We start from the raw sequence: 57,671 nt of genomic DNA, 5'->3' as shown, positions 1-57,671 counted from the left end.
GACGGGGCCAGGTGAGGCGCCCGGTGATCAGAACGGCGAGCCGGCGACCGAGCGGCTGGCGCTGTTCCCGCTCGGAACGGTGCTGCTGCCCGGGCTGCTGCTGCCGCTGCAGATCTTCGAGCCCCGCTACCGGGAGCTGGTCGGCGACCTGCTCGACCTGCCCGAGGACTCGCCGCGCGCGTTCGGCGTCGTCGCGATCCGGCACGGCCGTGAGGTCGGGCCGCAGCGCCCCGAGCTGCACGACGTCGGCTGCACCGCGGTGCTGCGCCGGGCCCAGCGGCTCCCGGACGGCCGTTACTCGCTGATGACCGTCGGGGAGCGCCGCTTCACCATCCGCTCGGTCGACGCCGAGAGCCGGCCCTACCTGATCGGCGAGGTGGCCTACCTGGCCGACGGGGCCGGTGACACCGAGGCCGCGGTCGCGCTGGTGCCGGCGGTGCAGGGCCTGCTGCGCGAGTACACCGCCAGGCTGGCCGAGAAGAAGGCGCTGGAGATCCGCCTGCCCGACCTGCCCGACGAGCCGGCGGCGCTATCCTACCTGGTCGCCGCCGCGGTCGTGCCGGACATCGCGCACCGGCAGGAGCTGCTCGAGGCCCCGGACGCGGCGAGCAGGCTGCGCGCCGAGCAGGCCATGCTGCGCCGCGAGCTCGCCCTGCTGACCACGATCACCACGGTCAGCTCCCCCGGCCTCGCCCGGATCCCGCCCAGCCTGAACTGACCCCGACCGGCTCAGATCACGATGGGCAGCTTCTGGTAGCCGCGGACCGTGCTGGTGTGCAGGCGCACGGCGTTCGCGTGGTCGACCTCCCAGGTCGGGAAACGCTTCAGGGTCTCCTCGATCGCCACCCGGTTCTCCAGCCGGGCGAGCCCCGCGCCGAGGCAGAAGTGGATGCCGTGGCCCAGGGAGACGTGGCTGTCGAACCGACGGTGGATGTCATAGGTGTCGGGGTCGGTGAACTCGCGGTCGTCCCGGTTGGCGGAGCCGGTCAGCAGCAGGATCTTGGACCTGGCCGGGATCGTGACGCCGTGCAGCTCGACGTCCCGGGTGGTGACCCGGCCCTGCACGGGCGAGGGCGCCTCGTAGCGCAGGGTCTCCTCGACGGCCCTCGGGAGGAGGGCCGGGTCGGCGGCCAGCTCGGCCCGCTGGTCGGGGTGGGCGGCGAGCAGGTCGCAGGCCCAGCCGAGGAAGCGGGCGACGGTCTCCGTGCCGGCCGCGGTGAGCAGGACGGTGAAGTCGGTGGCCTCGCGGGTGGACAGGCGGCGGGTGCCGCCGTCGGCGGCGCGGACCTCGGCCTGTACGAGGGCGGTCATCAGGTCGTCGCGGGGCGCGGCGCGGCGCGCCTCGATCTGTTCGGCGAAGTACCCGTGCAGCTTCCTGGCGGCGGCGACGGCGGTCTCGTTGGCCATCCCCGCGGTCTCGTCGTGGTGGAAGGTCTCGTCGATCGTGTGGCGGACCTCGTCCCGGTCGGCCGGGTCGACGCCGATGAGCCGGGAGATGACGATGGAGGGCAGCTGCGCGGCGAAGTCCTGGAGGTAGTCGAACCCGCCGCCGCCGACGTGCGGGTCGAGCAGCTGTGCGCAGACCTCGCGGACGACTCCTTCCAGCCCGCCGACGCGCCGCGGGGTGAAGGCCCGGGAGACCAGCACCCGCAGCGTCGTGTGGACCGGCGGGTCCATGAAGATCATCTGCCCGGTGTCCCACGGCTCCGGGGTCATGATCTCCAGCACCGTGCCGTAGCGGGAGCTGTAGGTGGCGGGGTCCAGGTGGGCCGCGTCGACGTCCTCGAACCGCGATAACGCGTAGAAGTCGAACTTCTCGTTCCGGTACACGGGCCGCTCGTCCCGCATCCGCCGCCACGTCGGGTGCGGGTCGAGGTCGATCGCCCTGTCGTACGGATCCCAGTACAGATCCTCGGTCACGCCTTCGGTCACGCCGGCCTTCTCTCGCTCGCCGCGATCGCCAAGGCTCGCACCCCGCCTGCTATGCGATCGCCGATCGCCTTCTGGTTCACGGAGTATGCGATCGTCGATCGCAAACTGTCAAGGCGGGACCCGAGGTGATGCTTGAATGGTGGAATGGAGCGGCGATCACTCGCGGAGACCGGTGCCACCCGGTTCGACGCGCCTGAGCGCGAGGCGACGACGCACGAGCGCGGCACCGGTCCCCTCGAGCCAGGAGGACCACCCGCGCCCGGGTGCGGGGACGCGCCGCCCGAGGCGGGGTCCGCCCGCTGGTGGGCACAGCGGGCGGCGTCCGCCGGCAGGCGGCGCCCGCGCCCGGGAGGGCTGTCCTCGGAGCGCATCGTCGAGGCCGCGCTGGACGTCCTGCGGGAGCGCGGGTTCGACGCGTTGACCCTGCGCTGCGTCGCCGAGCGGCTCGACACCACCATCGCCTCGCTCTACCGGCACATCGCCAGCCGGGACGAGCTGATCGCGCTGATCGCCGACCACGTCATGGGCGACATCCGGCTCGACCGCACCGGCCGTGGCTGGCGGGCCGACGTCGAGGCGTTGATGCGCGACTTCCGCCGGATCAGCCTCGACCAGCCGCTGCCGCCGTCCGCGCGGAGCAGGAGCGGCTACGGCCCGAACATGCTGCGCGTCGTCGACGCGGCGCTGAGCCTGTTCCTGGAGGCCGGCCTGGCTCCGGACCAGGCGGGCTACGCGACCATCACGATGCTGGAGCTCATGGCCAGCGACGCGCTCCTGCGGGTCCACCGTGGCCAGGACTCGGGCGGGCCGAGGGGATCCGACGGGTTCGGCGAGCTTCTCGACGGGCTGCCGGCCGACCAGTTCACCGCCCTGCGCGCCGCCGGCGGCAGCTACATCAGCGCCACCGCGGACGACGTCTTCGACCACAGCACGGCGATCTTCCTCGACGGCGTGGCCAGCCAGGTCCCCGGGAACCGGGAGCGGCTGACGGCGCCGGGCTGATCCCGGTCAGGTGGTCGCGAGGACCTGGCGCGTGAGGGTGGCACGGTCGAGCTTGTGGACGGCGGTGAGCGGCAGGTCGGCGGCCAGGCGCAGGTCCTCGGGCAGCTTGTAGCGCGCCACGAGGCCCGCGAGATGGTCGCGCAGCTCGGCGAGCGTCGGCGGGCGGGCGCCGTCGCGGGGGACCACGACGGCGACGCCGATCTCCCCCATCACCGGGTCGGGCCGGGGCACGACGGCGCACTGGGCGACGGCGGGATGGGTGCCGAGCGCGGCCTCGACCTCGGCCGGGTAGACGTTGTAGCCGCCGCGGATGAACATCTCCTTGCGCCGGCCGACCAGCCGGACCAGGCCCCGCTCGTCCATCCGGCCCAGGTCACCGGTACGGATCCAGCCGTCGACGACCGTCGCCGCCGTCGCCGCCGGGTCGCGCCAGTAGCCGGCGAACGCGCTCGGGGTACGCAGCCACAGCTCGCCGACGTCGCCGGTGCCGGCCGGGCGGCCGTCGTCGTCACGGATCTCGCAGGCGATGCCGGGACGGGGCCGGCCGATCGTGAACAGCGCCTCCTCGTCGTCGGCGTCCGGCGCGGTGCCCAGGCCGCAGCCGCCGGACTCGGTGGAGGAGTAGCGGACACTGTAGGGGGCGCCGAGCCGGCGGCGGGCCTCCTCGACGAGCGCCGGCGGCGACGCCGCCGCGCCCGCGATGATCAGCCTGACGGCGCTCAGGTCGAAGCTGTCGAAGTCCGGGACGCGTAACAGCAGCGCGAGCTGCGGGGCGACGGCGTTGACGGTCGTCATCCGGTGCTCGGCGAGCATCGCCAGGGTGTCCCGGGCCCGCCAGCGACCCTGGATGTGCATGCGGTGACCGCGCTGGAGGTACCAGGGCAGCTTGGTCATGAAACCGACGTGGGCGAACTGGGTGGTCGCCATCGTCGCCTCGCCGGGCCGCCGCGCCCAGACGCCACCGGTGTCGATCCGGGTGACGGCGCGCAGCTGCCGCTCGGTGAAGACGGCCGCCTTGGGCAGGCCGGTCGTACCGGAGGTGAACACGATCGCGACCGGGCGGCCCTCGTCGGCCGGCGACGGGCCAGGGGCCGTCGCCGAGCCGGTCTCGAGCACCGCCGCGCCGCGGGCGGCCAGTTCGTCGACCTCCGCGCCGTCCGTGAGCACGATGGCCGGGCCGGCGAGCTCGGCGAGCCGTTCCTGCTCGGGCGGGGCGAGCACCGGGTTCACCCCGGCGGTGACGGCGCCAAGCTTCGCGGCGGCGGCGTAGGCGAGCACGTAGCGGCTTGTCGAGGCGATCCGCAGGACCAGTCGGTCGCCGGCGCCCAGCCCACGAGCCGCGAGTCCGGCCGCGACCGCGTCCGAACCGGCGTCCAGCGCCGCGAACGAGAGCCGGGTTCCGTCCGGGTCGACGAACGCCGCCGCGTCCCCGAACCGCCGAGCCGCCTCCCGCACCGTCTCCGCCAGCATGAACCAGAACGTATCCAATCCGCGTGTCACGGGCCCGCGGTCGGCGACCGGGCAGATCCGCCGCCCGGCTCGTGGGAGATGCCAGCATGCCGGTGGCGGTCGTCAGCGGCGGCCGCCGCGGGCCGCCACCCGGCCGAGGCTCGGGGATCCGGCGAGCCGGTGCGCGGGCAGCCTGCTCGTGGCGGGGCATATGCGGTTTGATAAGGGATACGGGCCGCCAGAGGCAGGCCTCGTCGGCGCTCCTGCACCGGCGGGATCACCACTGCGGGATCACCACTGAAGGAGGGTCATCATGCGGGTCGTAGTCGACTGGGACGTCTGTGAGAGCAACGCGATCTGTGTCGGGCTGGTGCCGTCGGTGTTCGAGCTGGACGACAACGAGTACCTGTCGGTCGAGGAGGAGCCCGACGAGTCGCTGCGTCCGGACCTGGAGAAGGCCGTGCGCTCCTGCCCGAAGCAGGCCATCAAGCTCGTCGACTGATTCGGCTGGGCCGCCGCGGGGCTTGGGGCCCGGCGACCCTCACGGCGCACCATGCGGCCGGGCCGGCGCCGGGTCATCCGGCGCTCGGCCCGCCGCGTCGTGTCCAGAGCGCTGTCGTGCTGTTGCGTGGCCCACGGGCCGGGGCGCGGCGCCAGCGAGCATTGGTAGGAGACGGTCATGACCGATCACGTGCAGACCGAAGCAGCCGGCGGGGTGCTGACCGTCCGGATCAACCGGCCGGACAAGCGCAACGCGATTACGCAGGACATGTACCAGGCACTCGGCGACGCGCTGGTCGGCGCGGAGGCCGACGAGTCCGTCCGGGTCGTGCTCTTCACTGGCAGCGGCGGCGCCTTCACCGCCGGCAATGAGCTGGCCGACATCGCCGAACGCGACGTCCTCGAGCCGAGCGGCCCGACCGCCCGCTTCATCCGGGCGCTCATCGACACGACGAAGGTGCTGGTCGCCGAGGTCGACGGCGCGGCGATCGGCATCGGCACGACGATGCTGCTGCACGTCGACCTGGTGTACGCGACCGCGCGGTCGAAGTTCGGAATGCCGTTCGTGAACCTGGGGGTCGTGCCGGAGGCGGCGTCGTCGGTGCTGCTCCCGCGGGTCACCGGGCCGCAGCGGGCGGCGAGGCTGCTGCTGTTCGGGGATGTCTTCAGCGCGCAGGAGGCGCTGGAGGCCGGGATCATCACCGAGGTGCTACCGGACGCCGACGCGCTGCGGGCGCGGGTCGCCGACCGGGTCGAGGCGCTGCTCACCCGCCCCGCGGGCGCGCTCGCGGCGGTCCGCAAGCTGCTGCACGGCGAGACGACGATCGCCGAGCTGCACGCGGCGGCGGCGCTGGAAGGCGAGGTCTTCACCCGCACCTCGAGGTCCCCCGAGGCCCAGGCCGCCATCGCCAGGCTCACCAAGCGGTAAGGGCCCTCCCCCACCACCCCACCACCTCTGGCCGATGCCCGGCTATCGTTCCCACCCTCGCCCGCCGCGTTCCGCCACGAATCAGGTGCACTCGGTCAGACTGAGTGGCGGACGATCCGGATCGGCGGTGGGGACGACGGCGGGGGTTGCATGGTCGAGCGTCGGGCGGGGCGGCCGCCCCGGATGGACCGGGCGACGATCGCCAGGGCCGCCGGCGAGATCGGCGTCGACCAGGTCAGCCTGCGCTCGGTGGCCGAACGGCTCGGCGTGAGCGTCCCCGGGCTCTACCACTACGTGCGCGGTCGCGACGACCTGCTGCGGCTGGCCGCCGAGGAGTCCGCGGCGATGATCGCGCTGCCGGTCGACCGAGGCCAGCACTGGTCGCTGTGGCTGCTGGAGTGGGCGGACGTCATCCGGCGGACCTTCGCCGAGTCGCCCGCGCTGCTGACCCAGGTCATGAGCGGCGCCTTCGGCCTGGACCGGATGGTCGACGCGCTGGAGACCGTGATCGCGGCGCTGGTGTGCCGGGGGTTCGGGGCGCGCGAGGCCTTCGAGGCCTACATCCTGGTGACGCAGTGCGCGATGGGTGCCGCGGTCATCGAGATCCGCCACCGGGAGACCGAGCTGGCCAACCATCCGATCGCGCTGGACTACCAGCGGGTTTTCGCCCAGCGCGACCCGTCGGACCTGGGGCACCTGCGCGCGATGCTGACCGACGGCCCACCCCCCGAGGTGAAGCCGATCGATCAGATCATGACCGTGCTCGCCGGGATCGCCACCCGCCGCGGCGACGACTGGCCAGAGATCGTCACCCAGCTCTGGCGACACGCCCAGACCTAGGGAGCCCACCGGCTGACGTCCAACGTCCAGCCGCCAGGATCGCACCACCACGACGCTCACAGATCGCCGTTTGCGCCCTGCCGTCGTTGCCAGCGGACGCCGAGCCAGATCGTGACCACAGCGGAGCACAGACAGCGATCAGGTCGCGGGTGCCACCGCCGGGGGCGGCAGGGGTGAACTCGCTGGTCACGGTCGTCCGCGCGAAGTAGGGGTGACGTGGTTCGGGGGGCGCGTCCCGGGCACACCGGACGACGTGACTCGGATGCTTCCTCCCCAACGTCAGCCGGATGCGCCGCGTCGCTCCGCCGGCAGGTTCTCCGCATTCACCGGCGCGGCGCCGGCCCGAAGCCCGATGCGGCTGCGGGCGGCGCTCGCGTTGTTCGGGCTGGTGTTCTGTGGCGTCGCCGCGGGGCTGTTCGCCGCCGCCGGCTGGACGGTGCCCGCCATCCTGCTCTGCGTCGTCGGGGCCACCGCGCTGGTGGACCTCGCCGTGATCTGTCGCCGGATGCGGCGGCATCGCCGTTCGCGCCCGCCGGGCTTCGGCCCGGCCGCCCAGCCCGGGAACCGTACCCGCAGCGGAAGCTACCCACGGTAGCGATACATCCGCTATCTGAGTACTCGTAAGGTTTCCGCCAGGCGACCGCGAGGAACCGTACGCGGACCGGGCCCCATATCTCGCCGCATCTCGAGACCACGACCAGCGGCTATGCGAACGTGCGCCCAAAACCGTTGACCTTGTTCCTCTCACGCTCTTACCTTCGTGCTCCCACTATCTGACGGGTCATCAGATCTGGCCCTCGGAGCACGGAGGAGACCGCGATGGGACGACGGCGCGACGACCTGGGCGGCGCGGAATCAGGCGGCAGCGGGGAGGACGCGGACGGCGCCGGCTTAGCCGGCCCGGTGGACGTGGCGGGTGGCGGGACGCGGCGCGCGGTCCTGGCGGGGGCGCTCGGCGCGGCGGCGGTGACCGCCGTCGGCTGGGCACCGGTCGCCCAGGTGGCCGCGGCCCACGCCGACCCGCCGGCGCCGCCGGACTTCCCGGCGTCGGTCCCGCTGTACCGGCAGACGTTCCAGAACTGGTCGCGGGAGATCAACGTCACCGGCGTGTGGACCTGCGCGCCGGCGACGCCCGCGGACGTGGTGACCCTCGCCAACTGGGCCCGGGCGAACAACTACAAGATCCGTCCCCGCGGCATGGCGCACGGCTGGTCGCCGCTGAGCGTCGCCGTCGGGTCGTCTGGTGACAACGTCATCTTCGTCGACACCACCCAGCACCTCACCGCCGTCACGATCACCGGCCCGTCCGGGTCGACGCCGGCGACCGTCCGGGCGCAGACCGGCGTGAGCATGGACAGCCTGCTCACCCAGCTGCAGGCCGCCGGCTATGGCCTGACCGCCACCCCCGCGCCCGGTGACCTCACCGTCGGCGGCGTGCTCGCGATCGACGCGCACGGCACCGCCGTCCCCGCCAGCGGCGAGACCCGGGTTCCCGGCACCACCTACGGTTCGCTGTCTAACCTGATCACCTCGCTGACCGCCGTCGTCTGGAACTCCGCCACCAGCCAGTACATGCTGCGCACGTTCAGCCGGTCCGAGGCGGCGTCGAAGGCGTTCCTGGCGCACCTGGGCCGCGCCTTCCTCACCGAGGTGACGCTGCAGGTCGGCGCCAACCAGCGGCTGCGCTGCCAGAGCTGGTTCAACGTTCCGTGGACGGAGCTGTTCGCGGCGCAGGGCTCCAGTGGGCGCACGTTCGCCAGCTACGTCAACTCCGCCGGCCGGGTCGAGGCGATCTGGTTCCCGTTCACCGACAACCCGTGGCTGAAGGTGTGGAGCCGCAGCCCGAACAAGCCGCTGCTGTCACGCCAGGTCTCGAGCCCCTACAACTACTCGTTCTCCGACAGCCTGCCGTCGTCGATCACCGACCTGGTCAGCCAGATCTCCACCGGCCATCCGGAGCTCGCCCCGACGCTCGGCGGGACGCAGATCGCCGTCGTCGGCGCCGGCCTGATCACCACCTCGACCTGGGACATCTGGGGCTGGTCGAAGGATCTGCTGCTCTATGTCCGGCCGACGACGCTGCGCGTCACCRCCAACGGCTACGCGATCCTCACCAGCCGGTCGAACATCCAGCGCGTCATCAACGAGTTCTGCACGTACTACAACACCAAGCTGACCACATACCGGAACAACAACCAGTACCCGATGAACGGGCCCGTCGAGATTCGGGTCACCGGGCTCGACACCGCCGGTGACGTCGGCGTCCCGAGCGCCGGCTCGCCGCAGCTGTCCGCGCTGCGGCCACGGCCCGACCATCCGGAATGGGACGTCGCGGTCTGGCTGGACATTCTCACCGTGCCCGGTACGCCGTATGCGAACCAGTTCTACCGCGAGGTAGAGGCCTGGGTCTTCTCGAACTATTCCGGCAGCTATGCCTCAGCCCGGGTGGAATGGTCGAAGGGCTGGGGCTACACGAACAGCGCCGCGTGGGCCGACACCACCGCGATCGGCACCACGGTGCCGAACTCGCTGCGGACCGGCCAGCCCGGCGGGGACAACTTCGACACGGCGGTCGCGACTCTGGACACGTACGACCCGAACCGCGTCTTCTCCAGCCCCCTGCTCGACGCCCTCCTGCCCTGAGCCGGTGGCCGTGACGGACGCGCCGCGTCCGTCACGGCCACCGCCGTATCGTTGCCCGAAGCGACCATGGATGCCCGGCGCGGCGCGTCCAGCGGCCGCGGGGGGACGAGCTGGGGGGACGAGTGGACGGCGGGCCTGAGGACCAGGAGCAGGCGGCGCTGCGCTCCGGGCTGCGCCGGATGCGGACGGTCGCCACCTGCCTGCTGGCGTTCGCGGTCGCGGTGTACATCGCGACCTCGCTGTGGCGCGACGCGCCCGGCTGGGTGGGTTATGTGCGGTCCGGCGCCGAGGCGGGCACGGTCGGCGCGCTGGCCGACTGGTTCGCGGTGACCGCCCTGTTCCGCCACCCGCTGGGCCTGCCCATCCCGCACACCGCGATCATCCGCAAGCGCAAGGACGATCTCGGCCGCGGCCTGCAGTCGTTCGTCTCCACCCACTTCCTCACCGAGACGATCGTCCGCGACAAGGTCAACCAGATAGAGGTGGCGAACCGGGTCGGCGCCTGGCTGTGCCAGCCCGACCACGCCGACCGGGTCAGCGCCGAGGTCGCGGCCCGGCTCGCGTCGGTCCTGCGCAGGGCGAACGACGAGCTGATCGTCGAGCTGGTCGAGAAGTCGGTCGTGCCGCGGCTGGTGGACGTGCCGCTGGCCCCGGTGCTCGGCGTCCTGCTCGAGCGGGCGCTGGAGGACGGGCTGCAGCACCGCGCCGTCGACGTGCTCCTGGAACAGGCCGAGGACTGGCTGATCAAGCACCCGAGCGCGGTGCACGACGCCGTGCTCGACCGCGCTCCTGGCTTCGCGCCGCGGTGGCTCAACGAGGCGGTCGCGGCCAAGGTCTACGCCGAGGCGGTGAAGCTCGTCGGCGCGCTGCGCGCGGACCGCGACCACCGGATGCGCCAGAGCCTCGACAGCTTCCTCGCCGACCTGGCCGGCAAGCTGAAGACCGACCCGGACCTGCGCGCCAGGGTCGAGGACCTCAAGGCGCGGGCGCTCGCCTCCCCGGTCGCCGGCGACGCGATCTCCCGGATGTGGGAGACGGCGAAGGGCCTCCTGCTGGACCTGACCACCGACGAGCGCGGCGTCGCCCGCCGCGCGGCGACCACGCACCTGGCCAGCCTCGGCTTCAAGCTCACGGCCGACCCTGAGCTGGCGGCCTCCGTCAACCGGACCGCCGCGGACCTCGCGACCCGGGCGGTCGGCCGGTACAAGGGCGACATCGCGGCCATCATCGGCGACACCGTCGCCCGCTGGGAGCCGGCCGAGGCGTCCCGGCGCATCGAGCTGCAGGTAGGCCGCGACCTGCAGTTCATCCGGATCAACGGCACCGTCGTCGGCGCGCTCGCCGGACTCCTGATCCATCTCATCACCGAGCTCGCCCTGTAGACCCACCGCCCTGTAGACCCGCCCGTAGACGCGCCGCCCGTAGACGCGCCGCCGACAACAGATCCGCCGTCCACCCACCGGAAAAGCCACGACAGGCCGTTCCGGGAGGCTCGGCGCGTCACCGGGTGGCTCGTCTGGCAGCATCAGCACGCGTGACGACCGAGCGGGCGCCGGCCGCGTCGTCGCGACGTATCCCGCTGCTCCTGGTCCGGCAGGTGGTGCCGGCCGGTTGGCCGGCCTTCGCGCCGGTGGCGCTGGCCGGGCTGGTCGCGGTCATCTGGGTGGCCTACGTCCATCCGCTGGTCCATTTCGACATCGACGTGTTCCTGCGGGCCGGCACCGCCGTCGCCGCCGGGCGCGACCCCTACCCGCGGCCCGGCTCGGCGGACGTCTACTCCGGGTTCGCGTTCGTCTACCCGTACCTGGTGGCGTTCCCGTTCGCCCTGTTCGCCTGGCTGCCCCGCGGCGGCGCGGCGGCGCTGTTCATCGGGCTGTCCGTGCTGGCGGTGCTCGCCGGCTGCCGGCTGGCCGGGGCGCGGCGCTGGAGCCTGTACGCGCTGGTGCTGGCGGCGTCGTGCACGATCATCGGGCTGCAGATGGGGACGCTGAACGCGGCGCTGTTCGCCGGGCTCGCGGCGCTGTGGCGGCTGCGGGACCGTCCGGTGGCCGCCGGCGGGCTCGCGGCGCTGCTCGTCTACAGCAAGCTCTTCCTGGTACCGCTGCCGCTGTGGCTGCTGCTCACCGGGCGGTGGCGGGCCGCGGCGGTCGCCGCCGGCGCCCTCGGCGCGCTGTTCGGCGTCGGCGAGCTGGCGAGCCCGGTGGACATCGCGACCTACAGCGACATGCTGGGCGTTCTCGCCCGCGCCGAGGCGCCGGCGGGCCTGAGCCTGACCGGGCTGCTGATGAACGTGGGCCTGGGCCTCACGCCGGCGACCTGGGTGGCGCGCGCTGTGGCCGCCACGCTGCTGGCTTCCTGCTGGGCCCTCGGGCGGCGCGCGGCGCGGGCGAGGACGCGGGACTGGGGGGCGGCCAACGACCGGCTGCTGTTCGCCGCCACGGTCGCGGCGGCGCTGCTCGCGTCGCCGATCGTGTGGAGCCACTACCTGCTGCTGCTCGCGGCGCCGCTGCTGGTGCTGGAGGGCGGCGAGCGGGCCGGGGCGCTGGCCACGGCGACCGTGGTGAGCTGGCTGCTGGTCACCCCGCACCTGAGCACGCCGCCGGACCTCGTCGTGTCGGCCCTTGTCCTGTCCGCGCTCTCCGCCCGCCCGCTCGCGGGCGCCGCCCGCCGGGCCACGGCCGAACGCGGTATCGGCCGGCTCGCCACGCTCGCCGTGCCCGCGGCGGTGGTCGCGGTGCCCGCGGTGGCCGGGCTGGAGTTGTGCTGGGCGCTGGCGCGCGCGCACCACGGTGGCGACGCGGTGACCGGCGCCTACCTGGTGACGCTCGGCCTGCTCGCGCTGCCCGCCTGGGGCGCCCGGCAGGTCCACGGCCTGTCCCCGTCGCCATCGCCGTCGCCGTCGCCGCCGCGGAATCCGCCGGCGCCGTGCCTAGCCGTAAGCGGGGTCGAGCCGCAAGTGGACGACGAATAACTCACGCTCGCGCCACCCATCCGGCGTAAGGCCGGTCGGGCATGTACGGTGATAACTCTGACGGCCTCTCACGCCGTCATGCGTCCGCGCCACCCGCGAGCCACGCGGTCCCGGCCGGGCGTTAGGTCGGTGCGAGCACGCGCTGGCTCATCCTGTTCGCTGGCCCTTCGGGTCAGCTTCCCGGAGGCCGCGATGTCTGCCCGGGGGGCGACCCCCGGACCCCCGGTATCGAGCTTCGCTCGACCAAGGGGCACAGGCGGCGCGGATCATCGGGAAGTTGACCATTCGGGACAGCTTCCTGGCAGTCACGAAGTCTGGTCTCGTCCCGTCTGGCGGAAATCGCCTGGACGGACAGGACGACGGAGTGGTCGGCTGGCGCGGTCCCTGACGGGGCGGCGCCTGGGTGGGTGGTGCGGTCGGCCCGGGGGGTTTCCTCGGTTTCTCTCGCGATGCCGGCCTGCGCGCACACCGGCCGCCGGCACGTGTTGACACATGGGCAGGTGGCCCCGACCTGATCGGTGGATCCACTGTCTCACCCCAGCAACTCCAAAGCTTCTTCCTCATACACCACAAGCTCCTCCGGGAGCTCGTTCGGCGGTTCGGCGACGGGTGCCCGGCCGGCCCGGGCGGGCGGACGGTCCCGTTCCGGCGGCGGCTACAGCGGCCACGGCCGCCCGAGCGGCCCGCGCCGTGGTGGCAATGGCGGTGGCGGCGGCATCGGGCGTCGCCCGGCGCCGGTCCGCCCGGCACTGCCGACCCGCGAGCCGCGCCCGCCGGTCGAGTCGTTCGAGGCCGCCGGCCTGCCTCCCCGGCTCGTCCGGGCGCTGGCCGAACGCGGCATCGCCGCGCCGTTCCCGGTCCAGGCGGCGGCGCTGCCGGACGTCCTGGCCGGTGAGAACGTGCTCGGCCGGGCCAAGACCGGCTCCGGCAAGACCCTCGGCTTCGGCCTGCCCATGCTCACCAAGCTCGCCGGGCGCGGCGCGGCCACCCCGCTGCGCCCCCGGGGCCTGATCCTCGTCCCGACCAGGGAGCTCGCCCAGCAGGTCAGCGACGCGCTCGACCCGCTGTCGCGGGCGGTCGGCCTGTGGCTGCGCCCGGTCTACGGCGGAACGTCGATCTCCCGGCAGATCTCCGCCATGCGCCGCGGGGTCCACATCGTCGTCGCCACCCCGGGCCGGCTGCTGGACCTGGTCGAGCGCGGTGCCTGCCAGCTCGACGACGTCGAGATCACGGTCCTCGACGAGGCCGACTACATGTGCGACCTGGGCTTCCTGCCGGCCGTCCGGCAGATCCTGGACGCCACGTCGCCCAACGGCCAGCGGCTGATGTTCAGCGCCACGCTGGACCGCGAGGTCGAGGTGCTCGTCCGGGACTACCTGCCCGAGCCGGTGCTGGTCGCCGTCGACCCGGAGAGCAGCCAGGTCACGACGCTGACCCGGCACGCGCTGGAGGCCTCCGACAAGACGAGCCAGCTGGAGGTCGTCACGGCGCTCGCCGGCGGGCAGGGCCGCACCCTGGTCTTCGTGCGCACCCAGCGCGACGCCGACCACGTGGCCAGGGACCTGACCCGCGCGGGCGTGCCCGCGGAGCCGCTGCACGGCGGCCTCCCGCAGGGCGCGCGCACCCGGGCGCTCGCCGGCTTCGCCGACGGCACTCGCCGGGTGCTGGTCGCCACCGACGTCGCCGCCCGCGGCATCCACGTCGACGACGTCCGCCTGGTCGTGCACCTCGGCCCGCCGGAGGACGCCAAGACCTACCAGCACCGCGGCGGGCGCACCGCCCGGGCCGGCGCCGACGGCGCGGACGTGCTCGTCACCGTCGCCGCCGACCGCGGCAAGGTCCGCGCGATGCTGCGCACGGCGGGTGTCGAAGCCCGCGTCACGCCGGTCGGTGCCGGCGACCCACTGGTCGCCGAGATCGCCGGCCCGCCGGCGCCCAGGATCGAGCCGGGCTCGATCCCGCCGCCGCGGCAGGCGATCGACGGCCGTCGCGGCGCCGGCCGCCCCGGTGAGAGCCGGCAGGGCGAGGGCCGCCAGGCGGGCAGCCGCTTCGGCGAGAGCCGGGGCGGCGGTGACCACGCGGGCCGCGCCGGCTTCGGCCATCGCGGCACGGCTGGAAGCGGCCGGACGTCCCGCGACGGCCGCGGCGCGCCCCGCCGGGGCCCCCGCCTCGACCGGCCCCACCACACCGACCACCCCACGCACGACGGCGGCCCCACCCCCGCCGCCGCGACGTCCTGACGACGGGGCATCGGTGACAGCGGGCGTCCGGTGACACCGCGGACGTCCTGACACTGCTACAGGCCTGGTAGGCCGCCGGATCCGAAAGACCGGCCGCCTACCAGGCTTTTCGCTTTACCAGGCTTTTCGTTTGGCCCCCGGCAGCGGGCGCTTGCCGCGCAGCGCGGCGCTGATCCTGGCGTCCAGGCGCTGCTGGCTGTGGCCGACGTGCCACAGTCCGCACGTACACAGGTAGGCGACCAGATCGGAAGAACCATCGCGACGGAAGCGAAGGTCGTTGCGATGGCGCAGCGCGGCCTGCTCGGTCGGGTACGCCTGCTTTTCCGGACGTGGGCACTTCTTCAAGGTCATGTCCGTTCCCCCCGGCGGATACGCCCAGACGGCCGCCCAACCGGCAAAGCCGCGGATCAAGCGTAGTCGTGACCGTGCGGCACGAATCCGCCGCGGCTACGTCGATGACCGCGCGTGACACCAGCCGCCAGCCGCCAGCCGCCAGCCGCCAGGCCGGAACGACCCGGCACGGATCAGGCGACGGCTGACGCGCCGAGCAGCGCCTTGAGGTCACCCATGAGTGCGGGGGTGCGGCGGACCTTGTAGGAGTCGTCGAGCCGCAGGTGGGTCGTGCGGTGCGGGGACTGCAKGTGCAGGTGCACCTCCGTCGTGCCGGGGTGGGTGGCGAGCACCTCGCGCAGGCGGTCGACCGTCGGCGCGTTGACGCGCGACGTCGGCAGTGTGATCACGATCGGCGGGGTGAGCGCGTGCTCGGACAGGTCGGGCACGGACAGCTCGGAGGCGACCAGGCGGGGCGCGTCCTCCCGCTTGTCGAGCCTGCCCTTGACGATGACGATCGCGTCCTCGGACAGCTGGGTCGCGCAGGTCTCGTAGGTAGCGGGAAAGAACATGACCTCCAGGCCGCCCTCGAGGTCCTCGATGGTCGTGAGCGCCCAGACCTTGCCCTGCTTGGTGACCTTGCGCTGGAGGCTGGAGATGATCCCGCCGATCGTGACGACGGCGCCGTCCGGATAGTCGGCGAGGGCGGGGACCGAGCAGTCCGCCTTCGCCGTCAGGATGTGCGCGACCTCGGACAGCGGGTGGTCCGAGACGTAGAGGCCGAGCATGTCGCGCTCGTGCGCGAGCTTGACGGACTTCTCCCACTCCTTGTCGGAGAACTCCATGGCGCCGAAGGCGGACGTCGTCGGGTCATCCTCGACCTCGCCGAACAGGCTCTCCTGGCCCAGGGCGCTCTGCTTCTTCGCCGCCATGACGGCGTCGACGGCCTGCTCGTGCCGCTCGACCAGCCCTCGGCGGGTATGGCCGAAGCTGTCGAACGCGCCCGCCTTGATCAACGACTCGATCGTCCTCTTGTTGCAGACGACGGCCTCGACCTTCTCGAGGAAGTCCGGGAACGCGGTGAAGTCGCCCTTCGTCCCCCGGGTGCGAGTGATCGACTCGACGACGTTCGCGCCGACGTTGCGGATCGCGGCCAGCCCGACGCGGATCTCGCTGTCGCCGTGGGGGGTGTAGTCGGCGTCGGAGAAGTTCACGTCGGGCGGGAGCACCTTGATGCCCATCCGGCGGCACTCGTTCAGGTAGATCGCGCTCTTGTCCTTGTCGTCGCGCACGGACGTCAGGAGCGCGGCCATGTACTCGGCCGGGTAGTTGGCCTTCAGGTATGCGGTCCAGTAGGAGACCAGCCCGTACGCGGCGCTGTGCGCCTTGTTGAACGCGTAGTCGGAGAACGGGACGAGGATGTCCCACAGCGTCTTGATCGCCGCGTCCGAGTACTTGTTCGCCTTCATCCCCGCGGAGAAGGGCGCGAACTCCTTGTCGAGGATCTCCTTCTTCTTCTTGCCCATCGCGCGGCGCAGCAGGTCGGCCTGGCCGAGCGTGTACCCGCCGACCGCCTGCGCGATGGCCATGACCTGCTCCTGGTAGACGATCAGGCCGTAGGTCGTGCCGAGGATCTCGTCCAGCGAGGTGCCGAGGTCCGGGTGGATCGGGGTGATCTCCTGCTGGCCGTTCTTGCGCAGCGCGTAGTTGGTGTGCGAGTTCGCGCCCATCGGGCCGGGGCGGTAGAGCGCGATGACGGCGGAGATGTCCTCGAAGTTGTCCGGGCGCATGAGCCGCAGCAGCGACCGCAGCGGCCCGCCGTCGAGCTGGAACACCCCGAGCGTGTCACCGCGGGCGAGCAGCTCGTAGGTGGTCTTGTCGTCCAGCCCCAGCCCGAGCAGGTCGATCGTGATCCCGCGGTTGCGCTCGACGTTGCGGACGGCGTCGTCCATCACCGTCAGGTTGCGCAGCCCGAGGAAGTCCATCTTCAGCAGGCCGAGGTTCTCGCAGGTCGGGTAGTCGAACTGCGTGATGATCGACCCGTCGGCGTCCCGGCGCCACACCGGGATGTGGTCGATGATCGGCTCGGCCGACATGATGACGCCGGCGGCGTGCACGCCGGCCTGGCGGATCAGCCCCTCCAGGCCCTTGGCCGTGTCGATGACCTTGCGGACGTCGCCGTCGGACTCATAGAGCGACCGGATCTCGCCGGCCTCGCTGTAGCGCTGGTGGTTCGGGTCGAAGATCCCGGACAGCGGGATGTCCTTGCCCATCACCATCGGCGGCATGGCCTTGGTGATCCGGTCGCCGACGGCGTACGGGTAGCCGAGGACCCGAGCCGAGTCCTTGATGGCGGCCTTCGCCTTGATCGTGCCGTAGGTGACGATCTGGGCGATCCGGTCGTCGCCCCACTTCTCCGTCACGTACCGGATGACGTCCGAGCGGCGACGGTCGTCGAAGTCGATGTCGATGTCCGGCATCGACACCCGGTCGGGGTTGAGGAACCGCTCGAAGATCAGGCCGTGCGGGAGCGGGTCCAGGTCGGTGATGCCGAGCGCGTAGGCGATCAGCGAGCCGGCGGCGCTGCCGCGGCCGGGGCCGACGGCGATGCCGTTGTTCTTCGCCCACATGATGAAGTCCGCGACGACCAGGAAGTACGACGGGAACCCCATCTGGAGGATGACGCCGATCTCGTACTCGACCTGGGCGCGGTGCTTCTCGTCGATCCCGTCCGGGAAGCGGCGCTCCATGCCCCGCAGCACCTCGGCACGGAAGAACGACTCCTCGGTCTCGCCGTCGGGGACCGGGAACAACGGCATGAGGTTGTGCTTCGTGAACATGYCGGACGTGTCGACCCGCTCGGCGATGAGCAGGGTGGTGTCACAGCCCTCGAGCCAGGCGTCGCTGGTGTCGATCGCGCGCATCTGGTCGGCGCTCTTGAGGAAGTAGCCCGAGCCCTCGAACTGGAACGACGGGTTCGCCACCRTCGACGCGGTCTGCACGCACAGCAGCGCCGAGTGCGTCTCCCGCTCGGACTCGTAGGTGTAGTGCGAGTCGTTCGTGACGACCATCTTCATGTTCAGCTTGCGGGCGATGTCGATCAGCCCGTCGCGGACCCGGCGCTCGATCTCGATGCCGTGGTCCATGATCTCGCAGAAGTAGTTCTCCGCGCCGAAGATCTCCTGGTAGGTGGCCGCGGCCTTCAGCGCGAGGTCCGGGTGGCCCAGGCGCAGCCGGGTCTGCACCTCGCCGGACGGGCAGCCGGTCGTCGCCATCAGGCCGGCGGAGTGCTCGGCGATGATGTCGCGGTCCATCCGCGGCCACTTGATGTAGTGGCCCTCGATCGAGGCCCGCGAGTTCAGCCGGAACAGGTTGTGCAGGCCCTCGGCGTTGCGCGCCCACATGGTCATGTGGGTGTAGGAGCCACCGCCGGAGACGTCGTCGCTCTTCTGGTGCGGCTCGCCCCAGCGGACCCGCTGCTTGAGCAGCCGGGACTCGGGGGCGACGTAGGCCTCACAGCCGATGATCGGCTTCACGCCCGCGGCGGTGGCCTGCTTGTGGAAGTCGTACGCCCCGTACATGTAGCCGTGGTCGGTGATCGCCACAGCGGGCATCTTCTGCCGTCCGACCTCGGCGAACATGTCCTTGAGCCGGGCGGCCCCGTCGAGCATCGAGTACTCGGTGTGGACATGCAGGTGCACGAACGAGTCGGACACGGCGGGCCTTCCATCCGAGGTCCGGGCCATGGGCCAGGGCGCGGGCCGAGGGCGGGTACGGGACGAGGCGCACAGGGACAGGACACCCAACGCGGGCATCATGCTGATGTCCGGCGATCGGGGTGATGTCGGGGCGGTGCCAGCAGCCTAGCCCCCGGGTCTGACAACCCCGCGACCGACACGAACACCAGTTCATGATCGCTCTCGGCCCGGTCCGCCGCCGCGTCAGCCTCGGCCGCCGGCGGCTCGCCGGGCCGATGGCTGGCCGGGACCGATGGCTGGCCGGCTGACGCGGCCTGGCTCGTCAGGACAGGGCGAGCTCGCCGTCGTCACGCGCCGCGGGTGCCGTGATCTCCGCATCCCCCACGCCCCCGGCGGCCCCGCCGCCCCCCGCGGACCGGGCGGCCGCCGCGGCGGCGGCGCCGGGGCCGTCGAGCCAGCTGTCGATCAGGGCGATCGTCTGGTCGACCGCCTCCAGCTGCGGCAGATGACCGCAGTCGTCGAGCAGCTCCACCTGCCAGTCGGGCCGGCGGGCGGCCGCGTACCTGGCCGCGGCGACCGGCACCAGCCGGTCCCGGCGCCCGTGGACGAGCAGCGTCGGCGCGGCCACCGCCGCCACCGCCGCGGCCAGCCGGCCGGGCCGCGCGATCTGGCCGACGACCGACCGGGTGGCCGCGACCAGCGCCGCGTCGCTCGCCAGCCCGGCCCCGGGCGCCGCCGCGCGCTCGGCCGACAGCGCCACCATCGCCGCGACCGCGTCCGCCGGCACCCGCCGCGGGTCGACGGTCGTGCGCTTCAGCGCCTGGCCGACCAGCTCCTCGGTCGTGTAGCGGACCCGCCGCCGCGCGAGCACCACCGAGCCGACCTTGGGCAGCACCATCCCGGTGAACATCCCGAGGATCGAGGCGTCCGGCGGTCGCAGCCGCGGGATCGGCAGCGCCGGCGAGAGCAGCACCAGCCCGGCGACCGAGCCCGGCTCGGCCGCGGCCTGCAGGACGCTGATCATCCCGCCCATCGAGTTGCCGACCAGCAGCGCCGGCGTGCCCCCGGAAACGGCGGCCAGGAAGCCGGCCAACAGCCTGGTGTTGGCCGTGACATCGCTCCCCCGCTCCCCCACCGGCGTGTGGCCGAAGCCGGCGAGGTCCAACGCGAGCACCCTGGCCCGCTTCGCCAGCCGCGGCGCGAGCGACCACCAGCTGGTGTGCGAGGCGCCAAGCCCGTGCACGCAGACCACCAGCGGCCCGTCCGCCGGCCCGCCGAAGTCCGCGTAGTACACCGGCCCGTCGACGTCCGCCCAGCGTGCCTCGCGCCCGGCGGCCTGATCGATCTCCTCCATYGGCCCTCCCCCTGCCCGCCCAACCCGCGCCCTCCTGCCTAGCAAAGGACGACGGCGGCGGCCCCGACTGTGACGCAGCTATCTCCCGCCCCGGTCATCCGGGTCTCGGCGTCGCCACGCCCGCTCGATACCGTTTCGGCACGGACGTCATGAGGCGCCCGTATCGGTACCACTTGCGCGGTACTGATTGTCAGCGAACAGAGGGGGTCTCGCGGATGGAACTGAACGAAGCGACCGTGTCGGCCGGCGCCTGGGCGCTGCCGGGCCAGCGCGACGCCGGTGCCGAGCAGGTACCGGCCGAGACCGCCCCGACCGAGTCGGACGTCATCGCGGTGGGCCCGGTGGCCAACCCGAAGCGCCTGCGCCTGGGAGTGCCCACCTCGGTCTGACCCTTACAGCTGAGGGTCTCGGGTCGCTGGGCGCCTCGGGCCACCCGAGGCGCGCACACCCGCGGGACGTGCTCGGCCCGCTCCGGTCGCCGGAGCGGGCCGTCATGCTTTCCGGGGCCGTGCTTTCCGGAACCGCGCTCTTCGGGACCATGCTTTCGGGACCGACGTCGACCGCGCGACCAGGGGCGGCACCGTAGTGGGGTTCTGGACGAGACCACGGGTGGCCCCATTGGCAGGGCGCCGAGAGCACCCTAGGTTTTTGATCATGAGACCCGCCGGGCGCCGCCAGGGCGACATGAGGTTCGGACGCGAGGAGAAACGCGGCGGCGCCAAGTACGGTCCCCCTCCCGAGGACGAGCACTCCGACCAGGGGCCGCTCACCTGTGGTGGCTGCGGCGGCACCGGCTACGTCCAGCGCGAGCACCGTGGCGCGCACGCCGTCGACGTCTGCGTCTCCTGCGACGGCCGCGGCAGGGTATGAGCGGCCACGACCGGCACTCGCCCCGCGCGCCGCGCCAGACCTGCGCCCATCCCCGGGAGCAGCCGCCCGCGGCCTCCGGGCCGGTGCCAGGTGACGGGCGGTCCTCCGGCCAGCGGTGCGCCGTCTGGACGCGCGCTGACGCCAGTACGGCCCGTCGCCAGCCCAGCCCGCGGTCCCGCGGCACCGAGCCGCCCGTGTAGGTCGAAGCACCCGGGCAGCTTGAATCGCCCGTAGATCGCGATCCGCCCGTGTAGATCGATGCGGGGCGGGTACGTCCGCTGCCTGTCGGTTTCACCAGTTTCGCGCGGCCTTCGGCCGGGTTGGCAGAATCGGTGCTCCGGCCGGGCCCAGTGCCGACGCAGGGTCGGGACGGGCGGCGCGAGAGGCAGGCCATGGATTTCGACGACAATCGGGTCGACACCTCCCAGCTCGAGGACCAGCGCGGCGGGCGCGGCGCCGGCGGCAAGATCGCGCTGGGCGGCGGCGGCGCCGGCGTCATCGGCGTGGTCATCTACCTGCTGGTGACGCTCCTCGGCGGCGGCGGCGACGGCACGTCGGCCCCCGCGGGCGGCACAGGCGGTGGCGGCACCGAGGCCGGCGCCTCGGCCGCGGCCGACCTGGCGGCCCGCTGCAACGCCTCGGGCGCGATCGACCAGTACGACGACTGCTTCGTCCTGAAGGTCTTCAACGAGGTCAACGAGGTCTGGACCGGCTACTTCCAGCGGCACGGCCAGACCTACACCCGGCCGACGCTGGTCTACTTCGAGCAGGCCGTCTCGACCGGCTGCGGGCAGGCCTCGTCGGAGGTCGGCCCGTTCTACTGCCCGAACGGCCAGCGGGTCTACATCGACCTCGGGTTCCTGAAGCAGCTGCAGGACCAGTACGGCGCCCAGGGCCGCTACGCGCAGGCCTACATCGTCGCGCACGAGGTCGGCCACCATCTCCAGACGCTCACCGGTACCGAGGCGCGGCTGCGCGAGGCACAGCAGGCCGACCCGTCGCAGGAGAACCCGCTGTCGGTGCAGCTGGAGCTGCAGGCGGACTGCTACGCCGGCGTCTGGAGCACGCTGGCCAACAACGCCGGCAACGTCACCGTCGGCCCGTCCGACATCGACGAGGCGCTGAACGCCGCGGAGGCTGTCGGCGACGACCGCATCGAGCAGAAGGCCGGTGTCGACRTCAACCCGGAGACCTGGACCCACGGCTCCGCCGAACAGCGCAGGACCGCGTTCCAGACCGGCTCGAGCGGCGCCACGCTCGAGGCCTGCGGCACCGTCCCGCACTGATCCCGCACTGGCCTACGGCGGTGCCGCCGGGCGGTGCCGGGCCGGGCGCGTGAGAGGTGTTCGCGCCGCCTGGCTGTCATACCGCCTCATTACTCTGAAGTACGCGCTGGCCCGCGGACGTTCCGCGGGCGCCGGAGCGCGTCGGCGCCGGACGCCGCGCGGGCCGGGGCCGCTGTGACGGGAGTCTGACGTGATCTCACGAGTCCGCCTGCCGGGCGTGCACCACTCGGCGCCGGCGAAGTCGGGCCCGCCGCGGGACCCGGCACCGAAGCCCGCGCCGCCGAAGCCGCCGTTCTGGCGGAGCTGGCTGCTGCCGATCGGGCTGCTGATCACGGCGCTGCTGCTGTTCGTCCCCAGCATGTCCGGCGGCGGCACGAAGTCGTTCGACTACTCGGACATGCTCAACCGGGTCAACGCCGGGACCGTCGCCTCGGTGACGATCAACGACAAGGGCGCCGTCGACGGGAAGCTGAAGGACGGCACCAGGTTCACCAGCCAGATCCCCACCGCGCTGGGCACCACCACCCTCGCCACCCAGCTTCAGTCCAAGGGCGTGACGGTCAAGGGCACGCAGACGGGCGGCTCCTGGATATCGGTCCTGCTGAGCTTCCTGCCGCTGCTGCTGCTCGTCGGCTTCTTCGTCTGGACGGGACGCCAGGCACGGCGGCAGCTGTCCGGCGGCGGCCCCTTCGGCGCGGTCGGCCGGTCCAAGGCGAAGATCACCGACTCGGAGCGCCCGGAGACCCGGTTCGCCGACGTCGCCGGCTACGAGGGCGCCAAGCAGGAGATCAGCGAGGTCGTCGACTTCCTGCGCAACCCCGACCGCTACCGCCGCGCCGGCGCCAAGGGCCCGCGCGGGGTGCTCATGGTCGGTCCTCCCGGCACCGGCAAGACGCTGCTGGCCCGGGCCGTCGCCGGCGAGGCCGAGGTGCCGTTCCTGTCCATCTCCGGCTCCGGCTTCGTCGAGATGTTCGTCGGGGTCGGCGCGTCCCGGGTGCGTGACCTGTTCGCCGAGGCCCGCAAGCGGTCACCGTCGATCATCTTCATCGACGAGATCGACTCGATCGGCGGCCGGCGCGGCGGCTCGGTGATCGGCGGCGCGAACGACGAGCGGGAGCAGACGCTCAACCAGCTGCTCGCCGAGATGGACGGCTTCGACTCGAGCAGCGGCGTCGTGGTGCTCGCCGCGACCAACCGCCCGGAGACGCTCGACGCGGCGCTGCTGCGCGCCGGCCGGTTCGACCGGCAGGTGACCGTCCCGCTGCCGACCCAGGCGGAGCGGGCGGCGATCCTCGCGGTGCACGCCCGCGGCAAGCAGCTCGGCGCGGACGTCGACTTCGACGTCGTCGCCCGCGGCACCCCTGGCTTCTCCGGCGCGGACCTGGCGAACCTGGTGAACGAGGCCGCGATCCACGCGGTGCGCGGCGGCCGGGACATCCTCACCGCCGCCGACCTGGACGCGGCCCGCGACCGGATCCTGCTCGGCCAGCGGGACGCGTCGAACGCGCTGCTGCCCGACGAGAAGCGCTCGGTCGCCTACCACGAGTCCGGGCACGCGCTGGTCGCGGCGCTGTCCGAGCACGCCGACCCGGTCTCGAAGGTGACGATCCTGCCGGCCGGGATGGCGCTCGGCGTCACCCAGCAGCTCCCCGAGGCGGAACGCCACCTCTATACCGAGGCCTACCTGCTCGACAGCCTGGCCGTCCGCCTCGGCGGCCGGGCGGCGGAGCTGGTCGCCTTCGACTACGGCTCGACCGGCGCGTCCAGCGACCTGGCGGGGGCGACGCAGCTGGCGACGCGGATGGTGCGCGAGTTCGGTCTCTCCCCCGCGCTCGGCCCGGTCGGCTACGGCGGGCGCGAGCAGCAGTTCCTCGGCGGCGAGGAGCTCGTCAGCCGGCCCTACTCGGAGGGCACCCAGCGGGTCGTCGACGACGAGGTCGCCCGCCTGCTGCGCGAGGCCGAGGCCCGGGCCGTCGACCTGCTGCGCACGCACCACGACGCCCTCGACCACCTCGCCGCGCTCCTCCTGGAGAAGGAGACCATCGACGGAGCCGCCGTCACCGACATCCTGCGCCTGACCTCCCCGCTCTCCCCGGGCGTGGCGGTCGAGGCCGACGGCGAGCCGGGCCTTGCGCTGGCCCAGCGGGCGACGGGCGCCTCCGTGGACCTGCCCGCGCAGCAGGCGGCCCCACAGGCCTAGCCGGTCTACGCGGCCGTGATCGTGAGACGGTATGAACAAAACGGACGAAAAGGGACGGTGGGCGTGCGGCTCGGACGGCTGTTGTGGTGGCGTCGCGGCGGGGGGACCGCCGCGACGGCGACGCTCGGGGCGGCGAGGCCCGGCGCGCCCGCCCGGGTACCCGCGCCACGAACCACAGGGACAGCGCCGGGGGCATCAGCACCGGCGCCCCGCGCACCGGCACCCGTCGAGAGCGCCGCCGACGACGCGGGCGGCGAGACCGACGACCTGCTCGACGCGGTGGCCTCCGCCGCGTTCGGGTTCACCACCCTGCGCCCCGGGCAGCGCGCGGCGATGCGCACGATCGTCGACCGCCGCGACACCCTGTGCGTGCTGCCGACCGGCGCCGGCAAGTCGGCCGTCTACCAGATCCCGGCGCTGCTGCTCGAAGGGCCGACGATCGTCGTCTCGCCACTGATCGCGTTGCAGCGCGACCAGGTCCGCGGGCTCACCGAACGCCTCGGCGGGCTCGACGCCTTCGGCGCCGCGAACGGGAAGCCCGGCTCGCCGGGCGCCGCGGTGGTGGCGAACTCGCAGGTCGGTACGCGGGCGCTGGCCGAGGCGTTCGGCGCGATCCGGCACGGCGCCAGCGAGTTCCTCTTCCTCGCCCCGGAGCAACTGGCCAAGCCCGAGATCCGGACGCTGCTGAAGGAAGCCAAGCCCTCGCTGTTCGTGATCGACGAGGCGCACTGCATCTCGTCCTGGGGCCACGACTTCCGTCCCGACTACCTGCGCCTCGGCGAGGTCATCGACGACCTCGGGCACCCGACCGTCGTCGCGCTCACCGCGACCGCCGCGCCACCGGTACGCCGCGAGATCGTCGAGCGGCTGCGGATGCGCGACCCGGCCGAGACCGTGTCGGGCTTCGACCGGCCGAACATCCACCTCGCCGTCCGGGCCTTCACCGACGACGCCGACAAGCGCGCCGCGCTCGTCGAGTACGCCGCCGTCGAGGCCAAGCCGGGCATCGTCTACGCGGCCACCCGCCGCGCCACCGAGGAGATCGCCACCGAGCTCGCCGAGCTGGGCCTGTCGGCCCAGCCGTACCACGCCGGGCTCAGCGCGACCCGGCGCCGCCAAGCCGAGACGGCGTTCCTCGACGGCGACCTGGACATCGTCGTCGCGACGACCGCGTTCGGCATGGGCATCGACAAGGCCGACGTCCGCTTCGTCGCCCACGCGGACGTCGCCGACTCGCTCGACTCCTACTACCAGGAGATCGGCCGCGCGGGCAGGGACGGCGGCCCGGCCAACGCGTGCCTGTTCTTCCGCCCGGAGGACCTGGGCCTGCGCCGCTTCTTCGTCGCCGGCCCGCCCGACCCGGTCCAGCTACGCAGGATCGCGGTCCTGATGTCGCACGCCGACGGACCGGTCCCGCTGACCCGGCTGGCGCAGGAGGCGGATCTCACCGAGTCGGCGCTGATGCGGCTCGTCGACCTGCTCGTCCAGGCCGGCGCGCTGACCGTGCGGGACGACGGCGGCGTCGAGCAACGCCCCGACGCCCCCGACCCGGCGGACGCGGCAGCTCGCGCCGCCGAGCGCGCCGAGGCCCGCCGGACCGTCGACCGGTCCCGCATCGACGAGATCCGCGGCTACGCCGAGACCCGCGCCTGCCGCCGCCGCTACCTGCTGACCTACTTCGGCGAGCCCTACGACGCCGACTGCGGCCACTGCGACCGCTGCGAGGCCGCGGCGGCGTCCCGGCCGGACGGGCCGGCCGGACGGGAGACGGCCGCGCAGGCGACGGCGAAACGGGCGACGGCGAAGCAGGCGACGGCCGAGCCGGCGGCGCCCGCGCACGCCTTCCCGGTGAGCACCAAGGTCCGCCACCAGCAGTGGGGCACCGGCCAGGTGGTCCGCGACGAGGGTGACCGCCTCACCGTCCTGTTCGACGACGCCGGCTACCGCACCCTCGCCCTGGCCGCCATCCTGGCCCGCGACCTCCTCGTCCCGGTCGGCCAGGGCAGCGACGGCGAATAGGGTGGGCGCCCGCACCGGATACTCGGGCGACAGGGCTACGCCAACCCTGGCCAGCCCCGCCGCCCGCGTCGGCCTCGGCACTGGACCGAGACCGCTACGTGGTCAGCGGTAGGTGAGATCCGACGGTGAATAGTGGCAGTAGGTCCCGTCGGCGCCGGTACCCAGCTTGACCGGCTCGTCGCCGGCGGCGTTGCCCTCGTACCGGTCACAGATGCTGATCTTCTTGTTGGCGTCGCCGACGATCGTGACTCCGGACAGCGTCGCGGTGTCGCCGTAGTTCGAGTTGATTCCGGCGATCGTCTTCCCCGGTGCGGTGACCGTGACGTTCTGGATGACGACCGTGCGCCGGTACTGGCTCGAGCAGTTGCCGCACGAGCGGTACAGCTTCCCGAAGTCCGCCACCTGGAAGTTCCGGATGACCATCGTGCCCGGCCCGTTGTGCTGGAACACCTTGTCGTTCGCGTGCCGGGCGCCGCCGCCGTCGATCGTCATCGTCTGCGTCGCGGACGTGCCCTTGAAGGTCGCCGCGTCCTCGCCGACGTCCTCCCACCAGACATTGCGCAGGGTGCAGGTTCCCAGGCAGTGGATGCCGTCTCCCGCCGGCGTACCGATGATCACGTTCTGTACGGTGCCGCCGTTCGCCACCTCGAACACGGCCGGCTGGCTCTCGCTCTGCCCACCGTCGCCGACTCCGCTGTACCGCCGAAGCCCTCCGTCGAAGGTGGCGGAGACCTTGATGGTGGTGCTGGAGCGGACCTCGCCGGTGGCGTTCGGCCAGGCCGCGGACGTGCCGGTGGTGGGGGACGCGGCGGCTGACGTCGCCGGTGTCGGCGGCCTCGTCGTGCCAGCGGGMGCGGCCGGGGTGGTCGCCGCCGGGGTGGTCGCCGGGGTCGAGGGCGCGCTGGCCGTCGCCGTCGTCCCGGGTGGCGCGCCGGATGGGCTGGTGGGAACGACCACCGTCCCGCCACCGCCCGTCGGGGGCGTGAACGGCTGGCACCCGGCCATCAGGACGGCACCGCCCACCACGGCCAGGGCGGCGAGCGCCGCGGCGTTTCTCGACGCGTTCCGCGCGCGGGCCGGTCTCACCCGGCGGGTATCCGTCAGGCCAGGCTCGGCGTGCCGGAGCAGATGATCCTTCAGTCGTCGCTGCAAGGCAGACCTCTCGATCGGCGACCGGCCGATCCCCGCCTACCTCTGGCCAGCCGCGACGGATCCCTCCCCGCCTACTAGTCGCACGAGCGTCCCAATTGGTTGCCTCATGCATCGATCCGTGCCGCGACGGCACGCCCGACGAACCCGACCAGAATCAGCGGAGCTGGTCAGCACGACAGACCGCGAACCAGGTCGACGAGCCCGGCGTCTCACCGAGATCCCAGTGATCAACTGTTCAGGCGGAAGTCCAGGTCGGCTTCGGGGATGGTGGTGTCCATCTGGGCCTTCTGGAGGCGGCCGGAGTAGTCCCAGTTCACGGACTGCCAGCGGGTGACCTGGTCGAGGACCCAGCGGCCGGACTGGCGGGAGCCGTTGCCGGAGCGGCCGTTTCCCCCGAAGGGCAGATGGGCCTCCGCTCCGGAGGTGGAGTTGTTGACGCTGACCATGCCCGCTGACACGCCGCGGCGGAACCGGAAGACCGTCGCCGGGTCGTTGGTGTAGATCGCGCTCGACAGGCCGTAGCCGGGGAGGTTGGCCAGCTCGATGGCCTCCTCCAGGGTGCGGTAGGTGGTCAGGCCGACGATCGGGCCGAACGTCTCCTCGCGGAACAGCTCGTCGTCGGGCAGCAGGCCGTCGACGACGACGGGGTGGTAATACAGGCCCTCGGCCGGGTCGCCGACGAACCCGCGCCGCGGGGCGCCGACGCCGATCCGGCCGACGGCGGTCGAGCCGAACGTCGAGTGGTGGCCGCGGACGAGCTCCAGGTGACGCTCATAGCCGGCGGCGAACCTGGCGTCGAGCAGCGGACCGTACAGGACGTCGCGGGTCGGGTCACCGATCGGCGCGTTCTCGACGGCGGCGGCGAGCCGGCGTCGGAAACCCACGTAGACGGACTCGTGGACGATCAGCGTGCCGAGCGACGTGCACCGCTGCCCGGCGGTCCCGAAGCCGCCGAACAGGGCGCCGTCCACCGCGAGGTCGATGTCCGCGTCCGGCGCGACGACCATCGGGTTCTTGCCGCCGAGCTCCAGGCACGGCGTCTGCAGGTGCCGGCCGCACAGCTCGCCGATCCGGCGGCCGACCGCCGTCGAGCCGGTGAAGCCGACCTTGTCGACGACCCCGGCCTCGAGCGCCCGCTCGAGGCCGTCGGCGGTCGCCTCCCCGGAGGCCGGGACCATCGAGAGCACGCCGTCAGGCAGGCCGGCGCGCTGGGCGAGCTGGGTGAGCGCCCGGGCGCAGGCGGCGGCGTACTCGGCCGGCTTCCAGACGACCGCGTTGCCGCACAGCAGCGCCGGCACGATGTACCAGCTCGGCACCGCGACCGGGAAGTTCCCCGCGGTGATCACCATCATGACGCCGACCGGCTCGCGGAACGTGAACAGCTGCTTGTCGGGCATCTCCGAGGGCACGGTCTCGCCGTAGAGCCGCCGTCCCTCGCCGAGGAAGAACCGGCAGGTGTCGACGATCTCCTGCACCTCGCCGCGGGCCTCACCGAGTGGCTTGCCGATCTCCCTGGTCACCAGCCGGGCGAGGGCGTCCGCGTTGTCCTCGACGAGCCGGCCGAAGTTGCCGATGACGGTGCCGCGCACCGGCGCCGGCACGTCCGCCCAGCCGCGTTGGGCGGCTCTCGCGACCCGGGCCGCGGCGACCAGCACCTCCGGCCCGCCGAGGCGGACCTCCGCGACGACCTCGCCGTGGCGCGCCGGGTTCGTCGACGCGACGGTCGGGCCCTCGGTCTCGATGCCCTCGATCATGGGCGCCACCAGTGGCGGGTGCACCAGGGTCATCGTCAGCTCCCGTCTCCCGTCATGTCCGCCGTCATGCCTCGTCACCGTAAGCGGGCGGCGACCCGGTCGCAGACCGAAGGGCCTGGGCCGGCCTGCCCGCCGCCACACCGCCCTCGCCGCCATCGCCGCCGTCACCGGGATCGCCGGGATCATTGGGATCGCCCGGATCACCGGCCGGGTCAGCCAGTGCGGTCGCCACCCGGCCAAGCGCGGTGAGGGCCGCGTCGATCTCGCCGTCGGTGATCGTGAGGGCCGGCCGCACGCGGACGGTGACATCGCCCGCCGGCAGGGCGAGAACGCGCTCGTCGACGCGCAGGCGGCGCAGCGCCTCGTCGCGGCGGGCCCGGTCGGGCAGGTCGAACGCGCGCAGCAGACCCAGGCCGCGCGGGTTGGAAAGCAGCCGGGGGTGAGCGGCGGCGAGCGCCGTGAGCCCGGCGCCCAGCCGCTCACCGGCGCGCGCGGCGGCGTCGAAGAGCCGGTCGCGCTCCATGATCTCCAGCATCCGGGTCGAGCGGACCATGTCGACGAGGCCGCCACCCCAGGTGGAGTTGATCCTGCCTGGCACCCGGAACACGTTGTCGGGCACCTCGTCGACCCGGCCGCCGGCCATCACCCCGCCGACCTGCGCCTTCTTCGCGAACGCGACGACGTCGGGCCGCAGTCCCAGGCGCTGGTAGCACCAGGCGGCGCCGGTGGCGCCGACGCCGGTCTGCACCTCGTCGAGGACGAACAGGGCGTCGTGGGCGTGCGCGAGCTCGCCGAGCGCGGCCAGGAACTCCGGCCGCAGATGCCGGTCACCGCCCTCGCACTGGATCGGTTCGGCGAGGACGCAGGCGATGTCGTGCGGGTGGCGCGCGAACGCCTCCTCGGCCTGGTCGAGGGCGCGGCGCTCGGCGGCGCGCACGGCCGCGAGGCTCGCCGCCGTCACCGGGAACGTCTGCGCCGGGCTGTCGATCCGCGGCCAGTCGAACGTGGGGAAACGGGCGGTCTTGTTCGGGTCGGTGTTGGTGACCGAGAGGGTGTAGCCGCTGCGGCCGTGGAAGGCGTGCCGCAGGTGCAGGACCCTGGTGCCGAGCTCCGGCGGGCGGCCGTGCGCCTCGTTGTGGCGGCTCTTCCAGTCGAAGGCGCATTTCAGGGCGTTCTCGACGGCGAGCGCGCCGCCCTCGACGAAGAACAGGTGCGGCAGGCCCGGGTCGCCGAGCACGCGGGCGAAGGTCGCGACGAACTCGGCATAGGCGACGGTCGCGACGTCCGGGTTCGCCGGCTTGTTGAGCGCGGCCCGGCCGAGCTCGGCCACGACGTCCGGGTTGTCGGCCAGGTCCGGCGGGTTGACGCCCAGCGGGGCCGAGGCGAAGAAGCTGTACAGGTCGAGATATCGCTCGCCGGTGCGGGCGTCGACGAGTGTCCGCCCGCGGCTCGCGGCCAGGTCGACGACCAGGTCCAGCCCGTCCACCAGCACATGACGCCCCAGTACCACCGGCACGTCCTCCGGCGCGACCACCGTCCTACCGGTCCTCGTCCTCGTCCTCGTCCTGGTTCTGGTCGCGGTCGTGCGCGGCGCGTCGTCGGCCGGCCACGGCCTGCCGTCGACGTCCGGCCGGCCGCCGTGCCCATCCGGTACGTCCCAGCCCGGCGAGTCGGGCAGCCACTCCTCGGCCAGATCCGACGCGCCCGGCCGGCGGCGGGCTGCGGTACCAGTCGCGGGCACGGCCACGGGACCTCCCCGGATCGCGGGATCACGGACTGGGCGGCACAACGCCGAACACGCTGGACAGAAAATCCTCCGTCGCGACCGCCTATCTACAGGAGATCCTTCATCAGATCATCAATTTTGACAAGTTTTTTACGTCACCGCGCGACGAAGGACCGCCCGTACGGCCAGGCGACCGGCCAGGCGACCGGCCATCCGACCGGCCAGGCGACCGGCCAGGTGACCGCGCACCCGGGGCACCCGGGCACCCAAGGACGCACAAGATGCGCGGAAGGGGTGCTGAGGGCCGGTCAGCGCATTCCCGCCCCCTTGGAAGCCGGCGCGCCAACCGTCGCGGAACCGGACGACCTGGATCGTCGCGCCCCAGGGAATCTGGCCATGGTCCGTGGGGGCGAAGGCCGTCCTCCTGGGCACCACACTCCATGGGTGGATGAGGCCAGCCCCAGAAATCATGACCCGGGTCGGTCCAGTGGGCTTCCAGGTCTCGCGTCACGGCGGGATCCTGGAAGCCCACTCGGTGCCCAGCCGCGGCTCGCCCAGACTTCGGACCTGCTCGTCTAAGGGGCGGCCGTGGCCTCGGCGGTCGGCGAGGAGCCGGGCGGGGACGTGGTGGGGGCCGCCTCGGTATGAGTGGCGGTCGGGGTGACCGTCGGGCTCGGCGTCGGGGTGTGGGTGGGCTCGCGGGACGCGGTGGACGCGGTGGGAGCCGGGCTACGGCTGGGTGCGCGCGACGACGCCCTGGGGGTTCGCGACGGGGTCGGCGAGGCGGAGGCGGGCGAGTCCGACGGAGACGGCTCGGCTGAGACCGAGGCTGAGGCTGAGGCGCTGGCCGGCGCGCTGGAGGCCGGGGAGGTCCCGCCGACCGAGACGGCCGGGTCGTCATCCCCGCCGGCGTTGGCCAGGAGCAGCGCGATGACGACGCCGCCGGCGAGCAGCAGGACCACCGCGGCCGCCAGCAGCGCCTTCATCGCCGTCGACGGCCCGGTCCGCACCACGTCGACCGGCCGGCCCCGCTCGTCGGGCCAGCCCCCGGCGGCCCCGGCGGCCCCGGCGGCCCCGGCGGCCCCGGCGGCCCCAGCGGCCCCAGCGGCCGCCCCGAAGGCGTCCGCCCTGGCCCCGCCGCCTCCACCACGAGGCAACGGGCCCGTGGGAGGACGTACGTAGGTAGGCACGTCGGACCCATCCGCCCAGCCGTCGCCCTGGTGCCCCGGCCCCTCGCCGGCCGGCAACGGGCCGGTGGCATAGCCCGGGCGGCCCGACCCTGGCTGGCGGCCACGGAGCTCCTGGGTGGACCGGAGGTTCACCGCCTCCCCGGCCGAGGTCGCCATGAGCGCGCTCGCCTCCGCGGCGGCCCGGGAACGAGCGGACGGGGACGACGGGGACGACGGGGACGACGGCCCGGCCGACGGCCCGGCCGACGGCTGGGGAAGGGGCGCGGTCGGTGGCTGTTTGACCCACGCCACCAGCGCGGTCTCGGCCGCCTGGTCCGACTCCAGGGGAGTACGGATCTCGCGGTGCACCAGGCCACTGACCAGGTCCGTCGCCGACGGGCGCTCCCGCGGGTCCTTCGCCAGCGCCGCCCGGACGAGGCCGACCAGCTCGGGCGGGACGCCGCCGAGGTTCGGCTCGCCGTGCTGGATGAGGCCGACGGTCTCGACGATGTTCGCGGCCTTGAACGGCGAGCGCCCGATGGTGGCGTAGGTGACGCAGGCGCCCCAGGCGAACACGTCGGCCGGAGGCCCGACCGGTTCGCCGCGCAGCTGCTCGGGGGCCATCCAGACGACGGTGCCAATCCGCTGGCCGATCTGGGTCCTGGCCTGGGTGAGGTCGGGGTCGGAGTCGGTGGCCGAGCCGCCGCCAACCAGCGGCTGGGTGGTCAGCGCGACCCCGAAGTCGATGATCTTCGGGCCTTCCCAGCCGAGGATGACGTTGGCCGGCTTGAGGTCGCGGTGCACGACGCCGACCGCGTGCATCGCTACCAGCCCGTCGGCGAGACCGGCGGCGAAACCGGTGACGAGCCGCGGCGCGAGCGGCCCCCGGCCGGCGACCGCGTCGAGGAGGGTCGCGCCCTCGACGTACTCGGTGGCCAGCCACGGTGATTCGGCCTCGGTGTCCGCGTCGACGACCGTCGCCACCGAACTGCTGCTGATCATCCGGACGGCGTCGACCTCACGCCGGAAGCGGGCGCGGAACCGCGGGTCGCCGGCGAGCTCGGGCGCGGGGACCTTCACCGCTACCGGCCGGTCGTCGGGCCCGAACCCCACGTAGACCGTGCCCATCCCGCCCGAGCCGAGCCGGCCGGTCATCCGGAACGGGCCGATCATGCGCGGATCGGCATCGCCGAGTGGTGCCAGCACTAGTCCCCCAAACCCCGAGGTGGCGTCGCGACCGAATCAGAGCCGCCGTCGCCTCACGAAGGTGGCGCCACCACTGCCCATTACCTTCTCAACAGTCGACCCGCGACGCCGCACCTTTGCCAGACATCACAGATGTCGGTGTTGGGACACACCCATCCGTGCCAGCGGGGTCAGGTGAAGAAAGCGACGCGCGGCGCGGTAGGCGCCGCGCGCCGTGAATCAGGACTGTCCTGGATCCGGCTGTCCAGAATTCGTGACGGCCTGACGGCCTGACGGCCTGACGGCGTGACGGCGTGACGGCGTGACGGCGTGACGGCGTGACGGCGTGAATCCGCGCCGAGGTGCCAGCATGMCGGCGTGCCAGCGCGGGTCAGCGGCGGCTGCCGTCGACGCCAGGGTCGGAGGGCGGGATGTCGGACTCGTTCTGGGGGCGGAAGGACTTGCCGTCCCAGTTGTAGCGGACCTGGACGGAGCTGCTCGGGCAGCAGTCGCCGTCGGAGACGCCGTAGACGCCGTACTTGAGGATGACGTAGGTGGGCTTCGTCTGGACCACCTCGATGTGACGGCTGGGGTCCGCCAGGTCGAAACCGATGAACCCGCCGTTCGCGAAGACGAACGCGAGCTGCTCCGTCGTGTCGTTCCCGTTGACGTCGCCGCCGGGCACGTCCCTGGTGCCTATGACGACGTTCAGGTCGCGGGTCCGTTCGAAGGTGCTCATTTCGGCCCGGTAGCCCTTGTCGGCGACCGTCTGGTTGACTTCCTGCGCGGTCAGCTGATGACGGGTCGGGGACGGGCTGCCGGGTGTCGTCCCCTGCCCGCCCGTCGATGGCCCGCCGCCCGTCGACGGCCCGGTGGGCGCGCCCGAGTCCACTGGGGTGGTGACGGCGGCCGTGGAGGCGGACACGTCTGGCGAGCCGCCGTCGTCCCGGTTCGCGAGGGCCCACGCGGCGACGCCCGCGCCGCCGAGCAGCAGGACGAACGCGACCACGAGTACGACGGTGCCGGTTGACCGGCGGCGCGGCGGCGGCCCGGAAGCGGGCCGGCCCGGCTGCCGAGCCCAGCTGCCCGCCGGCGCGCCGCCGGCAGGGTAGCCGGAGTCGCGATACCCCGACGCGCCGTAGCCACCACCGCGATGTCCGCCGGTGCCGTAGCCGGCGCCGGGCGAGCCGCCATAGGCCGGCGGCGGCGTCGAGGGGCCATAGGCCGGCCGCGGCGGCGGCGAATGCTGGTACCCCGCCGGCGGGTACGGGCCGGGCGTGGTCTGGTACGGCCCCACCGCGCCGGGGTGGCCCGGCGGCGGGCTGGGCTCGCCGGGTGGCGGGCTGGGGAGTTCCCAGAGCCTGGCGAGCGCGGTCGCGTAGCGGTCGTCGCCGACGGYCTTGGTCGCGGGATCGGGGGCGGCGACGCCGCGCAGCAGCCGGTCGCGCAGCTCGGCGGCCGACGGCCGGGCCGCCGCGTTCTTGTCGAGCGCGGCTCGGACCATCGGCAGCAGCGACGCGGGCACGCCGGACAGGTCCGGCGGCTCGTTCATGATCTTGAGCGCGATCGCCTGCGGATTGTCGGCGTGGAACGGCGCCCGGCCGGCCGCCGCGTAGGCGACGCAGGCACCCCAGGCGAAGATGTCGGCCGCGGGGCCGGCGCGATCGCCACGCAGCTGTTCGGGAGCCATCCAGACGATCGTGCCGACGAGCATGCCGGTGCTGGTGTGCTGCGTCGCCCCGCTGGCGCTCGCGACCCCGAAGTCGATGACGCGGGGGCCGTCCCAGGAGAGCAGGATGTTGGCCGGCTTGAGGTCGCGGTGCACGACACCGACGGCGTGGATCGCGACGAGCGCCTCCGCGAGGCCGACGGCGAGCCCGGCGAGGAGCCGATCGTCAAGGCGGCCCCGGCTGGCGACCGCCTCGGCCAGGCTCGCGCCCTCGACGTACTCGGTCGCCATCCAGGGGCGCTCGTCGTCAGTGTCGGCGTCGAGGACGGCGGCGACGGCGCGGCCGTGCACCCGGCGGGCGGCGTCTACCTCGCGGCGGAACCGGGCGCGGAACTCGTCGTCGCGCGCCAACGCCGGCGAGGGCACCTTCACCGCGACCGCCTTGTCGGCGGGTGAGAACCCGAGATAGACGGCGCCCATGCCGCCTCTGCCGATCAGGCTCTGGATGCGGTAGGGCCCGATCTCGCTCGGGTCGTCCCTGCCCAGCGGCGTCAGCACGCGTGCTCGTCTCCTCCCCGGAACGCTCGGTCACGCGGCGCCCGGTGCCCTCGGCGCGCCCCGCGCTCTCCCGGCTCCGGCGGCTTGGTGGTGATGTCAGGTCATGAGGTCGGTGCTGTGGTGCCTGTGTCACGGCGATGCTCGTGTCGTCGTGGTGCCGTGTCGCTGTCGTGCCCGTGTCGCTGTCGTGCCCGTGTCGCTGTCGTGCCCGTGTCGCTGTCGTGCCCGTGTCGCTGTCGTGCCCGTGTCGCTGTCGTGCCCGTGTCGCTGTCGTGCCCGTGTCGCTGTCGTGCCCGTGTCGCGCGGTACCTATGTGGTGGTTCCTCGACATCGGGTGCGATATGCCTCCCCACGGGCACGCTGGCGGGTCGCCAGCGCGCACGGCCGGTCACCCGGACACGTCGTCTTCGTATGCATTCTCGCCTGACGCCGGATTCGCCTGCTTCGAAGGTCCGGCCGACGGTGGAGGGCGCGGCCCGCGCCCCGGTGGCGATGTGCCAACCTAGAACGCTGAAGTCACGTTTCGCGCCTCTTGACCGCGTCCCGCACCGGGCGCACCCGCCGGCCGTGCTCGCACGCGCCCGACGCGGGGCTGGCACGCCGGTGCCGGGACGGGCTGAGGCGGCCTGGAGCGCTGGTCGAGGCACGCGGAGAGGGTCTGGCGGATGTCGGGGGAGAAGCCGGTCGAGCGCGACGGCGGGCGGCCCGCGGACCGGCTCACGGGCGGCCAGGTCGGCATCCTGCTCACGCTCATGGCCGAGGACCGGCCCGTGCCCAATTCGGAGCTGGCCGCCCGTTTCCGGCTCTCGCTCGACGGCGCCGACCGCCGCCGGCTGAACAGCCTCGGGCTCGTCACCAGCCGCCGGGCGGGCCGGTCCTACGTCCACGAGCTGACCGACGCCGGCTGGGCCCGCTGCCGCCGTGAGATCGCCGCGCCCCCGGCCGGTCGGTCCGGGAGCATCCCACCCGGCGCCGTCCACGCGCTGCTCGCCGCTCTCGCCGATCATCTCGACCGCACGGGCCTCACCCTGGCCGACGTCTTCCGGCCCAGGCCCGCCAGCGAGGGCGCGCCGACGCGCCCGGACCCGGCCGGCCGGCCGGGGGCCACTCCCGCCGTGGGCATGGCCGGGAGCGGGGCTGGTGCCGGCGAGGCTGGTCCTGGAGCTGGCGAGGTTGGCCCGGGGGCAGCGGAGGCTGGCTCGGGGACAGCGGAGGCTGGCTCTGAGGCAGGCGAGGTCGGGGACGAGGTAGACCGGCGGATCAGGACGGTGTACGGGACGCTGGCCCGGTGGCCCGGAGACTGGGTACGGCTCGCGGACCTGCGGCCGCGGCTCGGGGCGGATCTCGCCCGTGCCGACGTCGACGCGGCGCTGCGGCGGATGAACCGCGGGCCGGGAGTGACCGTAGCGCCGAACGAGGACCAGAAGGCGCTGACGGGTGCCGACCAGCGTGACGCCGTCGAGATCGGCGGCCAGGCCAAGCATCTGATCATGGTCGAGGGCTGAGCGGATGCCAGTACCCACCGAGCGCGACGCCTTCGCCGCCCTCAACCTGAACTGGATCCGCACCGCCGACGGCGTGTGGACCCCGTCGCCCGTGCATGTGAACGGGCTGCACGCGGACACCGTCCGCTCGCTGCTCGACGCGATCCGCGACGCGGCGGCGAGCCCCGAGGACAACCCGCCGGGCCTCGTCGTGCAGGGGCAGGCGGGCGCCGGCAAGACGCACCTGCTCGGTTGGGTCCGCGAGCAGGTGCACGAGGCGGGCGGCTATTTCTTCCTCGTCGGCCCGCTGGGTGGCGCGGCGCCGTTCTGGGAGAGCGTCATCGGCGCGATCGTCGACGGCCTGACCCGCCCCGCCGAGGGCGGCGAGACCCAGCTGCGGCTGTTCCTGCGCCGCCTCGCCGACGCCGTCGGCGCCTCGCCCGCGATCGTCGACGCGGTCACCGGCCGGATCCCGCTGGAACCGGTCCACCTGAAGGACTTCGTCGTGGCGCTGCGCAGCTACGACCGCCGCCTCGGCGGCGACTGCCAGGACACGTTGCGGGCGCTGGTGCTCTTCGGCTCGGACGACCTCGACGACGAGGACGTCGGGCGCGGCTACCTGCAGTCGATGGAGGAGCAGTTCCCGAACGAGCGCGCCGAGCGCGGCATGCGCTCGCCCGCCAAGCCCGCCACCGAGATCGTCCGTGAGCTGTCCCGACTGCTCGCGATCACCGGCCCGACCGTCATCGCCGTCGACCAGATCGACACCGCCACCGCCGAGACCCATCTCCCCCACGACCACCCCGACCCCGCCGACGCGCCGAACGACGCCGCGGGTCCGGGCAGGCCGGGTAGTCCGGGCAGGCCGGGTAGTCCGGGCGGGCCGGGTAGTCCGGGCGGGCCCGGCGGTCAGGGCGGGCCCGGCGACCCCTGGGTCAGCCCGATCGTCAACGAGGTCGCCGACGGCCTGCTGGGGTTGCGCGACCTGACCACCAGGACGCTGTGCCTGCTCGCCTGCCTGCCGATCACCTGGGACCTGGTGGCGACCCAGGCGGTCCGCTCGGTGCGCGACCGGTTCCGGGTGGTCAGCCCACTCGGCGTCATCGGCGCGGGAGAACTCGCCGAACAGCTCGTCGCCCGCCGGTTCGACCAGCGCTACCAGGCGATCGGATTCACCCCGCCATACCCGACCTGGCCGGTGCGCCCGGAGGCGCTGCTAGCCGCGGGCGACTACACCCCCCGGGCGCTGCTGCAGCACATCGACACACACGTGCGCGCCTGCCTCGCCTCGGGCACCTACATCGAGCTGCGCTCCTTCGACGACGTCGCCGTCGAGGACGCCGCCGACGTGCCCGCCCTCGGCCCGAGGCCCACGGCCGGGACGCAGACCGGGAACGGGACACTGCCGGCGGTTGGGGCACGGGTGGCAAGCGGGGGGCCGATCTCCGTCGGCGGCGGCACGATCATGGTCAACGGCGCGGCCGAGGAGGAGTTCGACCTCGACGGACCGGCCGGCCGACGGCTGGTCGTCGGCTTCGCCGAGCTGGACGTGGCCTGGGCCCGGCTGCGCGCTGGCGCACCGGGGCTCGAGGCGCTGGCCGACCGCGACGAGGACGACGCCGTCCCGGACCTGCTCGCCGCCGGCCTCGACGCCTGGATCGCCGAGCTCGGCCCGGCCGGGCGCGCGTTCAGCCGGGACGCGCGCCCCAGTGCCAAGCCGGCGCTGCACGCCCGGCTGCGCCGCGTTCTCGACGAGACGACCGGCGACGAGGCGCATTGGTCGTTCCGGGCGATCCTGACCACCCACCCGGGCACGGCGCTGACCAGGCTGAACAACGCCTGCACGATGGCCGGGATCGCCACCGGGATCGGCGCGGGTGAGGGCGGCCGCATCCGCCGCCGCGACCGGGGCCTCGCCGGGCTCGACGGCGCCGCGGCGGCCGGACGGCGGGCGCTGGTCGTGCTGCGCTCCGCCGAGTGGAGCAGGGGCGTGAAGACGCAGGAGGCCCTCGAGGCGTTCGAGCGAGCCGGCGGCATCACCCACTTCCTCTCCGACGAGGACGTGCGAACGTTCGCCGCGCTGCGCCAACTGCTCGACGGCCGGCACCCGACGCTTCAGACCTGGCTGCTCGCCCGCCGCCCGGCGAGCTCCACTCCCCTGCTCACGGCGACGCTGGACGCCGTCTACCGCGAGCTCGCTCCCGAGCCAGGCCACTACCCCCCGGTGGTCGCCGCCCCGGCGACCCCACCCGCCCCGAACCCGTTCGTGGTGATGACCGCCCAGCCACCCCGCCGCACGCCCTTCGCTCCCGCCCCTGCCCCCGGCCCCGCCCCCGCCCCGGCCCCGGCCCCGGCCCCGGCCCCGACGAGGCTCGTGCTCGCGTCCCTGCCCCGGACCGCCGATGCCGCCGCCACGCACCCGCGACCGACTGTCTCATCGGCGCGGGGTTCCGCGCCGGCACGGAATCCGACACCAGCGCCGACCGCGGCGACGCCGTCGAGCCCTCCGGTGACGCCGGCGGGCCCCCTTGCCGCGCCGTCGCCCGCCGTGCCGGTGCCGGTGGCGACGCCGTCGAGCCCTCCGGTGCCGGTGCGGACACCAGCGCCGACGCTGGCGCCTGTCCCTCCGCGGCCGCCATCCCCCTGGGCACCGCTGCCAGCGGCGGCGCGGCAGGTGGCGGAGCCGGCCGTGGAACAGGCGGTAACGGAGCCGGCCACGGCATCGCCGGAACCGCCAACGGCGCAGCTCGTTCCGTCCGTCCCGGCGCCAACTCCGCCCCCGCTGGCCCCGGCACCTTGGTCGAACCCGCCGGCCCCGCCGGCCCCGCCGGCCCCACCAGCCCCACCAGCCCCACCGGACCTGCCGAACCCGGCAATGGCGCCCGCGACCGCGACCGAGGGGACGGAACCGACGCCGCCGGTCCCGTCCGTCCCCCAGGTACGCCCGATGCCGTCGGCATGGTCGGCATCGGCCGAGCCGCCGACCGCCGTGCTGGCTCCCCTGGCCCTCCCTGTCCCCGCACCACCGCCCCCTGTTCGGGAGCCATCCGCACAGTTGACGTCGCAGACTGCGCCCACGGCGGAGCTGGTTCCACTGACGCCGCTCACACCGCCCGCCTCGGCCACACCGCCCGCACCGCCCGCACCGGCCGCACCGGCCGCACCGGCCGCACCGGCCGCACCGGCCGTCCTACCAGCGTTCTCGCCGCTACTCGCGTCGGCCGCGTCGATGACGTCGCCGGACCCGATGACCGCGCCGACCGCGCCCGTGGTCCCGTCAGTGCCGCGGACATCGACGAATCCGCCGGCGGTCCACGTCGCGGCGGCGCCGCGGACATGGACCGCGCCACCGCCTCTGGGCGCGCCCTCGTCGCGGCCAGTCCGACCGGGCGGGACATCGCCCGCCGAGCCGGGACATCCGGTGTCCGCCGGACCGGAGACGCCCAGCGCGGCGGGCACCGGGCCGGAGACAGCCGGGCCGGACACAACCGGGCCGACGGAAACAGCCAGGCCGACGGAGACACCCGACTGGCCGCGTGCCTCGCGGCCGTCGCCCCCGAGGGCGCTCTGGGGTGCTGGCCCGGACGACGAGGTCCACGACGCGGGCTCCTCGCCGCTGCTGGTGCCGGTGTTCGCCCCCGGCGTGCCGGCGTGTTCCCAGCCGGCTCCGCCGCCGCCCGCGCCGACGGCGGACCCTGTTCTCGACGCACCGCTGCTGGTGCCGGTGGCGCTGCCGGGAATGCCCACGGCGGCGGTGCACTCCGGCGACGCCGACCCGCGTCCGGTGCCCGCGCCTTCGGCGCCGACGATCCCGCCTTCGCCGCCGCCGGTTCCGCCCGACGCGGCGGATGCTTCGCCAGCGGCGACGAATGCCCAGTCGCCGGCCGCCTTCGACCCGGCGGCTTCGCGAGCTGGGGTCGCCCTGCTCGTTCCGGTCACGAGCCCGGCGGCCGGCATCCCCAGGGCGCCGGTTGCCCCGGCACCTGCCCCGGCGCCGCCCGAGGCGTCCCTGCCTTTCCCTCCCCCCACCCCGTCGGCGCCAGCTCTGGCGCAGACGCCCCAGCTCATCCCGGTTCCGCTGCCGCCGACCGCCAGCGGCGACGGGTCAGCAGGTCGTGACGAACGGGCAACCCCCCGAGCCGACGCCGCCTGGCTTGCGCCAGTCGCCGCTCCGGCAACGCTTCGGCCGCTCGCTCCGGCCATACCGGCTCGGGCCGTACTGGCTCCGGTCGAACCGGCTCCGGTCGAACCGGCTCCGGTCGAACCGGCTCGGCCTGTAGCCACGCGGGTTGAGCCCGCGCGTGCGGCCGAGGAGCCCGGGGAGCTGCTCACACTCGGGACGGCGGCGGGAACCCGGGCCGCGGTGGAGCTCCGGTTGGTGGAGCTGCGCCGGCACACGGTGGTCTTCGCCGGGTCCGGCTCGGGGAAGACGGTGCTGGTGCGCCGGCTGGTCGAGGAGTGCGCGCTGCGCGGCGTCTCGTCGGTCGTGCTGGACCCGACGGGCGAACTGGCGCGCCTCGGCGACGCCTGGCCATCGCCGCCCAGGCACGGCTGGAGTCGCGGCGACGCCGAGCTGGCTCGCGAGTACCTGTCGGCCACCGACGTCGTCGTGTGGACGCCGAACCTCGACGACGGCCGGCCGCTGCGCCTGACCGCGGGCGACGGCGGTCCCGCGACCGATCCGGGCGAGCTGCTCACCCCGGCGCCGGGACGGCGCGCCCGCGTGTCGGTGGTCAGCCTGATGGGGCTGGCGACGGACGAGACGCGGCAGGCCTTCGTCGGCGAGCTGCAGCGGGCGCTGCTCGCCTGGGCTGGCGGACGCCCGGCGGCGGGCCGGCCACTTGCCGGCCTGCTCGTGCTCGACGAGGCACAGATGTTCGTGCCGGCCGGGCTGAGGACGCCGTGCACGGACAGCACTCTCGGGCTGCTCGACCAGGCCGGCGATCACGGGCTGGGCCTGGTGTTCGCGACCCAGTCCCCGAAGGGGCTGAACCCGCAGGTCTCAGCGGCCGCAACCACGCACTTCCTCGGCCGGCTCAACGTCCCGGCGCAGATCGACGCGGCCCGCGCGCTGGCCACGGCGCTCGGCGGCGCGGCCCCGGAGATCGGCCGCCTCGGCGTTGGAGAGTTCTACGCCGCGAGCGCCGGCCTCCCCGTCCAGCGAGTGACCACCCCGCTGTGCCTCACCCACCACCCCGGCTGGCCGCTGCCGCCCAGCGACATCCTGATCCGCACCCACCGCTGAAACTTCAGGATCCGACGGATACTTCAGGATCCGACGGATACTTCAGGATCCGAAACCTCAAGATCAGAAAATCGATGAAGGCTCGTCAACACCGTGGACCACTCGGTGGGTCACCGGCCTGCCCGGCCGGAGCACGGACCCGTCGTCGTCCGCGGGGCTTTTGTGCTCTTGATCGTGGCTGTATCCCGAGCGACGGCGCGGACGGCGCGGACGGTCAGGCCAACATGACTGTCAGACCAACATGGCGATCAGGCCGGCGACCCGGCTCGGTGCGCGACCAGGTCGAGCACCCCGCCCAGGGCGGCCCGGACCCGCTCGTCGCCGACGAGCCCGTCTGACCCGACGGCGTCTCGTGCCACGGGGATGCGCACCGGGCCAGGTGTCGCGACAACCGCGCCGACATAGCCGAGCACCGTGGCCAGCGTGGCATCCGCCCCGCCCCCTCGGCCCTCGGCGGCGACGTTGATCCAGGCGACCGGCTTGCCATAGAGCTCACCACCCCCGACCGTCCAGTCGAGYAGGTTCTTCAGGCTGCCCGGCAGCGATCCCGCGTACTCCGGCGTGCAGAACAGCACCGCGTCCGCCGCGTCGATGCGCCGCCTCAGTTCGGCCACAGCCGGGTGAACGGGCTCGCCGTCGCCGGGCACGAACGCTGGCAGCCGCGCGAGACCGTCGTAGAGGTCGGCTGTGACACCATCCGGGGCGGCGGCTAGGGCGGTACGCAGCGCGGCCGTGTTCGTCGAGCCGTCCCGTGTACTGCCGGATATGAGCAGAACCCTCGTCTCGACGCTCACGCCACGCCCTTTCGTTTCGCCGTCCAGTGGGCGAGCACCGCGTTCCRCCTGGCCCACCGCCTGGCTGACCGCTGCCGCCGCCGAGGTCCTTACTCGCGCCCCCAGATGCTGAACACCACRCTGCCCCGCGCCGCTTCCGCCCGACACACGACATGACGCCGACCCGACACTCTCTTGATCACCGGCGGGGCCGGGGGGCAGAACATGGCATGTCGGCACGACGGCTGTGGAGGGCCGCCGTGCCGGCTGGAGAGGTGCCGGATGGAGAGGTGGATGGGGTGGCCGTGGTCGGGGCTGGCCGGGTTGCTGGACCGTAGGTCACTCAGGCGACGGTCGCCGCCGGTCGGGGAATGGCAGGTTGACGGGCTGGCTGCCTTGCCCGGAGGCGTCGCCCGCGGGTGAGTCGCCGTCCTCGTGGTCGTCTTCGGGGAAGGTGTCGGCGAGGAGGAAGGTGTCGCCGAAGAGGGTCTCGCCGAACAGGGCAGCGGGACTGTCGCCGGGCCCGGCCGCGTCGGGGCAGGTAGCCGCCTCGCCAGCACAGCAGTCGTCAAGGGGCGGGCGGGCCTTCCTGTCGTCGCACCGAACGCCGTCCGCGCGCGTGGGTGGTTCCCAGATTCCGCTGTAAAGATGCCCGAAGCCGCGGTGTAGCGGATTTCTGCGGGGTCGGCGTTGGGGGTCGACGGAATAGGGCGGGACGAAGTACGGGTGACCGTCCAGGCCCATGACGACAACCCATTCTCCCCGATGTACGACCCGATGATGGAAGCCACACAACAGGACAAGGTTGTCGAGGTTCGTCTCGCCGCCGAGAAGCCAGTGTACGACGTGATGCGCGTCCGCCCACGCCGCGTTCTTCTGGCATCCGGGAAACGTGCATCCGCCATCTCGCGCGACCAGGGCACGGCGCAACGATGGCGGGACGAGGCGGCGGGTGCGGCCGAGCTCGAGGGGCATCCCTTCTTGGGAAAGAAGGATATGGGTGAGGTTCGCGTCGCAGCAGATTCTTTTCAGGGTGGCGTGCGACAGCGCCAGCCCGTGGCCAGTGGTGGCCGGAGCGGCGCCCGTGTGACCGAGCAATGCGTCGATCGTGGTCGTGACGGTGAGGTGGGGCCGGGTACCGCGGGTGATCGGCAGGGTGCCGGTACCCAGGACGCGTTCGGTGATCTCGATGAGCGCGTCAGCGCGCAGCTGCGGGACGGTGCGGTGGTCTTCGGGATGTTCACCGAGGGGCCTGGGCCTGGCAAGAGGCTCAAGGGCGGCGCGCAGCGCGGCGGCGCCCGCGGCGTCCAGGGTGCCGTGGATGCGAGTGGTGCCGTCGGGCTGGTCGGTCAGGTGCAGCTCGCGGCGACGTGCCTGGTCGCCGTCGTCACGCGGGTCGGCGCCGGGCGGGTGCAGCTGGTCCTGGAGACGGGCGCGGATGGTCCTGCCGAGGGCGGTCAGGTCGCCGGCGTCGAGAACCTCTGCCTGGGCGAGCAGGAACTCCTCCGCCCAGTGGCACTGTTCGGGCGGGGTGTCCGACGGGAGCGCGCGCAGCGCCGTGACGATGACGATGGCCTGGTCGCGGCTGATCGCCATACCGGTCAGGGCCTCGCCGGTACGCGGGTAGGTGACGTCGAGGTCACGGGCCAACTCGACGGTGCGCCGGGCGTCGACGGGGCGCATCTTCAGCTGCCAGCGCAGCAGCTCCGCCGTCGAGGGCAGGTCCTGCTCGCCGAACACCGGGCGCAGGTCCCGGCAGCCCAGGTCCCGGACCACCGCGAACATCACCGCGCCCAACAGCCGACTGGCCCGCTCCGCGGCGTCGAGGAACTCCAACGCCTCTTCATGGGACAACGCCCACAGGTTCGCCCCCGCCAACGTCTTCAACCCACCAACCACCCCGTCCAGCCCAGCCAGCGCATGATGCCGCCTGTCAAAACCGGCGCCGTCGCCGATGCTGCCCGCGTCAATATTCCCACCACGAGAAATCGTCACCGCGCGGTTCCCGCGCGCGATTCCCACAGGATCACCACGATTGACATCCGACGGGCGGCGCCGAATTCCGGGTTCCGGCTCGACCGGAATTCCGGCCACCCAGTTATCCGGTTCCTCGGGAACGGGCGGCTCGGGCATGTCCCAACGGAACCACATATTCGAACGCGCGTCCACTCCCCGATGTTCGGGGGGTTGACCCCCCCTATTTTTTCGAGCCCGAATAACGGGAACTCACTTTGTGGAGCGGGAATCCTCTATTATCGGCGGCTGACGCCGACCGGGCGGCAATCGGAGGCAAAGACACCGCCCAGCGACCATGCAGGTGATAGGCGGGGGCAACATTCCCCGTCGCCCGAGCACCAGCACCAGCACCAGCACCGAACTGCCGGTCCAGACTGGCGGACAACCTCGGACCGTCGATGACGGTCCTCACTCCGATCTTCTTCATTGCGATCGACCACACCCAGGTCCAGGGCGGCCGCGGGAGAAGCCAGCCGACTCGGGCCTGCAGGAGCAGCCATCCTCCGCGGACGGGCGACCGCGGGCCGGCGACCGCCGCGCGCGCGGCCGGCCGGCGGGCGGCCGGCCGGCCGCGCGGGCGGAAGCCCGATCGGGGCAACCCTGATGGCCCGCGGTGATGGGGTGCGCCTAGCTGCGGCGCCACCGAAAGAGACCCGGCCCCAGCCGCCACGCCCAGCAACCCGCCCGCCGGCACGGAGGCCCAGCGCAAAGGCCGCCCAGCGCAAAGGCCGCCCAGCGCAAAGGCCGCCCAGCGCGAGTCACGTAGGTCAGGCACGGGCGCTGGCGTTGGCGAGGATGGCGTCGTGGACGTACCGGGCGAGGCCTGGGGTGACGGTCTCGTAGACCTGGGTGAAGCGCTCGTCGGCGAGATACATCTCAGCGAGACCGACGTGAACGTCGTAGCCGCAGTCGTAGAACCACCGGGTGATGTGCTGGCGGTGCGCCTCGGCCAACGCCGTCGTCTCGGGACCGTCCGCCGGTAGACCGGACAGCAGCGCCTCGCGCCACGCGCGCAGTGCCGCGTCGCTCTCGGCCTTCAGACGCGCTCAGTCCTCCTTGGTGTAGGACGCGACCCGGCGCTGGGACTCCTGGTAGGCGTCGGTCTCGCCGAACCGCTGCTCGGCCTCGTCGGCCCACTCACCGCCGACCTTGTCTGTGCCGAAGACCTCGAACTGCTCGTCGGGTGTCAGTCGCATGCCCATGGTGCGTGCCTCCAGATGCCTGTCGATCGCGGCGACCATGGCCGCGAGCCGCTCGCCGCGTTCCACCAGCAGCCCTCGCTGCCTGCGCAGGTGGCCGACGGTGTCCACGCCCGGGTCGGTCACCAGCGCCCGGATCTCCTCCAGCGGGAAGCCGAGTTCGCGGTACACGAGCACCTGACGCAGCCGTTCGAGATCCGCCGCGCTGTACACCCGGTAACCGGCCGCCGTACGCCCGGACGGGCAGGCCAGCCCGATCTGGTCGTAGTGATGCAGCGTCCGCACAGTGACCCCGGACAGCCCGGCCACCCGTCCGACGGTCAGGTCCTCGGCGCTCTCACCTTCCACGCCTCGACTCTGCGCCCTGACGTCGCGGCAGGGTCAAGCACGGCGGACGGTCCGAAGACGCACCGGCGGACCGCCGCGGCGCGAGACGAGGCCGGACAAGCCCAAAGACCTGGACGAGCTGGCGAATCCGGGAATTCTCCCGTGCACAACATTCACCCTACGGTCCGTCACATGTCCGGCTTTTCGAGTCGTTAGCGCTCGACGGGCGTTCTGGTGCCCGTTAGCGTCCAGTTTCCGGAGGGGCAGCGCGGTGTCGGCTGTTTGCGGCACCTCAGCCAGGAGGCTTTCTTTGGCGTCCCCCGCCGTCACTCTGCCGTTGCGGCGCACGTTGCTGGGCGTCGCGACAGCGGCCCTCGCCGTCGTCATCGCGGGCTGCCAGCCGGCCACTGTTGGCGGGTCGGCTCAGCCGGTTCCGACCAGCATCGCGGCCGCGTCGCCGGCATCGACGGCCACCACGACCCCGCCCATGGCCGGTGGCACGTCGATCACGGCCATGCCGTCGCTTTCGTCCAGCCCGTCGGTCGCGCCGGGCAAACCGACGAGGCCCGCCGCGGCGATGCCGCCCGCGGCACCGCCAACCACCCGACCCACGCCAGCACCAGCGCCGGCGCCCGTCCCGGTGAGCGCCGGACGAATTCGGCCCGGCGTCGTCTACTCCGGCCCGGCGACGCACTATGACGCGGACGGCGGCGGCAACTGCATGTTCGACCGCCTGAACGACCCCGCCATGCCGGTGGTGGCGATGAACGAGCTGGACTACGAGAACGCCCGCGCGTGCGGCGCCTACATCGAGGTGAAGGGTCCGGGCGGGARCACCGTCGTGAAGGTCACCGACCGGTGCCCGGAATGCGGGCCCGGCCACGTCGACCTGAGCCCGCAGGCGTTTGAGCGGATCGCTGGCGGCGTCCCGGGGCAGGTCAACGTCACCTGGCGGCTGGTCAGCCCGGCCAGCCTCGGTCCCGTGCAGTACCAGATCAAGGACGGATCGTCGGCATACTGGCTGGCCATCCAGGTCCGTAACCACCGCAACCCGGTCGTGTCGCYCGAGGTGCGTGTGAACGGGTCGTGGGTCGCCCTTGGACGCGAGATGTGGAACTACTTCGTCGCGCCCCAAGGACTCGGCCCGGGGCCGTTCACCGTCCGGATCACCGATCTGTACGGCGAGCAGCTTGTCCACACCGTGAACCTGGCGCCTTCGGCCGTGCAGACGACCAACAGCCAGTTCGCCCAGCACTGAGCACGGTCACCGCACGGCCGTTGCCAGGACGAGAGACCGCGCCTTCGGCCACACTCGCACCCGCGCCTCGACGAATCGATGACACCAAGCATCCGATACTGAACCTAACGTGGTCGCAGATCGCGTGCCTCACCCTCGGGCCGCGAGTCCGGCCCGCGGTCGGACGAGGCGCGGGCCGCGCGCAGCGCTGGCGCAGAGCTGGCATGGCGCTGGCATGGCGTTGGCGTGGCGCTGGCGCAGAGCTGGCGTGGCGCTGGCGCAGAGCTGGCATGGAGCGCTGGCGTGGAGCCGGCGCAGCGCTGGCGTGGAGCTACTGAGGCGGATCGAGCGGCGGTGGGGTCCGGCCGCCGGGCTTGGGGGCCGCGGCCAGCTGGGCGCGTTCGGCGAGCAGGCTCTTCTCCCATTCGCGCATCGCGGTCGCGGTCGCGAAGTCGCCGGCGTCGAGGGCGGCGTCCTTCGCCGTCTTCGCCTGGTCGAGCTGTACGGCGATCCTGTGTGCCCTCGCGTTGGCTTGCGTGACCACGGACCGCGGCGCGATGGGTGTCGGGGCCGGCGCGGCGTCCGCCGGCGCGGCGTCCGCCGGTGCGGCGGCGATGGCGTCGAGAGCGCGGCGGCGGGCCTCCTCAAGGTCGATGCCGACGCGGTAGAGGACCTCGGCGGCGACACCCGAGCGCTCGGCCAGCAGCCCGAGCAGGAGGTGCCCGGAGTCGACGTGGGCGTGGCTGAGCAGCAGCGACTCCCGCAGCGAGGTCTCCAGGACGTGCTTCGCGCGGGGGGTGAACGGGATGTGCGCCACCGGCGCGGGCTCGGTCACGCCGACGATCGCCTGGACCGCGGCCCGGGCATCGGGCAGGGTCAGGCCGAACGAGGCGAGGGCGACGCCCCCGGGCCCGGCCTCGTCGTGGACCAGGCCGAGCAGCAGGTGCTCCGTACCGATCCTGTCGTGGCCGAGCGCCCTTGACTCCTCCTGCGCGAGGACAACGGCACGCCGGGCACTGTCGGCGAATCTCTCGAACATCGGCGGTCCCCTAGACGTATCCGTGTTCCCCCCGGTTCAAGGGTAGATCGTCACGCCGGACGGCGCTGGCGCGGTCGTCGAGACGCGGGAACCGCCCGGCAACGCCCGGTTCCCGGAGAATCTCCCGGGAGGACGCAGCCGGACTTGACCTCGGTCAATGAGCGGAATTGTGTGGGGTCATGGTCGAGACAAACGTGGCGCAGCGGATGTGGCGGCTGTTCGAGCCGGTGCACGCGGTCACCTATTTCGCGCCAGCCAGCCTGGCCGCGTGGGAGAACGCCGGGCTGCGGGGCTACTGGCGCGGGTACTTCGCCGGCCGGGCGGCACCGCTGGGGCCGGTCGAGGCGGGGCCGGTCGTCGGCGCCTTCTTCGGGTTCGCGCCCGCCATGGTCGCCAGGGCGCTGCCGGACGTCTGGACCCGGATCTCGCCGGAGAAGGCGCTGGCCGTCCGGCTGGACGGCGCCCGCGCGGCGCTCGGCCCGCTGGTCGCCGGGATCGGCGCGGACGGCCTCACCGAGCTGGCCGCGCTGCTGCGGTCGGCCGTCGACCGGACGCCCGTCGCCGGCCGGGTGCTCGGCGCCGCGAACGCCGCGCTGCCCTGGCCCGACGACCCGCTCGGCGCCGTCTGGCAGGCCACCACCATCCTGCGGGAGCACCGCGGCGACGGGCACGTCGCCGCCCTGGTCACCGCCGGTCTCGACGGCCCGGAGAGCCTCGTCTGGCGGGTCAGCATGGGAGGCACCGACCGCGCCTTCTACCAGCGGATCCGCGGCTGGACCGACGACGAGTGGGACGCCGCGGCCGACCGGCTGCGGGCTCGCGGCTGGCTGGACGCCGCCCATGCGCCGACCGGGGCCGCGCTGGCCGCCGCCCGTGACCTGGAGGCGACGACGGATCGCCTCGCGAGCCCTGCCTGGGACGCGCTCGGCCCGGCCGCCGTCGACCGCGCCGCCGCGCTGCTGGCCCCGGTCGCCCAGGCCGCGGCCACACTGCTGATGTGGCCCAACCCCGTCGGCGTTCCCGACCCGCGTGCCGCCGACGTCCACTGACACGCGCCGGTATCGGCTGACGCGTCGCGTCGCCGTCGGCTGACCGCGTCCGGGAACCGATGCCCGCGCGTCCCGCCCGGGCGCGCTCGACTCCAGGAGACGACTCTCGTGTCCCACCCCCGCCGGTCGCTGGTCGTGAGTGTTCCCACCGAGGAACTCCGCGAGGCGCTGGCCACCACACCCGGCACGGACGTGCTGGTCTGGGACATGTCCGGCGAACCACCCCGGCCGGATCTCGACCTCGTCGTCGTGCCGTACATGTCCGATCCGACCGTGCTCGCCGCTCTCGAGGGCCTGCACCCCCTGCTCGTGCAGAGCCAGTCCATCGGCTACGAGGCTGTCGGCGCCGCGCTTCCCGCCGGCCTCACGTTCAGCAACGCCGCAGGCGTCCACGAGGCGTCCACCGCCGAGCTCGCCATCGGCCTGATGATCGCCAGCCAGCGACGGCTGCCGGCCCTGGTGCATGCTCAGGCGGCTCACAGGTGGGCACACACCGGATCACCGTCGCTGGCGGACTCGCGCGTGATCGTGATCGGGCAGGGCGGCGTGGGCAGGGCGATCATCCGTCGCCTGCGGCCCTTCGAGGTCGACATCATCCGGGTGGCGGCGACTCGCCGCACGGATCCCGACGGCGTCGTGTCGGCGGTCGACGAGCTGCCGGACCTGCTGCCGGGCGCGGACATCGTCGTGCTCGCGGTGCCCCTGAACGCCGGCACGGCGGGCCTGGTCGACCGGGAGTTCCTGGCCGCGATGAAGCCGGGTGCCCTGCTGGTGAACGTCGCCCGCGGCAAGGTCGTCGTCACCGACGACCTGGTCGAGGCGGTTCGGGCCGGCCGGGTCCGCGCCGCGCTCGACGTCGTCGATCCCGAGCCACTGCCGCCGGAGCACGCCCTGTGGAGCCTCGGCGGCGTGCTTCTCTCCCCCCATGTCGGTGGGCACAGCGCCGCGATGCGGCCGCGCGTCGTCGCTCTCGTCCGCGACCAGATCGACGCCCTGGCGGCGGGCGCTCCCCCGCGCAACGTCGTCATCCCCGGCACCGGGGCCGGTACCCGGGCCGGGGACGGCGCTCGGGCCGGGCACGGCACTCGGGCCGGGGATGACACTCGGGCCGGGGATGGCACCGGCACGAACGGCGGAAGCCTGGGAATCCGCGCGACGCTCCGCTGAGACCGACGAGCCCGGCGCGGCCGGGACCAGGCCCACAAACCGCGGCGACCCCGGTCTCAGCAGGCCTCGCGGACCCTCGTGTCCGCCGACCGGTCCTCGGCGCGAACGCCCGCGCCCGTGACAGCCGACGTCGCCGCTGGGCGGCGATGCGGGCTCACGTTGGGTTGCCCGCGCCGCGGCCCCGCGGGGCGGCGGCGCTGGATGGGCCGCTCGACCAGGTAGTACGACGCGGCCGCGAGCGCGACGGAAATGGCGGCGACCGCCAGGATCGCCGGCCACCGGCCGAGCGCGCCGGTCAGGCCGTGGCCCCAGTGGGCGACCACGGGAAAGTGCCAGAGGTAGAGACCGTAGGAGATCCGGCCGAGCCAGGCCAGCGGCCGCGCGGCGAGGACGCGGAACAGCCAGCTCGTCGTCCCCTGCTCCAGCGCGAGGATGACCACCCCGGCAAGCAGCGCGACGACGGTGTAGCCGCCGTAGGACAGCGAGGTCGGCCGTGGGCCCCAGCCGTTCGGCGCGGTCACCGTCGCCACGGCCAGTAGCACGAGCGCGGCCGGGCCGACCACGGGCAGGACGGCCTTCACACGGTTGAGGCGACGCTGCCAGACGAGCGCGGCGGCGCCCTCGCCGTCCGCACCGTCCGCACCGTCCGCGCCATCCAGGCCAGCCACGCCGCGCCGGGCCGCCCGCAGCCAGGCGGCCAGCGCGCAGCCGACCAGGAGCGCGTCCGCGCGGGTGTCCAGGGCGAAGTACGTCCGCGTCCCGGAAGCCCCGAACGCGATCAGGACATCGCGCCACAGCACGACGGCGGCCACCCCACCCAGCAGGACCAGGGGCAGCCGGCGGGCGAGCGAGGGCCGGCGGCACAGGGCGAGCAGCGCCAGCGGCCAGAGCAGGTAGAACTGTTCCTCCAGCGACAGCGACCAGGTGTGCCCCAGCCAGCCGGCCCCCGTGCTCTGGCTCACCACCTGGAAGTAGTTGTTCACGTACAGCATCGACGCGGCCAGGCTGTGGAGGAACTCCGACCGCTCGCCAGCCGAACCGAACCCCAGCAGCACGACCGCCGTGAGGCCCACGAGGGCCAGGAGCCAGAACGCCGGCATCAGCCGGTAGGCACGCCGGAGGTAGAACCGCGCGAGGGACACCCCGCCGGTCCGGTCCCGCTCGGCCAGCAGCTGCCCGGTGATCAGGAACCCGCTGAGCACGAAGAACACGTCGACGCCCAGGTAGCCGCCGGGCAGCGAATCCATGTGGAACACGAGCACGCACAGCACCGCGAGCGCCCGGATGCCGTCGAGTGCCGGGTTGTAACCACCGGGTCTGGCGCCGCCGCGCTCGCGGGCTCGGACCGTCCGAACGACCTGTCCGCGGGAGCCGGCTGGGCCGACCGGCCGCGGGCCCGGTCGCGGTTGCCTGGGCAACCGCGACTCGCCGGGCAGCCGCGACTCGCCGGGCAGCCGCGACTCGCCGGGCAGCCGCGACTCGCCGGGCAGCCGCGACTCGCCGGGCAGCCGTGACTCGCCGGGCAGCCGTGACTCGCCGGGCAGCCGTGACTGGCCAGGCAGCCGCGGCGGCGCCGGGCCGGCCAGCAGGGTCCCCGCCCGGGTGTCCTCGGCCACCGGGCGGCTGCGCGCCACCGCGTTCACGCGGCGCTGCCCGTGTTCCGAGTCGTGTCCGTGCTCTGCCATCCGCACTCCCCTCAGAACTCTCGGACTGCCCACCTACTGGCCTTTTGCACCCTTCTATCCCGCTAACCTTGGGTTCACCTGTCAGGCGAGCCTGGCGTCCGCGACAGCAGTGCTGACCGTGGGCAACCGAGACGCTACTCAAAGGGTTCGCTGGTGCCCGCCGATCACCGTGGGCCCGGGCGTCACGGCCCACACCGATCCCTCACCCGCAGGCAACCGAGGACGCGAGCAGCCGGCGACGCGACGGCCATCAGGACCTTCACGAACGAACTCGTCAAGGACTGGCCGTCGAAGGACGCGTTCATCCGGCTGAACTGGGAGTTCAACGGCAACTGGTACCGCTGGAGCGTCAAGCCGGGCGACGCCGCCAACTTCAAGTCCTGCTGGATTCGGTGGCACAAGGTGGTGAAGGGCATCTCGCCGGACTTCAAGCTGGTGTGGAACCCCAACGCGGAGAGCTCGGACGGAAGCCTCAACGTGCTCGATGTCCGGCTGGCGCGCAGTACGGGATGCTCTGGATAAAGTAGACATACATGGCCGCGTTCCGCACTCATAAACCACATGGGCCGTGGGCTGTCGTCGCTGGGGCCTCCGAGGGCCTCGGAGCTGCCTGGGCCGAGGCCCTCGCCCGGCGCGGCCTGCACGTCCTGGCCGTCGGGCGCCGTCCCGAGCCGCTCCAACAGACGGCACAGCGCCTGGCCGCGAAACACCAGGTCGAGGTGCGGACGCTGGCCGCCGACCTCGCCGAGCCGGGCTTCGCCGACCGCCTCGCCGCGGCCGGCAGCGGGCTCGAGATCGGCACCGCCGTCTACAACGCGGCCTTCTCCTTCACGGGCCCGCTGCTGGACCATCCGCCGCGGCACGCCCAGCGCCTCGTCGACGTCAACGTCCGCGGCCCACTGGCTCTCATCCACCAGCTCGCCCCCGCGATGATCGAGCGCCGCCGCGGCACGATCGTCCTGATGTCCTCGCAGGCCGGTAACCAGGGCGGCCCGGGCCTCGCCGCCTACGCCGCCAGCAAGGCCTTCACCACGTCGCTGGCAGAGAGCCTGCACGCCGAGCTGCGCCCCGTCGGCGTCGACGTCCTCGCGTGTGTGGCCGGAGCCGTGCGCACGCCCGGTTACGCCGCGACCGTCGGGCGCGACGCGCCAGGCACCCTCGATCCCGATCAGGTCGTCGAGGCCGCCCTCGCGGGCCTGGGCCGGACGGCGCTCGTGACCCCGGGCCGCGTGAACAAGCTCGCCACGTTCGTCCTGCGCCGTCTGCTGCCGCGTGCCACCGCCACCGCCATCATGGGCCGCGCCGTGAAGGGGTTCGACGCACCGTGATCCTCGGGTTCTTTCTGCCGTGGATCGCCTTCGGCGCCATCCTCGCCCTGCATGTCGCCCTGCCCGGCCGCTGGATCGACGGCTACGTGCGCGACGATCAAGGCCGGCCGCTGCGCTACCGGCTCAACGGCCTCGCGGTCCTGGTGGCCGCCGTCGGGATCGCCGTGGTGCTCGTCGCCGTGGACGCGGTGCCGGCCGACGAGCTCTGGCGTCACCGCTGGGCCGAGCTCGCCGGCGCGTGCGTCTTCGGCCTGGTGTTCACCGCCGCCCTCGTCCTGACCGCCCCGTCGACCGGGAAGCCCCTGCTCGCCGACCTCTACCTGGGCCGCCGCGAGAACCCGCGCTGGCGTGGCGGCAGGGTCGACGCGAAGATGTGGCTCTACCTGGCGGGCGCGGTACTGCTGGAGCTCAACGTCCTGTCGTTCGCCGCCCACCAGCGGCTCGCGACCGGCCACCTCAGCGCCGCCGTCGCGCTCTCGGCCGGGCTGCTGACCTACTTCGTCGTGGACTACCTCACCTTCGAGCACGTCCACCTCTATACCTACGACCTCTTCGCCGAGCGGGTGGGTTTCAAGCTCGGCTGGGGCTGCCTGGTCTTCTACCCGTACTTCTACTGTGTGGGCCTCTGGGCGCGGGCTGGCGAGCCCGACCCACACGCGCCGGTCTGGCTGATGGTCCTCGCAGGCATCGTCTTCTTCGCCGGCTGGACACTCGCGCGCGGGGCGAACATGCAGAAGTTCCTCTTCAAGCGCCACCCCACTGCCCGCGCCTTCGGCCTGCTCGAGCCGAGCGCGGTCAGTGACGGTGAGCGCACGCTGCTCTGCGGCGGCTTCTGGGGCGCCGCCCGCCACATCAACTACCTCGGTGAGATCCTCATGGCCGCGGGCATCACCCTCGCCCTCGGCACGCCCGGCGACCCCGTGCCCTGGCTGTACCCCCTCTACTACGTCGGCCTCCTCGTGCCGCGCCAGATCGACGACGACCGCCGCTGCGCCGCCAAGTACGGCCCGCTCTGGGACGAGTACCGCGCCCGCGTGCGCTGGCGGATCATCCCCGGGATCTACTGAGTGTCGTCGCCAGCCGTATCGTCGCCAGCCGCGTCGCTGTCGGCCGCGCCGTCGCCGGGCGTCGCCGTCTGGGCGCCCGATCCGTTCCAGTCGACGAGCTGCACGATGACGCCGTTCGGGTCGCGAACCTGAAAGGCCCGCTCGCCCCATTCCTCCTCGGTCAGCGGCATGGTGATCGCCACGCCCTCACCCCGCAGCCGGGCGAGCTCGCCCTCCAGGTCGTCGACGACGAAGGCGAGGATGAGCCCGCCCGCGTGGTCGTCGCGCTGGTCGGCGGGAAGCGTTGGCAGGCCACGCCGCAGGAAGACGACGTTCATGCCGGCGTCGTCGCGGGCGAGGGAGGCGAATCCCGCCGCGGCCAGCTGCTCGGTGAAGCCGAAGTGCCGGGTCAGGAAGCCCGCCGACGCCTCGACATCGTCGACGTTCAGCGATACCGCGGAGGAGCTGATCTTCATTGTTGGCCCTTCGGGATCGTTAACCCCGTACGGCGTACATTGTACAGAGTACAGGGTTTGATGTACGAAGATGGCCAGGTGACGGATGAACGCTCGGGATCCGGTGACCCGGCACGCACGCTGGCGCTGCTGTGGGGAAAGCCGCTCGCACCGTCCCGCCGTGGACCGGCGCGAGGCCTGGAGCTGACCTCCGTGGTCGACACCGCCATCGGCCTGGCCGACCGGGAAGGGCTCGCCGCGGTGACGATGCGGGCGGTCTCCCGGGCGCTCGGTGTCGTGCCGATGACCCTTTACACCTACGTACCGGGCAAGGCCGAGATGCTTGACCTGATGCTGGACGCGGTCTACCTCCGGATGCCGCGCGCGGACACCACGGGCGCGTCCTGGCGCACGCGCCTGACCGCGATCGCCGACGAGAACCGAGCCCTCTTCTCAGCGCATCCCTGGGCCGCCGAGATCTCGACGCTGCGCCCGCCGCTCGGACCGGGCCTCATGGCGAAGTACGAACACGAGCTGGCCGCGCTCGACGGGCTCGGCCTTTCCGATGTGGAGATGGATGACTGCCTGACCCACCTGCTGTCCTTCGTGCAGGCCAATGCCAGGGAGGCGCACCAGGCAGCCACCGTGGCGGCCGCCGGCGACGACGCGCAGTGGTGGGCGAGCGTCGGCCCGCTGCTCGCCCAGGTGCTCGACGAACGGCGCTATCCCCTGGCCAGCCGGGTCGGCACCGCCGCCGGTGAGGCGCATGGCAGCGCCCACGACCCTGGCCACGCGTACCGCTTCGGCCTGGCCCGCGTCCTGGACGGCCTGGCCTTCCTCATTAAGCGCGCCGAGTCGGGTCCACCAGGCGAGGAGTTCAGCGCCGACGGCACCGGTTGACGCCGAATCGGCCGTTCGCCGCCCGTCCTCGCCCGCGATCGACGCCGCTCGCGGAACAGCGGAACCGCTGGCCGGAACGCGGAATCAGACCAGGCCAGAACGCGCGACCCGGAAGCCGACATCGTCCACCTGGTAGTTCGGATGGCTGCGGCGGCGCACCGAGGCTCGGCAGCTCCAGTGCTCGTCGGCCCAGCCGCCGCCGCGTAACACCCGGTAGGTGCCGTAGACCTCGGCGTCATAGACGTCCCAGCACCAGTCCCACACGTTGCCCAGCATGTCGTGCAGCCCCCACGAGTTGGGCAGCTTGCCGCCCACCTCATGAACCCGGCCGTGGGCGTTGTGCTGGTACCACGCGATCTCGTCAAGCGGTCCGTACCTCGGGCCCGCCGTGCCCGCACGACAGGCGTGCTCCCATTCGGCCTCGGTGGGCAGCCGGTATCCGGCGGCGGCGATGTCCCACTCGACGTGCTCGGCGTCGGCATGGATGTCGTAGGCCGGCGTCAGCCCCTCGCTTCTCGACAGGGCGTTACAGAAACGGACGGCGTCCCACCAGGAGACACCTTCGACGGGCAGAAGGTCCCCGTCGACCGCGCTCGGACGCCGCCCGGTCGCCTGCGCGTACCGCGCCTGGGTGATCGGAAACGCGCCGAGACGGTAGGGGGCGAGCTCGACCGACCAGGTACGCCGCGTCCGCCGGTCCGACAGCGTCACCGACCCCGGCGGGATCGCGATCATCGCGTCTTCCACGCCTGTCCCCACGGCCAGGAACTCTAGTGCAGCTCCGCGTAAGTCTTGCTGGGGTTGTCATCAGGCGGCTTTCAGGGGCTCGCCGGTGTAGGTCCAGCGGTATGGCTTGGCAGTGCGGTCGTGGACTTCGATGAAGTGGAGGATCTTGTTGGCGAGGTTGTCGCGGGAGGTGAAGTCGCCGCGGCGCAGGAGYTGGCGGGTGAGGGTGGAGAAGAAGATCTCGACCATGTTCAGCCAGCTGGCGTGCTTCGGGGTGTAGGTCACGACGAACCGGGGGTGGGCCGCGAGCCACCGCCGGGTCGCGTGCGCGGTGTGGCTCGACCCGTTGTCCATCACCAGGTAGATCTTCAGTGTCGGGTCGATCGCCTCGGCGAGCCTGGTCAGGAACCAGGTGAAGTTCGCCGAGTTGTTCTTCCCGGGGATGATCTCGCCGAGGACCTCGCCGGTGGCGACGTCCATCGCCGCGACCAGTGACACGGTGCCGTGCCGGACGTACTC

The 57,671-nt window shown here is 73.1% G+C and carries 45 protein-coding genes (1 of these 45 running past the window's edge); 25 read left to right on the top strand and 20 right to left on the bottom strand.

The features are described 5' to 3' along the window. On the top strand, positions 1-718 hold the 3' portion of the coding sequence (locus BL253_RS09160; protein ID WP_198946222.1) for an LON peptidase substrate-binding domain-containing protein. The gene continues 14 nt to the left of window position 1, outside the view; 718 of the gene's 732 nt are visible here — the last part of the coding sequence; the start codon falls outside the window, past its left edge; the stop codon is at positions 716-718. A gap of 11 nt (positions 719-729) precedes the next feature. Here the strand turns inward: BL253_RS09160 and BL253_RS09155 are convergent, their stop codons facing one another. Continuing rightward, positions 730-1,920, bottom strand: coding sequence for a cytochrome P450 (locus BL253_RS09155; RefSeq protein WP_076815628.1), 1,191 nt, complete (start codon positions 1,918-1,920; stop codon positions 730-732). A gap of 156 nt (positions 1,921-2,076) precedes the next feature. Here BL253_RS09155 and BL253_RS09150 point away from each other — a divergent pair, with 156 nt between their 5' ends. Beyond that, positions 2,077-2,934, top strand: coding sequence for a TetR/AcrR family transcriptional regulator (locus BL253_RS09150; protein ID WP_076815474.1), 858 nt, complete (start codon positions 2,077-2,079; stop codon positions 2,932-2,934). A gap of 6 nt (positions 2,935-2,940) precedes the next feature. On the opposite strand, the gene BL253_RS09145 is transcribed toward BL253_RS09150, so the two are convergent. Continuing rightward, complete coding sequence (locus BL253_RS09145; protein ID WP_076815472.1) at positions 2,941-4,404, bottom strand: class I adenylate-forming enzyme family protein; 1,464 nt, start codon at positions 4,402-4,404, stop codon at positions 2,941-2,943. 292 nt (positions 4,405-4,696) lie between these two features. Between BL253_RS09145 and BL253_RS09140 the strand changes: the two genes are divergently transcribed. The 8 genes from BL253_RS09140 to BL253_RS09105 all read left to right on the top strand — a co-directional run bounded on the left by BL253_RS09140 (position 4,697) and on the right by BL253_RS09105 (position 14,506). Continuing rightward, positions 4,697-4,885, top strand: a complete 189-nt coding sequence (locus BL253_RS09140) for a ferredoxin (protein WP_076815470.1) — start codon at positions 4,697-4,699, stop codon at positions 4,883-4,885. A 177-nt stretch (positions 4,886-5,062) separates the two neighbouring features. Then, on the top strand, positions 5,063-5,812 hold the full coding sequence (locus BL253_RS09135) for an enoyl-CoA hydratase-related protein (protein WP_076815468.1): 750 nt from the start codon (positions 5,063-5,065) through the stop codon (positions 5,810-5,812). Positions 5,813-5,962: 150 nt separating this feature from the next. Then, positions 5,963-6,652: a TetR/AcrR family transcriptional regulator gene (locus BL253_RS09130; RefSeq protein WP_076815466.1), complete on the top strand. Its 690-nt coding sequence runs from the start codon at positions 5,963-5,965 to the stop codon at positions 6,650-6,652. A gap of 262 nt (positions 6,653-6,914) precedes the next feature. After that, positions 6,915-7,247: a DUF6343 family protein gene (locus BL253_RS09125; RefSeq protein WP_338013701.1), complete on the top strand. Its 333-nt coding sequence runs from the start codon at positions 6,915-6,917 to the stop codon at positions 7,245-7,247. Positions 7,248-7,471: 224 nt separating this feature from the next. Then, on the top strand, positions 7,472-9,295 hold the full coding sequence (locus BL253_RS09120) for a cholesterol oxidase substrate-binding domain-containing protein (protein WP_081438143.1): 1,824 nt from the start codon (positions 7,472-7,474) through the stop codon (positions 9,293-9,295). 122 nt (positions 9,296-9,417) lie between these two features. Beyond that, positions 9,418-10,677 carry a DUF445 domain-containing protein gene (locus BL253_RS09115; protein WP_076815464.1) on the top strand — a complete coding sequence of 420 codons (1,260 nt, stop codon included), beginning with the start codon at positions 9,418-9,420 and terminating at the stop codon, positions 10,675-10,677. Positions 10,678-10,829: 152 nt separating this feature from the next. Next, entirely contained in the window at positions 10,830-12,266 is a 1,437-nt protein-coding gene (locus BL253_RS09110; protein WP_241834645.1) for a glycosyltransferase 87 family protein, read from the top strand. Positions 12,267-12,784: 518 nt separating this feature from the next. Then, positions 12,785-14,506 (top strand): DEAD/DEAH box helicase, encoded by a 1,722-nt coding sequence (locus BL253_RS09105; RefSeq protein ID WP_096335957.1) that lies wholly within the window; start codon positions 12,785-12,787, stop codon positions 14,504-14,506. 114 nt (positions 14,507-14,620) lie between these two features. Here BL253_RS09105 and BL253_RS09100 read toward each other — a convergent pair whose 3' ends face one another. The 3 genes from BL253_RS09100 to BL253_RS09090 form a co-directional block, all read right to left on the bottom strand. Further along, positions 14,621-14,857, bottom strand: coding sequence for a hypothetical protein (locus BL253_RS09100; protein ID WP_076815462.1), 237 nt, complete (start codon positions 14,855-14,857; stop codon positions 14,621-14,623). 173 nt (positions 14,858-15,030) lie between these two features. Beyond that, the gene (dnaE, locus tag BL253_RS09095) at positions 15,031-18,552 is read right to left on the bottom strand and encodes a DNA polymerase III subunit alpha (protein WP_076815461.1); all 3,522 of its coding nucleotides are present in this window, start codon (positions 18,550-18,552) and stop codon (positions 15,031-15,033) included. Between the two features lie 304 nt (positions 18,553-18,856). Next, complete coding sequence (locus BL253_RS09090) at positions 18,857-19,888, bottom strand: alpha/beta fold hydrolase (protein WP_076815459.1); 1,032 nt, start codon at positions 19,886-19,888, stop codon at positions 18,857-18,859. Positions 19,889-20,103: 215 nt separating this feature from the next. Between BL253_RS09090 and BL253_RS42860 the strand changes: the two genes are divergently transcribed. The 5 genes from BL253_RS42860 to BL253_RS09070 all read left to right on the top strand — a co-directional run bounded on the left by BL253_RS42860 (position 20,104) and on the right by BL253_RS09070 (position 26,263). Beyond that, positions 20,104-20,277 carry a hypothetical protein gene (locus BL253_RS42860; protein WP_198946221.1) on the top strand — a complete coding sequence of 58 codons (174 nt, stop codon included), beginning with the start codon at positions 20,104-20,106 and terminating at the stop codon, positions 20,275-20,277. Between the two features lie 265 nt (positions 20,278-20,542). Next, positions 20,543-20,758, top strand: a complete 216-nt coding sequence (locus BL253_RS09085; RefSeq protein ID WP_241834644.1) for a hypothetical protein — start codon at positions 20,543-20,545, stop codon at positions 20,756-20,758. Between the two features lie 392 nt (positions 20,759-21,150). Continuing rightward, positions 21,151-22,044 (top strand): KPN_02809 family neutral zinc metallopeptidase, encoded by an 894-nt coding sequence (gene ypfJ, locus BL253_RS09080; protein ID WP_076815455.1) that lies wholly within the window; start codon positions 21,151-21,153, stop codon positions 22,042-22,044. A gap of 190 nt (positions 22,045-22,234) precedes the next feature. Beyond that, positions 22,235-24,244, top strand: coding sequence for an ATP-dependent zinc metalloprotease FtsH (gene ftsH / locus BL253_RS09075; protein WP_076815453.1), 2,010 nt, complete (start codon positions 22,235-22,237; stop codon positions 24,242-24,244). A gap of 63 nt (positions 24,245-24,307) precedes the next feature. Beyond that, the gene (locus BL253_RS09070) at positions 24,308-26,263 is read left to right on the top strand and encodes a RecQ family ATP-dependent DNA helicase (RefSeq protein WP_241834643.1); all 1,956 of its coding nucleotides are present in this window, start codon (positions 24,308-24,310) and stop codon (positions 26,261-26,263) included. A gap of 102 nt (positions 26,264-26,365) precedes the next feature. Here the strand turns inward: BL253_RS09070 and BL253_RS09065 are convergent, their stop codons facing one another. Further along, a complete protein-coding gene (locus BL253_RS09065; protein WP_241834669.1) occupies positions 26,366-27,001 on the bottom strand; it encodes a pectate lyase in 636 nt (211 codons plus the stop codon). On the opposite strand from BL253_RS09065, the gene BL253_RS43575 reads away from it, so the two are divergent. Continuing rightward, a complete protein-coding gene (locus tag BL253_RS43575; protein WP_241834673.1) occupies positions 27,000-27,395 on the top strand; it encodes a hypothetical protein in 396 nt (131 codons plus the stop codon). The genes BL253_RS09065 and BL253_RS43575 overlap by 2 nt on opposite strands. Before the next feature lie 247 nt (positions 27,396-27,642). Here the strand turns inward: BL253_RS43575 and BL253_RS09060 are convergent, their stop codons facing one another. The 4 genes from BL253_RS09060 to BL253_RS09045 form a co-directional block, all read right to left on the bottom strand. Then, positions 27,643-29,202, bottom strand: coding sequence for an aldehyde dehydrogenase family protein (locus BL253_RS09060; RefSeq protein ID WP_076815451.1), 1,560 nt, complete (start codon positions 29,200-29,202; stop codon positions 27,643-27,645). 31 nt (positions 29,203-29,233) lie between these two features. Next, on the bottom strand, positions 29,234-30,703 hold the full coding sequence (gene lat / locus BL253_RS09055; RefSeq protein ID WP_241834668.1) for an L-lysine 6-transaminase: 1,470 nt from the start codon (positions 30,701-30,703) through the stop codon (positions 29,234-29,236). Between the two features lie 767 nt (positions 30,704-31,470). Next, entirely contained in the window at positions 31,471-33,237 is a 1,767-nt protein-coding gene (locus BL253_RS09050) for a serine/threonine-protein kinase (RefSeq protein WP_081438141.1), read from the bottom strand. Positions 33,238-33,640: 403 nt separating this feature from the next. Then, positions 33,641-35,476, bottom strand: a complete 1,836-nt coding sequence (locus BL253_RS09045; RefSeq protein ID WP_076815447.1) for a protein kinase domain-containing protein — start codon at positions 35,474-35,476, stop codon at positions 33,641-33,643. A 665-nt stretch (positions 35,477-36,141) separates the two neighbouring features. Here BL253_RS09045 and BL253_RS09040 point away from each other — a divergent pair. After that, entirely contained in the window at positions 36,142-36,981 is an 840-nt protein-coding gene (locus tag BL253_RS09040) for a helix-turn-helix domain-containing protein (RefSeq protein WP_076815445.1), read from the top strand. A gap of 4 nt (positions 36,982-36,985) precedes the next feature. Next, positions 36,986-42,205, top strand: a complete 5,220-nt coding sequence (locus tag BL253_RS43570; RefSeq protein ID WP_076815444.1) for a helicase HerA domain-containing protein — start codon at positions 36,986-36,988, stop codon at positions 42,203-42,205. Positions 42,206-42,453: 248 nt separating this feature from the next. On the opposite strand, the gene BL253_RS09030 is transcribed toward BL253_RS43570, so the two are convergent. The 5 genes from BL253_RS09030 to BL253_RS43555 all read right to left on the bottom strand — a co-directional run bounded on the left by BL253_RS09030 (position 42,454) and on the right by BL253_RS43555 (position 47,132). Then, complete coding sequence (locus tag BL253_RS09030; RefSeq protein ID WP_076815442.1) at positions 42,454-42,999, bottom strand: NADPH-dependent FMN reductase; 546 nt, start codon at positions 42,997-42,999, stop codon at positions 42,454-42,456. A gap of 318 nt (positions 43,000-43,317) precedes the next feature. Continuing rightward, the gene (locus tag BL253_RS09025; protein ID WP_241834642.1) at positions 43,318-45,111 is read right to left on the bottom strand and encodes an HNH endonuclease signature motif containing protein; all 1,794 of its coding nucleotides are present in this window, start codon (positions 45,109-45,111) and stop codon (positions 43,318-43,320) included. 650 nt (positions 45,112-45,761) lie between these two features. Beyond that, positions 45,762-46,034 (bottom strand): TipAS antibiotic-recognition domain-containing protein, encoded by a 273-nt coding sequence (locus BL253_RS45800; protein ID WP_274535196.1) that lies wholly within the window; start codon positions 46,032-46,034, stop codon positions 45,762-45,764. 6 nt (positions 46,035-46,040) lie between these two features. Further along, positions 46,041-46,541, bottom strand: coding sequence for a MerR family transcriptional regulator (locus BL253_RS45795; RefSeq protein WP_241834641.1), 501 nt, complete (start codon positions 46,539-46,541; stop codon positions 46,041-46,043). 402 nt (positions 46,542-46,943) lie between these two features. Then, positions 46,944-47,132: a hypothetical protein gene (locus BL253_RS43555; RefSeq protein WP_241834640.1), complete on the bottom strand. Its 189-nt coding sequence runs from the start codon at positions 47,130-47,132 to the stop codon at positions 46,944-46,946. Between the two features lie 28 nt (positions 47,133-47,160). On the opposite strand from BL253_RS43555, the gene BL253_RS43550 reads away from it, so the two are divergent. Further along, positions 47,161-47,778, top strand: coding sequence for an expansin EXLX1 family cellulose-binding protein (locus BL253_RS43550; protein ID WP_241834639.1), 618 nt, complete (start codon positions 47,161-47,163; stop codon positions 47,776-47,778). Positions 47,779-48,088: 310 nt separating this feature from the next. Here the strand turns inward: BL253_RS43550 and BL253_RS09005 are convergent, their stop codons facing one another. After that, positions 48,089-48,796 (bottom strand): Clp protease N-terminal domain-containing protein, encoded by a 708-nt coding sequence (locus tag BL253_RS09005; RefSeq protein ID WP_076815436.1) that lies wholly within the window; start codon positions 48,794-48,796, stop codon positions 48,089-48,091. Positions 48,797-48,975: 179 nt separating this feature from the next. Between BL253_RS09005 and BL253_RS09000 the strand changes: the two genes are divergently transcribed. Both BL253_RS09000 and BL253_RS08995 read left to right on the top strand, forming a co-directional pair. Further along, positions 48,976-49,845 carry an SCO6745 family protein gene (locus BL253_RS09000; RefSeq protein ID WP_076815434.1) on the top strand — a complete coding sequence of 290 codons (870 nt, stop codon included), beginning with the start codon at positions 48,976-48,978 and terminating at the stop codon, positions 49,843-49,845. A 108-nt stretch (positions 49,846-49,953) separates the two neighbouring features. Next, positions 49,954-51,012 carry a 2-hydroxyacid dehydrogenase gene (locus tag BL253_RS08995; protein ID WP_081438139.1) on the top strand — a complete coding sequence of 353 codons (1,059 nt, stop codon included), beginning with the start codon at positions 49,954-49,956 and terminating at the stop codon, positions 51,010-51,012. A 56-nt stretch (positions 51,013-51,068) separates the two neighbouring features. Here BL253_RS08995 and BL253_RS08990 read toward each other — a convergent pair whose 3' ends face one another. Continuing rightward, entirely contained in the window at positions 51,069-52,697 is a 1,629-nt protein-coding gene (locus tag BL253_RS08990; protein WP_076815432.1) for an acyltransferase family protein, read from the bottom strand. A 153-nt stretch (positions 52,698-52,850) separates the two neighbouring features. Here BL253_RS08990 and BL253_RS08985 point away from each other — a divergent pair, with 153 nt between their 5' ends. From BL253_RS08985 to BL253_RS08975, 3 genes are read left to right on the top strand one after another with little or no spacing between them, the layout of a single operon-like run. Next, the gene (locus BL253_RS08985; protein ID WP_076815430.1) at positions 52,851-53,219 is read left to right on the top strand and encodes a hypothetical protein; all 369 of its coding nucleotides are present in this window, start codon (positions 52,851-52,853) and stop codon (positions 53,217-53,219) included. A gap of 11 nt (positions 53,220-53,230) precedes the next feature. Further along, a complete protein-coding gene (locus BL253_RS08980) occupies positions 53,231-54,025 on the top strand; it encodes an SDR family NAD(P)-dependent oxidoreductase (protein ID WP_076815428.1) in 795 nt (264 codons plus the stop codon). After that, the gene (locus BL253_RS08975; protein ID WP_076815426.1) at positions 54,022-55,092 is read left to right on the top strand and encodes a phosphatidylethanolamine N-methyltransferase family domain-containing protein; all 1,071 of its coding nucleotides are present in this window, start codon (positions 54,022-54,024) and stop codon (positions 55,090-55,092) included. The genes BL253_RS08980 and BL253_RS08975 overlap by 4 nt, the downstream gene beginning before the upstream one ends. On the opposite strand, the gene BL253_RS08970 is transcribed toward BL253_RS08975, so the two are convergent. Next, positions 55,086-55,547, bottom strand: a complete 462-nt coding sequence (locus BL253_RS08970; RefSeq protein WP_241834638.1) for a VOC family protein — start codon at positions 55,545-55,547, stop codon at positions 55,086-55,088. The two genes, BL253_RS08975 and BL253_RS08970, sit on opposite strands and share 7 nt — an antisense overlap. A 78-nt stretch (positions 55,548-55,625) precedes the next feature. On the opposite strand from BL253_RS08970, the gene BL253_RS08965 reads away from it, so the two are divergent. Further along, positions 55,626-56,426: a TetR/AcrR family transcriptional regulator gene (locus BL253_RS08965; RefSeq protein WP_241834637.1), complete on the top strand. Its 801-nt coding sequence runs from the start codon at positions 55,626-55,628 to the stop codon at positions 56,424-56,426. An 84-nt stretch (positions 56,427-56,510) separates the two neighbouring features. Here the strand turns inward: BL253_RS08965 and BL253_RS08960 are convergent, their stop codons facing one another. Both BL253_RS08960 and BL253_RS08955 read right to left on the bottom strand, forming a co-directional pair. After that, on the bottom strand, positions 56,511-57,161 hold the full coding sequence (locus tag BL253_RS08960) for a formylglycine-generating enzyme family protein (RefSeq protein WP_076815422.1): 651 nt from the start codon (positions 57,159-57,161) through the stop codon (positions 56,511-56,513). A gap of 72 nt (positions 57,162-57,233) precedes the next feature. Then, on the bottom strand, positions 57,234-57,671 hold a 438-nt coding region (locus tag BL253_RS08955; protein WP_116438840.1), incomplete at its 5' end, for an IS630 family transposase.

It is taken from the genome of Pseudofrankia asymbiotica, from assembly GCF_001983105.1.
GTDB classification, from domain to species: domain Bacteria; phylum Actinomycetota; class Actinomycetes; order Frankiales; family Frankiaceae; genus Pseudofrankia; species Pseudofrankia asymbiotica.
Note: the sequence above shows the minus strand (reverse complement) of the source record. Positions and strands in the feature narration are given on the sequence as shown.

Coding starts and splice junctions, on each gene's coding strand:
- BL253_RS09150 (WP_076815474.1), top strand. CDS start 2,077: ATGGAGCGGCGATCACTCGCGGAGACCGGTGCCACCCGGTTCGACGCG.
- BL253_RS08960 (WP_076815422.1), bottom strand. CDS start 57,161: ATGATCGCGATCCCGCCGGGGTCGGTGACGCTGTCGGACCGGCGGACG.
- BL253_RS08990 (WP_076815432.1), bottom strand. CDS start 52,697: ATGGCAGAGCACGGACACGACTCGGAACACGGGCAGCGCCGCGTGAAC.
- BL253_RS08980 (WP_076815428.1), top strand. CDS start 53,231: ATGGCCGCGTTCCGCACTCATAAACCACATGGGCCGTGGGCTGTCGTC.
- BL253_RS09000 (WP_076815434.1), top strand. CDS start 48,976: ATGGTCGAGACAAACGTGGCGCAGCGGATGTGGCGGCTGTTCGAGCCG.
- BL253_RS08970 (WP_241834638.1), bottom strand. CDS start 55,547: ATGAAGATCAGCTCCTCCGCGGTATCGCTGAACGTCGACGATGTCGAG.
- BL253_RS09125 (WP_338013701.1), top strand. CDS start 6,915: ATGCTTCCTCCCCAACGTCAGCCGGATGCGCCGCGTCGCTCCGCCGGC.
- BL253_RS09050 (WP_081438141.1), bottom strand. CDS start 33,237: ATGATCGGCCCGTTCCGGATGACCGGCCGGCTCGGCTCGGGCGGGATG.
- BL253_RS09040 (WP_076815445.1), top strand. CDS start 36,142: ATGTCGGGGGAGAAGCCGGTCGAGCGCGACGGCGGGCGGCCCGCGGAC.
- BL253_RS09135 (WP_076815468.1), top strand. CDS start 5,063: ATGACCGATCACGTGCAGACCGAAGCAGCCGGCGGGGTGCTGACCGTC.
- BL253_RS09100 (WP_076815462.1), bottom strand. CDS start 14,857: ATGACCTTGAAGAAGTGCCCACGTCCGGAAAAGCAGGCGTACCCGACC.
- BL253_RS09090 (WP_076815459.1), bottom strand. CDS start 19,888: ATGGAGGAGATCGATCAGGCCGCCGGGCGCGAGGCACGCTGGGCGGAC.
- BL253_RS09005 (WP_076815436.1), bottom strand. CDS start 48,796: ATGTTCGAGAGATTCGCCGACAGTGCCCGGCGTGCCGTTGTCCTCGCG.
- BL253_RS09130 (WP_076815466.1), top strand. CDS start 5,963: ATGGTCGAGCGTCGGGCGGGGCGGCCGCCCCGGATGGACCGGGCGACG.
- BL253_RS09025 (WP_241834642.1), bottom strand. CDS start 45,111: ATGCCCGAGCCGCCCGTTCCCGAGGAACCGGATAACTGGGTGGCCGGA.
- BL253_RS42860 (WP_198946221.1), top strand. CDS start 20,104: ATGGAACTGAACGAAGCGACCGTGTCGGCCGGCGCCTGGGCGCTGCCG.
- BL253_RS09085 (WP_241834644.1), top strand. CDS start 20,543: ATGAGACCCGCCGGGCGCCGCCAGGGCGACATGAGGTTCGGACGCGAG.
- BL253_RS09145 (WP_076815472.1), bottom strand. CDS start 4,404: ATGCTGGCGGAGACGGTGCGGGAGGCGGCTCGGCGGTTCGGGGACGCG.
- BL253_RS09060 (WP_076815451.1), bottom strand. CDS start 29,202: ATGACCCTGGTGCACCCGCCACTGGTGGCGCCCATGATCGAGGGCATC.
- BL253_RS43570 (WP_076815444.1), top strand. CDS start 36,986: ATGCCAGTACCCACCGAGCGCGACGCCTTCGCCGCCCTCAACCTGAAC.
- BL253_RS09140 (WP_076815470.1), top strand. CDS start 4,697: ATGCGGGTCGTAGTCGACTGGGACGTCTGTGAGAGCAACGCGATCTGT.